Source organism: Spirosoma sp. (assembly GCF_026391055.1).
Classification (GTDB): Bacteria; Bacteroidota; Bacteroidia; order Cytophagales; family Spirosomataceae; genus Spirosoma.
On the sequence record NZ_JAPLET010000022.1, the window covers coordinates 288,358 to 346,028 of the forward strand.

Annotated in this window: 41 protein-coding genes (2 of these 41 only partly in view); 19 read left to right on the forward strand and 22 right to left on the reverse strand. The window is 50.9% G+C overall.

Annotated elements, in window-relative coordinates:
- On the forward strand, positions 1-2,787 hold the 3' portion of the coding sequence (locus NT073_RS16405; protein WP_297375502.1) for a SusC/RagA family TonB-linked outer membrane protein. The gene continues 264 nt to the left of window position 1, outside the view; 2,787 of the gene's 3,051 nt are visible here — the last part of the coding sequence; its start codon lies beyond the left edge, outside the window; the stop codon is at positions 2,785-2,787.
- Between the two features lie 71 nt (positions 2,788-2,858).
- Positions 2,859-4,187 (forward strand): RagB/SusD family nutrient uptake outer membrane protein, encoded by a 1,329-nt coding sequence (locus NT073_RS16410; protein WP_297375504.1) that lies wholly within the window; start codon positions 2,859-2,861, stop codon positions 4,185-4,187.
- Between the two features lie 70 nt (positions 4,188-4,257).
- Here NT073_RS16410 and NT073_RS16415 read toward each other — a convergent pair whose 3' ends face one another.
- Positions 4,258-5,448 (reverse strand): S8 family serine peptidase, encoded by a 1,191-nt coding sequence (locus NT073_RS16415; RefSeq protein ID WP_297375506.1) that lies wholly within the window; start codon positions 5,446-5,448, stop codon positions 4,258-4,260.
- Positions 5,449-5,573: 125 nt separating this feature from the next.
- Positions 5,574-7,409, reverse strand: a complete 1,836-nt coding sequence (locus NT073_RS16420) for a hypothetical protein (protein WP_297375508.1) — start codon at positions 7,407-7,409, stop codon at positions 5,574-5,576.
- A 140-nt stretch (positions 7,410-7,549) separates the two neighbouring features.
- Here NT073_RS16420 and leuS point away from each other — a divergent pair, with 140 nt between their 5' ends.
- Positions 7,550-10,417, forward strand: a complete 2,868-nt coding sequence (gene leuS / locus NT073_RS16425) for a leucine--tRNA ligase (RefSeq protein ID WP_297375510.1) — start codon at positions 7,550-7,552, stop codon at positions 10,415-10,417.
- A gap of 120 nt (positions 10,418-10,537) precedes the next feature.
- Here leuS and NT073_RS16430 read toward each other — a convergent pair whose 3' ends face one another.
- Entirely contained in the window at positions 10,538-11,554 is a 1,017-nt protein-coding gene (locus NT073_RS16430; protein WP_297375512.1) for an LLM class flavin-dependent oxidoreductase, read from the reverse strand.
- 162 nt (positions 11,555-11,716) lie between these two features.
- Between NT073_RS16430 and NT073_RS16435 the strand changes: the two genes are divergently transcribed.
- Complete coding sequence (locus tag NT073_RS16435; RefSeq protein ID WP_297375514.1) at positions 11,717-12,577, forward strand: glycerophosphodiester phosphodiesterase family protein; 861 nt, start codon at positions 11,717-11,719, stop codon at positions 12,575-12,577.
- A 290-nt stretch (positions 12,578-12,867) separates the two neighbouring features.
- Here the strand turns inward: NT073_RS16435 and NT073_RS16440 are convergent, their stop codons facing one another.
- The 10 genes from NT073_RS16440 to NT073_RS16485 all read right to left on the reverse strand — a co-directional run bounded on the left by NT073_RS16440 (position 12,868) and on the right by NT073_RS16485 (position 27,729).
- Entirely contained in the window at positions 12,868-14,412 is a 1,545-nt protein-coding gene (locus tag NT073_RS16440; RefSeq protein ID WP_297375516.1) for an acetylxylan esterase, read from the reverse strand.
- 24 nt (positions 14,413-14,436) lie between these two features.
- Positions 14,437-16,371, reverse strand: a complete 1,935-nt coding sequence (locus NT073_RS16445) for a sialate O-acetylesterase (protein ID WP_297375518.1) — start codon at positions 16,369-16,371, stop codon at positions 14,437-14,439.
- A 103-nt stretch (positions 16,372-16,474) separates the two neighbouring features.
- Positions 16,475-19,030, reverse strand: coding sequence for a glycosyl hydrolase 115 family protein (locus NT073_RS16450; protein WP_297375520.1), 2,556 nt, complete (start codon positions 19,028-19,030; stop codon positions 16,475-16,477).
- A gap of 305 nt (positions 19,031-19,335) precedes the next feature.
- Positions 19,336-21,603: a TonB-dependent receptor gene (locus tag NT073_RS16455; RefSeq protein WP_297375522.1), complete on the reverse strand. Its 2,268-nt coding sequence runs from the start codon at positions 21,601-21,603 to the stop codon at positions 19,336-19,338.
- Positions 21,604-21,648: 45 nt separating this feature from the next.
- Entirely contained in the window at positions 21,649-23,016 is a 1,368-nt protein-coding gene (locus NT073_RS16460; protein WP_297375524.1) for a HupE/UreJ family protein, read from the reverse strand.
- A 23-nt stretch (positions 23,017-23,039) separates the two neighbouring features.
- A complete protein-coding gene (locus NT073_RS16465; RefSeq protein WP_297375526.1) occupies positions 23,040-24,185 on the reverse strand; it encodes a DUF3500 domain-containing protein in 1,146 nt (381 codons plus the stop codon).
- Between the two features lie 342 nt (positions 24,186-24,527).
- Entirely contained in the window at positions 24,528-25,226 is a 699-nt protein-coding gene (locus NT073_RS16470; RefSeq protein ID WP_297375527.1) for a LytTR family DNA-binding domain-containing protein, read from the reverse strand.
- The gene (locus tag NT073_RS16475; protein WP_297375530.1) at positions 25,226-26,413 is read right to left on the reverse strand and encodes a histidine kinase; all 1,188 of its coding nucleotides are present in this window, start codon (positions 26,411-26,413) and stop codon (positions 25,226-25,228) included. The genes NT073_RS16470 and NT073_RS16475 overlap by 1 nt, the downstream gene beginning before the upstream one ends.
- 198 nt (positions 26,414-26,611) lie before the next feature.
- Entirely contained in the window at positions 26,612-27,256 is a 645-nt protein-coding gene (locus tag NT073_RS16480; RefSeq protein ID WP_297375532.1) for an NAD(P)-dependent oxidoreductase, read from the reverse strand.
- Positions 27,257-27,321: 65 nt separating this feature from the next.
- Complete coding sequence (locus tag NT073_RS16485; RefSeq protein WP_297375534.1) at positions 27,322-27,729, reverse strand: Rrf2 family transcriptional regulator; 408 nt, start codon at positions 27,727-27,729, stop codon at positions 27,322-27,324.
- 112 nt (positions 27,730-27,841) lie between these two features.
- Here NT073_RS16485 and NT073_RS16490 point away from each other — a divergent pair, with 112 nt between their 5' ends.
- Positions 27,842-28,258 (forward strand): DUF2809 domain-containing protein, encoded by a 417-nt coding sequence (locus tag NT073_RS16490; protein WP_297375536.1) that lies wholly within the window; start codon positions 27,842-27,844, stop codon positions 28,256-28,258.
- A 94-nt stretch (positions 28,259-28,352) separates the two neighbouring features.
- On the opposite strand, the gene NT073_RS16495 is transcribed toward NT073_RS16490, so the two are convergent.
- A complete protein-coding gene (locus tag NT073_RS16495) occupies positions 28,353-29,951 on the reverse strand; it encodes a carbon-nitrogen hydrolase family protein (RefSeq protein WP_297375538.1) in 1,599 nt (532 codons plus the stop codon).
- A gap of 117 nt (positions 29,952-30,068) precedes the next feature.
- Complete coding sequence (locus tag NT073_RS16500; protein ID WP_297375540.1) at positions 30,069-31,100, reverse strand: GntG family PLP-dependent aldolase; 1,032 nt, start codon at positions 31,098-31,100, stop codon at positions 30,069-30,071.
- Positions 31,101-31,464: 364 nt separating this feature from the next.
- Between NT073_RS16500 and NT073_RS16505 the strand changes: the two genes are divergently transcribed.
- From NT073_RS16505 to NT073_RS16515, 3 genes are all read left to right on the forward strand, one after another.
- Positions 31,465-32,433, forward strand: coding sequence for an OmpA family protein (locus NT073_RS16505; protein WP_297375541.1), 969 nt, complete (start codon positions 31,465-31,467; stop codon positions 32,431-32,433).
- 79 nt (positions 32,434-32,512) lie between these two features.
- Entirely contained in the window at positions 32,513-33,004 is a 492-nt protein-coding gene (locus tag NT073_RS16510; protein WP_297375543.1) for a hypothetical protein, read from the forward strand.
- 157 nt (positions 33,005-33,161) lie between these two features.
- Entirely contained in the window at positions 33,162-33,815 is a 654-nt protein-coding gene (locus tag NT073_RS16515; protein WP_366107401.1) for a hypothetical protein, read from the forward strand.
- A 73-nt stretch (positions 33,816-33,888) separates the two neighbouring features.
- On the opposite strand, the gene NT073_RS16520 is transcribed toward NT073_RS16515, so the two are convergent.
- From NT073_RS16520 to NT073_RS16530, 3 genes are all read right to left on the reverse strand, one after another.
- Positions 33,889-34,614, reverse strand: a complete 726-nt coding sequence (locus tag NT073_RS16520) for an endonuclease III (RefSeq protein WP_297375547.1) — start codon at positions 34,612-34,614, stop codon at positions 33,889-33,891.
- Positions 34,615-34,838: 224 nt separating this feature from the next.
- Positions 34,839-35,234 carry a LytTR family DNA-binding domain-containing protein gene (locus NT073_RS16525; protein WP_297375550.1) on the reverse strand — a complete coding sequence of 132 codons (396 nt, stop codon included), beginning with the start codon at positions 35,232-35,234 and terminating at the stop codon, positions 34,839-34,841.
- Between the two features lie 226 nt (positions 35,235-35,460).
- Positions 35,461-39,492 (reverse strand): ATP-binding protein, encoded by a 4,032-nt coding sequence (locus tag NT073_RS16530; RefSeq protein ID WP_297375552.1) that lies wholly within the window; start codon positions 39,490-39,492, stop codon positions 35,461-35,463.
- Between the two features lie 157 nt (positions 39,493-39,649).
- Here NT073_RS16530 and NT073_RS16535 point away from each other — a divergent pair, with 157 nt between their 5' ends.
- The 5 genes from NT073_RS16535 (at position 39,650) to NT073_RS16555 (ending at position 44,577) form a co-directional block, all read left to right on the forward strand.
- Positions 39,650-40,105, forward strand: coding sequence for a hypothetical protein (locus NT073_RS16535; protein WP_297375555.1), 456 nt, complete (start codon positions 39,650-39,652; stop codon positions 40,103-40,105).
- A 193-nt stretch (positions 40,106-40,298) separates the two neighbouring features.
- On the forward strand, positions 40,299-41,546 hold the full coding sequence (locus tag NT073_RS16540; protein ID WP_297375557.1) for a dicarboxylate/amino acid:cation symporter: 1,248 nt from the start codon (positions 40,299-40,301) through the stop codon (positions 41,544-41,546).
- 92 nt (positions 41,547-41,638) lie between these two features.
- Complete coding sequence (locus NT073_RS16545; protein WP_297375559.1) at positions 41,639-42,076, forward strand: chromate transporter; 438 nt, start codon at positions 41,639-41,641, stop codon at positions 42,074-42,076.
- Positions 42,077-42,251: 175 nt separating this feature from the next.
- Positions 42,252-43,169: an ATP-binding cassette domain-containing protein gene (locus tag NT073_RS16550; RefSeq protein WP_297375562.1), complete on the forward strand. Its 918-nt coding sequence runs from the start codon at positions 42,252-42,254 to the stop codon at positions 43,167-43,169.
- Positions 43,170-43,251: 82 nt separating this feature from the next.
- Positions 43,252-44,577 carry an ABC transporter permease gene (locus tag NT073_RS16555; RefSeq protein ID WP_297375564.1) on the forward strand — a complete coding sequence of 442 codons (1,326 nt, stop codon included), beginning with the start codon at positions 43,252-43,254 and terminating at the stop codon, positions 44,575-44,577.
- 59 nt (positions 44,578-44,636) lie between these two features.
- Here the strand turns inward: NT073_RS16555 and NT073_RS16560 are convergent, their stop codons facing one another.
- Both NT073_RS16560 and NT073_RS16565 read right to left on the reverse strand, forming a co-directional pair.
- Complete coding sequence (locus tag NT073_RS16560) at positions 44,637-47,570, reverse strand: hypothetical protein (protein WP_297375566.1); 2,934 nt, start codon at positions 47,568-47,570, stop codon at positions 44,637-44,639.
- A 138-nt stretch (positions 47,571-47,708) separates the two neighbouring features.
- Entirely contained in the window at positions 47,709-49,139 is a 1,431-nt protein-coding gene (locus tag NT073_RS16565) for an aldehyde dehydrogenase family protein (protein WP_297375568.1), read from the reverse strand.
- 133 nt (positions 49,140-49,272) lie between these two features.
- On the opposite strand from NT073_RS16565, the gene NT073_RS16570 reads away from it, so the two are divergent.
- From NT073_RS16570 to NT073_RS16595, 6 genes are all read left to right on the forward strand, one after another.
- A complete protein-coding gene (locus NT073_RS16570) occupies positions 49,273-50,481 on the forward strand; it encodes a helix-turn-helix domain-containing protein (RefSeq protein WP_297375570.1) in 1,209 nt (402 codons plus the stop codon).
- 271 nt (positions 50,482-50,752) lie between these two features.
- On the forward strand, positions 50,753-51,502 hold the full coding sequence (gene truA, locus NT073_RS16575; RefSeq protein ID WP_297375572.1) for a tRNA pseudouridine(38-40) synthase TruA: 750 nt from the start codon (positions 50,753-50,755) through the stop codon (positions 51,500-51,502).
- A 101-nt stretch (positions 51,503-51,603) separates the two neighbouring features.
- Positions 51,604-52,206: a nucleotidyltransferase family protein gene (locus NT073_RS16580; RefSeq protein WP_297375574.1), complete on the forward strand. Its 603-nt coding sequence runs from the start codon at positions 51,604-51,606 to the stop codon at positions 52,204-52,206.
- Positions 52,207-52,211: 5 nt separating this feature from the next.
- Positions 52,212-52,787, forward strand: coding sequence for a DinB family protein (locus NT073_RS16585; protein WP_297375576.1), 576 nt, complete (start codon positions 52,212-52,214; stop codon positions 52,785-52,787).
- Between the two features lie 24 nt (positions 52,788-52,811).
- A complete protein-coding gene (locus NT073_RS16590) occupies positions 52,812-55,148 on the forward strand; it encodes a glycoside hydrolase family 65 protein (RefSeq protein WP_297375578.1) in 2,337 nt (778 codons plus the stop codon).
- A gap of 69 nt (positions 55,149-55,217) precedes the next feature.
- Positions 55,218-55,874: a class I SAM-dependent methyltransferase gene (locus tag NT073_RS16595; protein WP_297375580.1), complete on the forward strand. Its 657-nt coding sequence runs from the start codon at positions 55,218-55,220 to the stop codon at positions 55,872-55,874.
- A gap of 114 nt (positions 55,875-55,988) precedes the next feature.
- Here NT073_RS16595 and NT073_RS16600 read toward each other — a convergent pair whose 3' ends face one another.
- Both NT073_RS16600 and NT073_RS16605 read right to left on the reverse strand, forming a co-directional pair.
- Positions 55,989-56,726, reverse strand: coding sequence for a hypothetical protein (locus NT073_RS16600; RefSeq protein WP_297375582.1), 738 nt, complete (start codon positions 56,724-56,726; stop codon positions 55,989-55,991).
- Between the two features lie 29 nt (positions 56,727-56,755).
- Positions 56,756-57,671, reverse strand: partial view of an AMP-binding protein gene (locus NT073_RS16605; protein WP_297375583.1) — the 3' portion only. Its footprint extends 179 nt past the window's final position; only the last 916 of its 1,095 coding nucleotides appear in the window; its start codon lies beyond the right edge, outside the window — the gene reads right to left on this strand; the stop codon is at positions 56,756-56,758.

Below are 57,671 nucleotides of genomic sequence, written 5' to 3' on the forward strand. Positions count from 1 at the left end.
GTGGTAAATGTGCAGTTGGCCGATGGTAATCAACAACTCGATGAGGTTATTGTAACGGGACTTGCAACCAGCGTAAAACGCTCAAATTCGGCTAATGCCGTCGCCAGTTTATCTGCCAAACAACTTACAGGGGTAACCACACCTGTAACCACCGATGGTGCCATGCAGGGTAAGCTTGCGGGCGCCAATATTCAGGCCAACGGGTCGGTACCAGGTGGCGGTTTTAACGTACAATTGCGGGGTGTATCTACGCTGGGATCATCGGCCTCACAACCGCTGTATATTGTTGATGGTGTTTATATTGACAATGGGCAGTATTCCAGTGGTCGTTCGGAAGCTAACAAAGCCGGGGCTGGTTCATCGACCGCTTCGCAGGATAACAATGGTAACCGCTTGGCCGATCTGAACCCCGACGATATCGAAAGCATGGAAGTGCTGAAAGGTTCATCGGCAGCGGCCATCTATGGAACCCGCGCTAACGCCGGGGTTATCATCATTACCACCAAGCGGGGTAAAGGCGGACGAACCAATGTCTCGTTTGGCCAGGATCTGGGGATTTCCAACGCCTATAGTTACTATGGCGGAGCTGACTGGACAGCCGACAAACTGACTAATTACTTCTCAGCCGCTGACGTCTCGAAACTACAGGCAGCCAAGCAAAATGGTACCTATACGGATTGGGAACGGGTTATTTATGGTGAAACCGGTTCGATTAAAAATACCCACCTGAGTGTGACGGGTGGTAATGAGAAAACCAAATTCTACGTAAACGGCAGCGCTTCGAACGAAACAGGTATCATCAAAAATACGGGTTTTACCCGCTATTCGATCCGGGCCAATATTGACCATAAACTGAACAACTGGATTGACTTCGGCATCTCGACAAACTATGTCAATTCCAACAACGACCGGGGTTGGACAGGTAATGATAACTCGAACATTAACTACGGTTACTCATTGCCCTACACCAAGCCCTACACCAACCTGTATCCGGACGCAACCGGCGTTTATCCCGATAACGACCCCAGTGTAGGCGAAAACCCGCTGGCTATTCGGGACCGGGCGGTTAACAACCAGAAAGTGAATCGCTTCATTCAGGGATTCAACGCCAACTTTCGGCTCATCAACAACGCAACGACTTCGCTGACCATTAAAGTAAACGGCGGGCTGGATTACCAGAGTGGTTTCGCTACCATCTGGCTACCCACGGATTTACAGTCACAGCGGCAGGAAGCCAACCCTGGCTTTGCGCAGGATACCCGCACCGAAGTGTACAATTCCAACATTCAGGTAGCCGGGGTATTTACCCATTCCGCTATGGGTGGCAAACTTAACCTGACATCGTCGGCCGGGGCTGTCCGTCTGCATCGGGACTTTAATTATAACTACGTACGGGGACAGAAATTGCCCGTGGGTGTTTCCAACCCGGCGCGGGGTGGTGTACAGTCGATCGCTGCTGAATACCAGCGTAATACGGACGTTGGTATTTTCGCCCAGCAGGAAGCTAACTACGATGATAAAGTTATTGGAACCGTCGGCATTCGTTTCGATAAATCGGACTTGAACGGCAATAACTTTGATAAATATTATGCGTTCCCAAAAGCATCGCTGGCTGTTAACCTGACTCGTTTTGGTAACTGGGCGATGGCTTCGAGTGCCATCAGCGCCCTTAAACCGCGCATTGCCTACGGGGCAACGGCTGGTTTGCCAAGCTGGGGAACACCCTACTCGCAGCTAGGATCGACCGGTATTGGCGGATTGAGCGGCTTACAGCCATCAACGGTATTAGGTAACAACCAGATCAAGCCGGAACGCGCTACCGAATTGGAATATGGACTGGATTTCGGCTTGTTCAACAACCGGATTACCGGCGAATTCACCTTGTACAACAAGAAAGTGTTCGATCTGATCCAGCCGTTGACTACAGCCCCAACCACGGGGGTTACATCTACGAACATCAACGCGGCCGATTTAGTGAACCGGGGTCTTGAATTGACCATCGGCGCTGAGGTTATCCGCAGTAAAGCCATTACCTGGTTCGTTCAGCCGATCTTCTGGTTCAACCGCTCTGAAATTACTCGTCTGGACATTCCGGAGCGCCTTACGGGTGGTTTTGGGGCTACGTTTGGTCAGTGGCGTGTAAAACAGGGGTACTCACCAACCCAGATCGTGGGCCAGCCTCGTACGTTACCGACAACCGATCCCGGCTACGCGTCTTCCTGGACAAGCTATGGCGATCAGCAGCCTAAGTACGAATTCTCGCTTAATCAGCGGGTTACGTTCCTGAAAAACTTCGAGTTTTCGGCTTTGCTGCACTACCGGCACAAGTTCACCGTTGTTTCGCTCCAACGCGTTTTGTGGGATGAAGGCGGGAACACCTCTGACTGGAACAGCACGAGCTTAGGATTGACGGATGGTGGTAAAGTAGCTGGTTCTGGCGATCAGGTGGCACCAAACGGTATTGCCCGCCAGAATGTGAATGGGCTGGACGCCAATGGTGTCCCCCGCGAAGGCTATAACCCGTCAATTGCCAGTTTCCTGAAAATGCGTGAGGTTTCGTTGTATTATCGGGTACCAAAAGCGGTGCTTGGCTCAGCTTTCCGCAACGTAATTCAGGGGGTACGCGTTGGCGTTTCGGGAACGAACTTACTCCGCTGGACGGATTACAAAGCGGGTTACGATCCTGAAAACTCCAACTTTGGTTCACTGGCGCTGGGTAGCGGTGTCGACATTGGCAGCGCGCCACTGGCTCGCCGGATGATGTTCCACATTGCCATCGATTTGTAATCAACTGACGGTGTAACCCGGCAGGGTTCGAAAATTCAGATTTACCTGACAATTCAAATTTCGTTTTCTATATGAAATTCATTCGATATTCACTTTTAATGGCGGTGGCTCTCGTGGGGCTAAATGCCTGTAATCCGCTCAAGACCGATCTAGTCATTGACCCCAACTTCCCATCGGTGGGATCGGTTACCAACAATGCTACCAAAGGACAGCTGGACGCGCTTGCCGTTGGACAGTTTTCATTAGCCAGAAACGGGCTGTCTTCCTATCTACAGGTTGTGGGTACAATTGGCAAAGAACTGTTTAACTTCAATACTACAGAATCCCGCTGGATGACGGAGTTGAATGGGCTGCGCCCGATTGATAACTCGGCTTTCTACAATAGGGCAACAACCGACTTTGGCTTACCCATTCGGCAGGCCAACATTGTTATTGCTTCGCTCAATTCAACTAATTCTGTCACTGATCAGCAGAAAAACGGCTATCGTGGCATGGCGAATACCTTCAAAGGGCTGGCCTATTTGTACATGCTGAATGCACAAGGCAGCAACGGCGTTCGCTTAAGTGTTGAAGATCCGTTTAAGCCGAGTAAAGCGGCAACATATGCCGAGTCGCTGACGGGTATTGCCAAGATTCTGGACGACGGAGCCAGCCAGCTCGATCAGGCCGGAGCGTCGTTTGCCTTTCCGGTACCTGCGGGCTTTAACGGGTTCAATACCCCCGCCACGTTCAAGCAGTTCAACCGGGCTATTGCCCTTCGCGTGGCGATCTATCAGGCCGACTGGGCCAAAGCCGCTACCTTACTTTCCCAAACGTTCTACAGCGCGAGTGGAAGTTTAACCGCCGGTCCACAGTATACTTTCAGCCCGACACCACCCGATTTTGCCAACCCACTCATCAATACAGCAACGATCCGGATTGTGGGTATCCAGAAAATGTGGGACGAAATAGAGGCTGGCGACAAGCGTATCGCCAAAGTACGGGTACTGGCCGATCCGGCTACCTATAGCTCCGGTGTTACGTACACGACTAAGTATATCCAGAACATGTACACTTCAGGCACGGACCCCGTCCCCATCATTCGCAACGAAGAACTGATCCTGATTGCCGCCGAAATAGCCGCTCAGCAGAACAATGTGGCCGAAGCAACGAGAAATATCAACATCATTCGGACGGCCGCCGGACTGCCGGCATATGCTGGGGCTACGACGAAAGATGCGCTTGTCAATGCCATTCTGAAAGAGCGGATGTATTCGCTGTTTTACGAAGGCCACCGCTGGGTAGATATGCGCCGGTACAATAAACTGGGTGAAATTGCCCTGCCGGTGTCGACCATGAAAGTGCTGGAGCGCCTGGAGAAACCCGTAGCCGAAGTGAACTGGGATTTGCAGAATCCATAAACGATTTTTGTAGCCAGTCGTCAATAAAGCAGCAGGGCGTCGGGATAATCCCGACGCCCTGCTGCTTTATTTATTCCCCTGCCATAGGGTCGGGGGTTCCGTCTGGGTCGCCGGTAACCGTGCCGTGGGTGGGCAGCTTGCTTCCCCGAATCAGCAATAAACCAGCTACGTGCGGTGCCGCCATGGATGTGCCACTCAAAGTTGCGTATTTCCCGTCCTTATACGTGGACGTAATGCGAACCCCATAGGCGCACACATCGACACTACTGCCAAAGTTGGAAAACGACGCAAATTGATTTTTGCTGTCCATCGCCGAGACAGTAAATACATTGGCGTGGTTCACCCGGGCGGGTGAATAATTATCGCTGTTTTTTCCATCGTTACCCGACGCAATGGCGAACAGGATGCCTATATTGGCGGCCTGGGTAATAGCCCGGTCGAGAGCTGCTGATGTGCCCTCGCCCCCTAAACTCAGGTTGACAACATCACCGGCCTTACCGTTCTGGGCCACATAATTTACGGCCTGAATGATGCCTGACAAGCGGCCTTCTCCTTCATCATCCAGCACTCGAAGGGATACTAATGTAGCACCAGAAGCAACACCGGTTATACCGATGTTATTATTCTTCGCCCCAATGACACCCGCCACGTGGGTACCGTGCCCATTCTCATCGTCGGCGGAGGTTTGCCCGCTTACAAAAGATCGGCTGCGGTTGGTATCTACATTCAGATCAGGGTGGTCGAGGTCAATGCCTGTGTCAATAATCCAGGCTGTTTTTGTCGGTTGCAGATCACCGCGACCGTAGCCCGTTTGTTTCACATTCCAGGTTAGGGTAGAGGTGGTCGCTACGTCGACACAATTGCACATGGACATGATCCGGTCGGGTTCAACGACTGCTACAGACGGGTCTTGCCGTAGTTTCTGCACTTCGCTTTCGGTGAGGTGGGCCAGGAAAGTTGTCTCTTCATCCGCTGCTAAAACGGCGGCCTGTGGACTGGCCACGTTATAGGTTTTGAGCAGCGATTCGGCCAGCGCTTCTGTAGCAGCCAGGCGGGCATTGGGCGCCACGGGTAGCGTTTGTGTGGGTTGATAGGTAACGATATATTCACCCGCAATGGCAACACCATTATTGGAGGATCCTTTTACCAGACAGTCTGGCGAAATGGTAGGGACTACATTACTATCGTTGTGGCAGGCAAACAGTCCAATGCCAAGCAGAGCGACGTTAGTAAGTGTCGCAAGGGATAAAAAACGTCGCATGGGTACGTACGAAACAGATAGATTGGGAAATGATCAATCGTAAAACGTTACGCCATGGGTTGGTTTTTGAGTTGGTTCAGTAAGGTATACGCCGGAAGCGCGAAAGTCGTTGCGTCACCTGTTTACTAACGATTTTTCGGGTGTTTAAGTACAATGAACACCACATGTCCGGCCGCCGGAAAGGTGGTTTCCGTTAAGGGAAAGCCATAATGATGGTAAAACTGCGCTGTTTGAGCGGGCGTGAGCAAATCGAGGTAGAGGTTAATACCGGCGAAATCGTTTTTGCGTAGAAACCCGTCCAGAAACTGCCAGTCCTGTTGGGTAAATATATAGCCGGGGGCGAGGAGCCGGGGCCAGCCATCGCGCAGAAACGGCTGAATCTGATCGGGGTGAAGCCGCCCGAAATATTGCCCGACGCCACTCTTGTCGTAGAACCGACGAAATGTGAACACGGCATTTTGCTGTTTGTAATAGGGGCAAAGCCCTTCTTTATCGCCAACGCCATTGGCTCCAATGGTGCAGAACGGCCAGTCGAGCACCGCAACGCCGGGTTGCTTCCGAACAACGGCGCAGTAGCGAAGGGTTTGCTCCGAAACAACATTGGGCGTTACCAATAGTCGTTTTGAAAAGCCGGTATACCACTCCAGTCCCAGCAGCAGCAGTAAAAAGGCGACGCTCATTTGTGCCGACATTCGGCGGGGCCAGGAAACAGGTAAGGCCAGCAGCATGAACAGCACCGGGTACACGAGCGAGGCCCGGCCTCCGTGCCGGTTGAAGCTAAACCAGGGGAAAACTTTGAGCGTCGGAAACAGCACCGGATGGTAGAGCAGGCAAAGTGCCAGCATCAGAACCAGCGGGAACCAGCGTAGCACATTACGCCTGATCTGCCACCAGCCTACACTCGCCAGTACAACCAGATACAAGCCGGGACTGCCTTGCCCGTAACTCTCGAACGTATCGTGAAACCACTGTTGGTAAGGAATCGAATAGCTGTCGATACCCGGCAGGTGAGGCAGAAGCAAGCGTGCCGGGTGCGACCAGGCGCGGAGTTCGGGGACAACGTCGAAATTGAACGACCAGGCCGTAAATGCAATCTGAAGCGTTAGGGGGAGGTACAGCCAGAGACTTAGGGCCAACACAAGCAACAACCCAAAAGCGGCACGTGGCGATCGACGAATTTCACCACGAACATACTGCCCGAAAAGCGAGGGCCAGCGCCGAATCAACGGAAATTGACGATACAAGCTTAGGCCAATGATCGGTATCGTTAACGTCGTAAACGTAAGGGCAAAACCGGCTACGTAGGCCAGTTCCTGCCCCAGTACCAGCACATGAATGCACATCCAAAGGAGCAGATATGGCAGGCGAATGGGGTCACGATCAAGTACATCGAGCAGGAGCCGATAGGTGGCTACGATGCATAGAACCGTCCAATGACCTACGCATACGTTCATGTGAACGGGGAATTTCCAGAGGGCATAGAAGTTGAAAACAGAGACGGCCAGCCCGGCCAGTAATGATTTTACCAGCCCGGCCCGGACACGTAACAGAACAAACGTTCCAACGGCCGTAACGATAAGGCTATACACATAATAGTACTGTAAATAAGGGCCGGGGCCATCCAGAAGCCGATACAGGCAAGCGTACCAGTAATCACGCTCGAACCCCCAGTCCAGAAAAACCTGGTTGGTACCATAGGGATAGAAGGTCTGGGTATTGATCAGGTTGAGGTTCGGGAAAGGCCAGAGGCTGAGGTTTTTGTTGAAGAAATACCCGACATACTCAAACTGATCTGTGTCGTTTCCATCCGAAAGCGGATGTTGAAAATCGCCTACTACCCAGCTACCCAGCAGGGCGGTTAACAGGCCAAGGAGAGTGGCCCAAAGCCAGGTGTTCAGACCGAAAGGTGGGTTAAATAGGTTTTTATTAGACAGGTTAACTGGCGGTTGTACTGGATGCATCCGGGAGTTTATACATTCATAGACGGTGGCGATGAGCAAAAGTCTGGCTAAACGGCTATTTTTGCAAGAAAATGAATAGTGCGGCTCCTGACCGCATCCAAATTGAGCGAATCTAGCGGCTTTCTGGCCGCATAACTATTATGGCTGACTATAACCACCGCGAAACCGAACAGAAATGGCAACGGTTTTGGGACGAAAACCACACGTATAAACCCGCTGTTACGACCGACCGCCCTAAGTATTATGTACTCGATATGTTTCCTTATCCATCGGGGGCGGGCCTGCATGTTGGTCACCCGCTGGGTTACATCGCGTCGGACATTGTTTCGCGCTACAAGCGGTTAAAAGGCTATAATGTGCTGCACCCGATGGGCTTCGACTCGTTCGGGCTTCCGGCCGAACAGTACGCCATTCAAACCGGTCAGCACCCGGCCGTTACGACCGAACAGAACCTGACCCGGTACATCGAGCAGTTGAAAAATATCGGGTTCAGCTACGACTGGAGTCGAGAAGTCCGTACCTCCGACCCATCGTATTACAAGTGGACGCAGTGGATTTTTATGGAGCTGTTCCGGTCGTGGTACAACAAAGAAACCGATAAAGCCGAACCCATCGAAACCCTGCTGGCGAAGTTTGCCGCCAATGGAACGACCGGCGTACAGGCCGTTTGCGATGAAAATGCGCCCGCCTTTACAGCCGACGAGTGGAATTCCATGACCGAAACGGAGCAGTACGAGATGTCGCTCAAATACCGGTTAACGTTCCTGGCCGATGCGGTCGTCAACTGGTGCCCGGCGCTGGGAACCGTACTGGCCAATGACGAAGTGAAAGACGGGGTTTCGGAGCGGGGTGGTTACCCTGTGGAGCAGAAACTGATGCGGCAGTGGATGATGCGCATCACCGCCTACGCGGATCGGCTGCTGACCGGCCTGGATACCATCGACTGGACCGAATCGCTGAAAGAACAGCAGCGGAACTGGATTGGGAAATCTGTAGGAGCCAGCGTGAAATTCCCCCTTGCGGAAGCGGGGGAGAAGGCCGATGGCGATACGTCGGCTTCGTTCATCGAAGTGTTCACCACCCGCGTCGACACGATTTACGGGGTTACGTTTATGGTACTGGCTCCCGAGCATGAGCTGGTTTCGAAACTGACGACGCCGGAACAGGCAGAAGCCGTGGCTGCTTATGTAAATGCTGCCAAACTCCGCTCGGAGCGCGACCGCATGGCCGATACAAAGGTGATATCGGGCGTTTTTACGGGCAGTTACTGCGTAAATCCATTTAACGACGAAAAGGTCCCCATTTATCTGGCCGATTACGTACTGGCGGGCTATGGTACCGGGGCGGTTATGGCCGTTCCCTCGGGCGATCAGCGCGACTGGAACTTCGCCAAACATTTTAATCTGCCCATTGTCCCCATTCTGGATAGCCAGAAAGACGTGGAGGAACAGGCCGACAATACCAAGGAGGGTCATTACATCAACTCGGGTATGATCGATGGCATGACTTACAAAGACGCTACGGCAACGTTGATCGCGTGGCTGGAAGAACGTGGACTGGGTAAGGGTAAAGTCAATTACCGCATGCGCGATGCCGTCTTCAGTCGCCAGCGTTACTGGGGTGAACCCGTACCGGTTTACTTCAAGGAAGGTGGTTCGACGGGAAAACTTCCGTATCTGATCGACGAGAGCGGTCTGCCGCTGGAGTTGCCCGCCGTAGACAAATACCTGCCTACCGAAACCGGCGAACCACCGCTGGGCCGCGCCGAGGACTGGAAATATAAGGGGAAGTACGAGTACGAATTAAGCACCATGCCCGGCTGGGCGGGTTCGTCCTGGTACTGGTATCGCTACATGGACCCTCAGAACAACGACGAATTTGCCAGCAAAGATGCGATTGATTACTGGCAGAACGTGGACCTGTACATCGGTGGTACCGAACACGCCACCGGTCACCTGCTCTACAGCCGCTTCTGGAATAAATTCCTGAAAGACCGGGGCTACGTGCCGCAGGAAGAGCCGTTCAAAAAGCTCATCAACCAGGGCATGATTCAGGGACGGAGTAATTTTGTGTATCGGGTAAAGGGGACAGGTGTGGAGGGCACAGCGCCAGTTTTTGTGTCGCTGAATCAGTTGAAGGGCCAGGAGGTAACGCCTTTGCATGTCGATGTTAATATTGTTGAAAACGATGTACTGGACGTTGAGGCATTTAAAAAGGCTCGTCCGGATTTGACTGAAAATGCTGAGTTTATCACTGAACCGGATGGCCGTTACATCGTTGGTGCTGAAGTAGAAAAAATGTCGAAGTCGAAGTTCAACGTTGTGAATCCCGATATGATCGTGGAAAAATACGGCGCTGATGTGCTTCGGCTTTACGAAATGTTCCTGGGGCCGCTGGAACAGGCCAAGCCCTGGAATACTAACGGCATTGATGGCGTGTATCGCTTTATACGTAAGTTCTGGCGGTTGTTCTACAAAGACAGTCCAGCCGGGGCGTCGGATGAAGGAACGAGCCAGTGGATTGTCACCGACGAACAGCCCACGCCCGCCGAGTTGAAAGTTCTGCACAAGACGATCAAAAAGACGGAAGAGGACATAGAACTGTATTCGTTCAACACCTCGGTAAGTTCGTTTATGATCTGCGTCAACGAACTGGCCACGCTTAATTGCCACAAGCGGGCCATTCTTCAGGAACTGGTGTTGCTCTTATCGCCCTACGCCCCGCACATCACGGAAGAATTGTGGGCCGCACTTGGTAACGAGCCGGGTACAATTTCGTCGGCGGAATTTCCGAAGTTCAACCCGAACTACCTGGTTGAGGACTCGTTCGAGTACCCGATTCAGATCAACGGTAAAGTACGCACAACGATCAGTTTCGCCATCGACCGCGCCCCTACGGAAATCGAGCGGGAAGTTCTGGCCGACGAGATCGTTCAGAAATGGATGGAAGGCAAAACCCCCAAGAAAGTTGTGGTGGTACCCAAACGGATTGTAAACGTGGTGTTGTAGGTTTGAGACCACAACACAAACCGATATCTACAGAAAAGGCCGCTTCACCCGAAGCGGCCTTTTCTGTAGATATCGGTTTGTGTTGTGGTGTGCTTGTCCTTTAAGCGTCGTTTCGACCGGTCAGGCAGCAATCGGTTCCGCTTCCTGAGCAGCCAGCGCGTCGCGTACCTGCGCTGTCAGCGAAAGCGAATGCTTCCGGGCTTCATGATCGTAGATAGGCGCAGTGATAATCAATTCGTCCGCTTTGGTTTGTTCGATAAAGCTCGCCAGTCCGCGTTGTACGGTCTCCGGCGAGCCAACCGCCGAGCACCGAAGTACGGAGTCGATTCCGGCCAGTTCGTAGTCATCCCAGCGACCCTCCAGTGTATCGACAGGCGGCTGCATCTGACGCGCCTTACCCCGACGAATGTATAGAAACTGCTGTTGAACCGACGTAAACAGACGTTGTGCTTCCTCGTCGGTATCGGCCGCAATGACATTAACCGCCACCATGGCGTATGGTGCTTTCAGGTGCTCCGATGGCTGAAACTGCGTTCGGTAAACCTGTAAAGCGCGCAATAATTCGGCGGGGGCAAAGTGCGAGGCAAACGCATAGGGGAGTCCCAGCATAGCCGCCAACTGAGCACCAAACAGGCTCGATCCCAGAATCCAGATAGGAATGTTCAGGCCTGTACCGGGTATAGCCTGTACAAACTGATTGGTATCGTCGGGCTGGAAGTAATGCTGAAGTTCAACGACATCCTGCGGAAACGTGTCCGGTCCGTTGGCCGTCCGGCGTAAAGCCCGGTACGTAGCCTGGTCGGAACCGGGAGCACGTCCCAGGCCCAGATCGATCCGGCCGGGGTAGAGGGATTCCAGCGTGCCGAACTGTTCAGCAATAACCAGCGGGGAGTGATTAGGCAGCATAATGCCGCCGGAACCCACCCGAATGGTATTAGTGCCACCCGCTACATAACCAATAACCACTGACGTAGCCGCACTGGCAATGCCCGGCATGTTGTGGTGCTCGGCCAGCCAATAGCGGTTATAGCTCAACTGCTCAGCATGTTGGGCCAGATTTAATGTATTTCGCAAAGCCTGCGTGGCGGTGTTGCCTTCCACGATGGGCGATAAATCAAGAACTGAAAAGGGAATCATAGCTCGTTGCAAAAGATTGTTGCCTTATTTTTACGGCTGATTTGGCGTGAACAGCCCTTAAGCTGATAGCGCGTCTTATTGCTTTATCAACAAACTGGCTTGTCGGAACGGTTCCAACTGGCTCACTAACTGATAGCCGCTTATTAACGTCTGAACTGTATAATGACCATTAAACAACTGATTATTCTTGGTTTAAGCGCTGGCCTGATTGCCTGCTCACCGAAAACATACACAAAAATTCCGACCGGAAAAGCCTATGATTTCTTTAGCTACAAGCCCAACCAGGCAGCGAAGATCTCTGCGCACCGGGGCGGGGGCGATCTGAAAGGCTATCCCGAAAACTGCATCGAGTCGTTCGATTATCTGGCGAAGAAACTGCCGGTTATCATTGAATGCGATATTGATCTGACAAAAGACAGTGTGATGGTCATGATGCACGACGCCACCCTCGACCGAACCACAACGGGTACCGGCAAACTCATCGACCGAAACTACGCCGAACTGAGTCAGTACCGGCTGGAGGATAATCAGGGTAATGTAACACCCTATAAAATTCCGACACTGGAAGAGGTTCTGCGCTGGGGTAAAAACAGAGTGACGTTTACGCTCGATGTTAAACGAAATGTCTCCTTTGCCAAAGTGGTCGACATGATACACAAAACTGGTGCCGGTGATTATGTGGCGGTTATTACCTACAACGCCCAGGATGCGGCTAAACTGAATAAACTTGACCCAAACCTAATGATTTCCGTAACCATCCGTAACCGTGCCGAATACGACCGTCTGCGCGAACTGGGAGTTCCTGATAACCGGATGGTGGCTTTCGTGGGTGTCAAAGAACCCGATGCTGATCTATACAAATTCCTCCACGAAAAGGGCATTGCCTGCATATTGGGTACGCTGGGTAACCTCGACAAGCAAGCCGCAGCCAAAGGCGACCAGGTTTATAAAAAGTTTATCGAAAACGGCGCTGACATTATGTCGACCGACCGGCCGCTGGAAATAGCGAAGGTGCTGTATTGAGCGGATAGGTGCGTGGCTACCGGAAGGAACATCGGGACTGATGGAGGGCAAATTAATCCTCCGGGTAGAAAAGCGGCAACGAATTTGGGTGAACAAAGAACAGGAATCATCCCGAATTTTGGTCAGGGTTGCTGGGCATAGTCTATGACTATGCCCAACAGCCGGGAATCAACCCTCCGGCTAGAAAAGAGGCAACGAAATTGTGAAAAATAACGGGTTGGCTCTGTACAGAGCCAACCCGTTATCGTAATCAGGTACAGACAAGAGCAACCGTACGGGTTGCCTGTAGGCTATTTAGCAATTCGTTCGTATTTAAGCAGCTTGCTGGCCCAGGGAATAACGTATTGAAAATTTGGCGCATCGGTATGGCCGCCGTTGTGCTGCCGCCACGCCAATTCACCGTTCGTAAGGCCTGTCAGTACGTCCGGCATTTTTTCGGTATTGTAATCGTTACTCACGCCCAGATCTCGGGCGCCCAGCAGCTTGAACACCGGCCCGGCGGCTATGGTAGCCTTGTAACTGCCCATTTGGTCGAGCCATTTGGCGTCGCCTTTTTCGGGAATGCCGTAGCTGACGAACGTAGGCCGTGGCGCACAAAGGGCAAGCAGTTCGTGCGAATCGATTGGAAGATCACAGCCGGTTTTAGGGCCGAATGATGACTCCGCAGCGGCATATTTCAAATAATTACCCGCCATCCAGTGATATTCTCCGCTACCAGCGAGGCTTTCGACGGCTTCCCCGAAAATACGCCGTTGCAGGGTCGTGCCGCCTTTTCCCGATGAGCCGATCAATCCCAACGCAAACCGCTGGTCGAAGGCCATTGCTACCAGTGCGGCTTTACCATAGCGGGATACGCCTTCCACACCAACCTGTTTGGCATTGACCTGAGGCTCGGTTTCCAGATAGTCCAATGCCCGCGAAGCTCCCCAAGCCCAGGCTCGTAAGGCACCCCAGTCGTCGGGTTTGCGGGGTTGGCCTTTGTTGACCAGTCCGATGATGCCACGGGTCAACCCTGCGCCGTTGTCGGCCTGGATGCTACCGGGTTCGATGGTGCAATAGCCCCAGCCAGCGGCTAGCAACTGTTCGGTCGGTGGAGAGTCGCCGGTAGGGGGTGGAGCAAAAAAGTTGGCCCCCGGAAGGCGCGTTATAGGCGCATAAGCCGGATAGTGGTCAAAGATGGCCTTCATCTCCGGGTTGCTTTTTATCATCATCTCCTTGAACGCGATGTTAATCTTCTCCAGGTCGGTGGGCGAGGGCTGGGCCGGGGCGGGCAAGGCCGGGAAGCCGAGCATCATCATGACCGGCACCGGACCTTTTACGTTCTGTGGCAAAACCAGCACCATGTTGATGTTTACGTTGATCAGTGGATAGGCGCTGTTGTCGACCCGGCCAATTAGTTGTTTGGCAATGACGGGGATACGGCCAACAAATTCGTTGTCGGTGACTTTAACGATCCAGTTGACCTTTGGGAGGTTGGCGGGTAATTTGCCGTACATCTCCCGTTCAAAATCCTCGATGAGTTCCGGACGACGCTGTTTCCACCACTGATCGGGAGTGGTTACTTTCTTGCCGTTGTGGGTGGTGAGCACGTCGGGCAGCTGCGGGCAGGGTTCAGCTTTGGATTCGTCGTAGTTGGCGTGGTTAGGATCGGCTTCATTGCCACTGGGGCCAGGTCTTAATTTTTTGATGCCCAGTTGCTGCATCATCTCGGCCTGATCCTGAACGGCCGTAAACGTTTTAAGTCGAGGGTACTTGCTGCTGTCGATGGCCGTTTGCTGGGCCATAGCCCCGCCAGAAAGGCCAATTAGCAGTCCGAAAGTCAGGTATTTATACATGTGATTGAGGGTTTAGGAATGCATTTACTTATCCGTTCGGAACGGTGAGGCTGGCAAGCCCTCTTTGTTATACAGGTTGGGATTGACCGGGTTGTCGGCCCAGGCGTAGCGGACGTAGAGGGGCGAAGGCACTTCATCACTCCACACCACCACTTTGCCATTTTCAATCGTTGCTTTGGCCCAAACGAATTTCTTGTCGCTGCCCGCAATGGCAAATTCGCCGAGGTCTTCACCATCGTTGGTGATCAAGCCACCGCCGGTATCCGTAAAGCTGATCACGACCTTATTGCCGTCTATGGCTGCCGATTGATAGATAGGACCCGAGGATACGATGGGTTCCTTATAGGCCGTTTTCAGGGCGGTCAGGGCAAGTCGCTCACCCACATCTTTTTTATTGTCGGGGTGGATATCGTTCCATTCGCCAAGATCAATTGCCACGACCATGCCCGTATTGGCTACTTTGAGCGCGTTGAGCTGTGCTTGCCGAAGTACCGCCCAACCGCTTTCGGCAGGTTGGTAGCTATAATCCATGAAGCCGGGAAGCTGGATGAATAGAAACGGAAGCGGGCCTTGCTTCCACTTGTTTCGCCAGTCATTGATCAGGGCGGGCAGCAGCGTTGCGTACTCCTCTGGCTTACCGGCATTGCTTTCGCCCTGGTACCAGCAAAACCCTTTGATGGCGTAGTCGATTTCCGGAGCAACCATGGCATTGTACAGCGCCGTTGGCTGGTTCTGTGCATTGATACCCCCGCCACCGCTGAATCCCCCCGACATGGGTCGGTAGGCGGTGCCTACTTTATACTGCCAGGTGCCTTTCAGGTCGAGGGTATCGGTACCCGCGAACAGGCAATAAGGTTTGTCGGGTACGAAGCCGCCTTTACCCGCCATGTTCGTCACCCGGACGACAAACACGTTTTTGCCCGCTTTCAACAGGTCGGCGGGGACTGTGTATCGGCGTTGGGGGTACTGGTAGGTAGTTCGGCCAACCTGTTTCCCATTGATGTAGAGTTCGTCGGCATCCACAATCCGACCCAAAAAGACTTTAGCGAGTTTGCCCGTCATAGATGCTGGCACCTCAATTTCACGCCGATACCAGACGACGCCGTTCAGGTCTTTTAGGCCCTGATCTTCCCAATACCCCGGAATGTTGATCGGCCGCCAGCCTTTGGGAACATACGAAATGTCGAACCATTTTGTCGTGCCCGACGTCCCCATGTCGACCGGTGGCGCTGGTCTGTTGGCCGCGTTCGTGGCTGGTCGGCGATTAAGGCTGTTGATGTAAGTCGTGTCTTTGTTTTTCTCGATGGTGGTTTTCAGCGACGGAAACTCGGCCAGTCCTTCTTCACTCGTCCAGGCTTCGATAGGCGTTCCGCCCACGCTGGCGTTAATGATGCCCACCGGTATGTTGTATTTCTGATGGATTTTCTTCGCAAAAAAGTAAGCCACTGCCGAAAACGGTCGAACGTCTTCGCCCACGGCAGCTTTCCATTGCCCATTCGGAATATCGCTTTGGGGACCTTGCAGGTTTGTTAGAGTAGGCACCCAAAACTGCCGAATCTGGGGGAAGTTGGCCGTCTTGATTTCGTCGGCATAGGTCACGTCATGGATATTGAGCTGATGGACCATGTTGCTCTGCCCACTGCAAAACCAGACATCACCAATCAGAATGTCGTTTAGTGTGATTTTAGCACTCCCCATGATGTCCATCGTAAAGGGGCCACCGGCGGGGATTGGGGGGAGCGTTACCTGCCACTTTCCACTGGCATCGGTCGTCGTTTTGTACGTCTTGCTTTTGAAGCGAAGGGCAATTTTTTTACCCGGCTTGTCCCATCCCCACACCTTAAGTTTGGCATCGCGCTGGAGCACCATGCCATCGCTGATCAATTTGGGCAAACGGATTTGGGCCTGTACGACGAAATGGGCTGTCAACAGCAGACATAATACGAGTAAGCGTTTCATGGAGAATTCGTTAGGGCATTGGTTAAGGGACGGTTTTGTGAAGGGTGATATAAACGCCATATCTCCAAGAAATGGCGTTTATATCACCCTTCACAAAACCGCATTAATTAGTTAATACTTGTCCGGTCGTCTCTTCAGGACCGAGGTAGCGGGGAGCCAGGTCACCGAAATCCAGGACCAGCTTTTGCAGTACAACACCGGGGTTTACCATCCAGAATTTCACCGTATGTTTGCCGGAACCGGCGATTTTGTGTTTTGTGGATTTGATAATGATGTTTTCTGCCGCCCATTTATTCCATATCCCTTTGTCGCTTGTTTTATCTTCTTTATTCAGGCTGATGATCTGAGGAGTCTCATCATCGACCGAAATGGCGTATTGCAGCCCGTTCTCCGAGGCAAAGAAGTTCAACGTAGGTGAAAAGTAGGCATTGATTGAAAACTCCCCGTCGCTATAGGTTTGAATGTCGTATTCCAAATGGGGCGAATTGCCGCCCGGCTTCTGCTCCCCGGCAGTCACCGGAAAAGGCGTGATCGCCGAGCCCGTCCGGCCATGATCGGGGAGAACTTTCCAACGGATGCCATTTGTGTTTATGGCGCGGGTAAAATGGTCCGCTTCTATGGAAACGCCTTTTTTTGCTACCTGGTAGAAGCTGGAGCCTACAACCGTTTTTGAGACGTTTGCCCGGTTCATGTCCAGCGCATCAACGTCCCTGGGTGTAACAGCCGAGTCGGCGGGAAGGTAGTTGACCGACGGCATTTTCTGGTGCTCCGGCTGCTGCCAGTGGGTATAGCCAATGTGGGTCTGGCTCATCAGGTGATTCCACTTGCCGTTGTTGAGCTGGTGATATTGCTGCGTAATCAACGAGTCGTTGCCATACCGCGCTTTGACATTGTCGGCGTACCGATTAGTCGTGTTCCATCTGTTGCGATAGGCCTGTTTGTTCAGGGCGACGTTATAGTACATGTCGTTCAGGTTGGCGCAGGCCTTTATGGGGTGTAGCACCAACTGGAAGTACGCATCTTTGTAGGAGGAAGGCAGTTCGTTGTTGATCTGCTCGGCTTTTGTCAGGAGTTCCGTGTACTCATCAACAACGGATTTCCATTCATCCAGGCTGGGATAGGTGTTGGCGTCGAGTAGTTCAGGCTTTCGACGGGCGTTGTATTTTGCGTACCGCGCCAGTAAATAGGCGATGTCTTTGGCGTGGGGTTTTCCAAACTGAGCAGCCGCCCAGTTTTCTGTGTAAGCCGAGAGGTCACCGGCATCCATCTTTTCGGGATTCCAGGCAAAGTCCAGAAAAAAGGAGATCGGGAACTCCATCGGCTTAAGATCGCCCACGTTCACAATCCAGATGTCGCGTACCTTGTGCTGCCACGCCAAGTTCATTTGCTCCCAGATGCGAGGTAGTGGATTGGTATTGAGCCACTTGTAGTTGCGCGGTCCACCCACATAGTCGAAATGGTAATAGATGCCGTACCCGCCTTTACGCGGTTTTTCGTCGGGCCTGGGCAGCTTACGTAGGTTGCCCCAGTTATCGTCGCAAAGCAGGAGGGTCACGTCGTCGGGCACCCGCATGCCTTTATCATAGTACTCCTGAACCTCTTTGTACAAGGCCCAAAGCTGCGGAGTTTCGGCGGCCGGTTTGCCCGTTATGTCACTGATAATGGTTCGCTGATCGGTTACGATGCGTTCGAGCAGGGCGGTGGCCGTCTCGCGCGACATAGGCGCATCGCCATCGCCCCGCATGCCGACGCTCACAATCTTTTCATTGGTGGCCCGTTTCATCCCGTTGCGCCAGAACTGTCGCAGCTTGTCGGGGTTGGTTTCGTAATTCCACGGACCTCCACCTGCCCGTCGCCATTCGTCATGCGCCCGCATTAAAGGCTCATGGTGCGAGGTGCCAATGACGATTCCGTATTTATCGGCCGTTTTTATATTCAGCGAATCATCGGCATAAAAAGCATTGCCCCACATGGCGGGCCAGATGTAGTTGCCTTTCAGACGAAGAATCAGTTCAAAAACTTTCTCGTAGAACCTGTGATTGAAACCCCCGAATTTTTCTTTGGTCCAGCCGGAGAGCGCCGGGGCTTCGTCATTCAGAAAAATGCCCCGATACTTAACGCTGGGGGCATCGGTTAGGGTGACGTTACTTTTGAGGTAGATTTCCTTTTGTTTTTGGACTGGCACATCGGCCCACCAGTACCAGGGCGACACGCCCAGTTGTTTGGATAGTTCGAAGACGCCATAAGCCGCACCCCGCCGGTCGTTTCCAACAATGATCAGGGCATTCGAGATACCTTTAGTTGGGCTTGTAAGGGTTTGCACCAGCGAGGCTTCCCATTTGCCGCTGATACCCGCCGGGTTGATTTTCCGTTGGGCAATCAGCTGTTTCAAAAAGGACGACTGCTGAATAGTACCGATAGCAATGACGTTTTTGTTGATCTGGCCCACAGCTGTAACGATGGGAAGTTTGGCTCCGGTTACTAGTTCAATATCCTTCTGAAGCAGCGCAGCGGACGTTTTTACGAGTTCTGTTTCGCTATTGTCGACATAGATTACTGCTGTCGTGACAGCAAAAGACGACTTATTTGCGAGGAGACTTTGCCCCTGACCAGTGGCAGACCAAAGCAGTAAAATGGCCAGAATGAGGGTCACTTTCATGTCTCTAAAAGCACAGTTAAAGTTTTTATAGCATTTTATAAGGATTACCGGACGTCTTTCAACCCCTTATGTACAGGCATTAGCGGGTTTATGCAATCGGTTGCATAATTAACACAAAAAATAACCCGAACCTGTTATTTTATAAAATAAACCAATTTATTGCTGTTTTAGCGGGATTTACGGTTCTACCCACTTGCTGAATGGCTTCACACAGATGTAGCGAATCGGGTCGCTCAAGTTAACAGGGGCTTCTTTCTCCGGGATTGCAAAGTTCGCATTGTCTGAAAGCCAAAGCCTATCTACACTTACCAGAAATAGGTTAGGCTCAGCCGGGCAAAGAAAGGCGTTCCCGGTGTAAAGTGGATCTCTTCGACGGGTTCGGCTTCTCCTCTTAGCCGGCTCTCGGTATTGAACTGTGTTTCTTTCCAGCGGGTGTTCAGCAGATTTTGTATGGTTAGGCCCAGCGTGTATTTCTTTTGCTGGTAGTTCATCTGCATATCCGTTACAAAGTAGCCTTTGGCCACAACCGAATTGTCTTCATTGGCGGGGCGGTCGGCCATGTAGCGATAACGCAATGAGCCATTTAAGCCATGATTCGTTTGCAGGGATACTCCACCGGTTGACGTGAATACCGGTGCCAGTGGTAAAAAATTCTGACCGGCTTCGTTATCCAACGATCGCGGATTGGCCGTGTTCAGGTCAATGTCGGCAAACCAATGGCTGGTAAGCTGGTACCGGGCCGACAAATCAATTCCCATTCGGCGCGAGCGGCCACTGGGCTCCACTACGCCCTCATCGCCCACATAAACGAATTCCTGCTTCAGGTACAAATACCAGGCGGCTGCGTTGATGAGCAGTTTAGGAAACGGTTTTACGATGATCCCGACATCTGAGCCATAGGCACCGGGCAAAATCTCGCGTCCGTTCTGCGCTGTAACCACACGGGCATCGTTGGAATGGAACCCCTTTCCCGTATTTATATACAGTTGGGCGTTCGGACTGATAGTGTAATAAAAATTCAGTTTGGGTGATACGATTGCCTGCGCTACGCGTCGGGTAGTTGATGGATTGATCAGTAAATTCTCGTATTGAGAGTTAAAATAATCGACTCGAACGCCCGCGTTGATGCTGAAGCGGCTGGATACCTGAACGACCTCATCGGCATAAAGTGCGGCATTGATTTCGTTGACGTTGCCGAACTGAAGCCGATCTAACGTTTCTACCCGGTTTTTGGTGTGTGACAACTCCGTTCCGTGGGTAATGTCCTGCCGATACTGAGCGCCCAGGGTCGTTGTCCAACTGGTTTTGCCAAGGTTGGTCCGGGTGGCGTAACTGCCGTTGTAGCCGAATAAATTCCGGTGTTCTTTCTGCCGTATCTGATCGCCGTTGAGACTGTCGTTGAGAAAGAACGTGAAGTTGGAATACAGCTCGAAATTGTAATTGCTGTAGTAAAACTGGTTTTTAATGGTGTGATTACGGGGCGTTATCGTGACGAGTTGCGCGTTTACGTTGGTCCGACTGGTTTCTCCGCCTTCGGTCGGGTCGACGGACCCAAACCAGCCAATCAGTCCGGAATCCACGGCCCGGTCCGGTATTTGACCCGAATGATTCCACTTGCTCCAGAACGTTGAAGTCGTAAGGGTCAAGTTCGTGTTCGCTCCAATATGGCGGTGGTATTTTCCCAATACGTTGACGCGTTTAAAATGCTGGGGATTATCGAAGTACGAGTCGCTATATGAGTATTCGGAGGCCAGATATGCCGATTGGTTTTTGGCTTTTCCGCGCGCGCCCAGTAAATCCAGTCCGGCCACTGCCCGGTAGGTGTTGAACTGCCCCACCTCCAGCTTAACGAAGGAGCGATCCAGAGCAGTGCGCGTCCGAAAATCGGCCCAACCGGCCGTTGCCAGATTGCCTTTATCGGTGGTATAAGGCCCTTTTCTGAAATCGACACCTTCGACTAATTCAGGAATAACGAAGTGCAGATCGGCATAACCCTGTCCGTGAGCATGAGACACCATGTTGACGGGCATCCCATCGACCGTCAGGCGAATGTCGGTGCCGTGGTCCAGGTCAAAACCCCGCAGAAAAATCTGCTCGGCCTTTCCCCCGCCCGCGTGCTGACCAATGAATAAGCCGGGAACCATTCGGAGAATTTCCTGCGAATTGGTGATGGGCCGCAATCGAATATCCAGACTACTGATCAGTTGCTGCGAATTGGCCTTCAGGGCCGACACCGTTACCGAACTCAAGTTTACCGGTGCCACCGCCAGGGTCGTTTGTAAGTGCGTCGTCTGATCATCCGTAATGGTAATCTCCTGCACCAAGGCGGCATAGCCCACATGCGAGAACTCGACTTTGTAAGGCGATGCTACCAGTTTGTCGAAGCGATAGCGGCCCAGCTCATCGGTAAGCGTTGCTTTACCCAACCCGGCCAATTGTACAGTTACGCCCTGTAAAGGCAGGTGCGTAGCCCCATCGAACACCGTACCGGTAAGCGTACCCAGGTGGGCATATGCTGACTGAATGGCCAGTAAAGCAAGTACGAATGTGGTGACGATTCTTGTAAACTTCATTTGATAAACGTGTGCGGATCAAATTTCCGATAATTTCCTGTGCTTTCATAACCCGGGAGAATCAATCAGGGGCCTGTTGCGCCAGGTGAGGTAAAGCGATAACACCACCAAGCCAATAAGGCCATAGGCTGCGTAACCGACAATTTCTTCAATCCCTGTGGTCAGGCTGTTGCGCTGGCCGGATACGCGCTCAGCTATCCAGGCGAGGGCAGCAATACCCGACAGGAATGCCCCCGTCAGCCGGACAATCGCGTAAGAAGGGGTGCGGCTCAGCAGTAGCAGCCAGGGAATTACCAGCAAAATGATAAAGAGCTGCATTAGTTCGATCCCCAGATTAAAGCCCAGAATACTTAGTGCCATAGGGCCCGCGTCCAGCTGTAGATTTATCAGCACGCTGGCAAACGCCAGTCCGTGAATAAGGCCGAAACCGGCGGCAACCCAGGCTTCACGACCTGCAAAAATGGGTCGTACCGCATGAATGGCGGATACCAGGATCGACAGGGCAATCAGAATTTCGACCGGCTGCGTTGGTAAATCAGCCCATTCGGGATACCGGGCTGCCAGCGATCCCAGCAATAGCGTTAGGGAATGCCCGGCGGTAAAGGCCGTGACAATCACTAGCAACCGTTTCGAACTGTACCGAACGCCCCCAAATCGCCCCCAACGCTGCCCGGCCCGGAGCAAGGGAGCCGGCAACAGTAATACCAGTAAAAAAAGTAAATGATCTGTGCCTTCTGCAATGTGCTGCGTGCCCAGTTTAACCATAGCTATAAAGCCGGTCCATTGGCCTCCAGATGCCAGGTTGACGGGCAAGGGCAGAATGCGGTTGTTGACGATATCGAGGCTAATGGTGCCGACCTGCATTGGTTCGGCTTCGGCCAGTTGCCCTCGTTCCCAGTCCTGACGTACCGACACCAGAATGGTATGGGTCATTACCTGATGCAACACCACATCGTAATAGAACCTGAACTGCCGTACATCGTTGCCCGCCGGAGGAACCATCTGTACCTGCGCGGTCAATTCACGGTACACCCCGTTAATGGGGTTCTGGCTTTCATGAACGCTCATTGGCCCAACCGATACAGTCCAGAAACGCCCGTCCGGGCTTTGTGGGCGAATGTGTGCTTCAAGATAGGCCCGTAGCTGAGGACCGAGCCGCGCCACTAATCCGACCGATGAATCGTTTACGGCATGACCCCAGGCCGATTGCAGCTCGAAAAGCGGGATTTGCAACTCGGCATCAATGCGGTGAGGGTGGACGTTAAGCTGCACTACCGAGTTCGGCATGGGGTGAGCAGTAGCATGTTCGGGCTGCCCTGAGGCTAACAGCAGACTAACTAATAGCAACAGCCATCCCGATAGACGGCTGTTGCTATTAGTTGGCTGATTGCTTAGAAAAGACGTTCCGTTCATTTCTTTGTAGTTAGAGCAAGCCCCTAATTACCGCCATAATCGGCCGTATGGTCGCGCCAGACGGAGTGGGAGTGGGGCGTATTCCGGATGATGATCCCGCCCTGATACGAAAATTCGATCCAGATACTTGGTCCGTCAATACGGACATAATCGCCTTGTGAACTCATGGCCGTCGTACCCGAAAAAGCGACATAGGTGTTGGCTAGTTCTGTCGTGTATTTGGTTAGTACGGCAGCGGCAAGGCTCGCATCGAGATCATTCACGTAGAGCTTGATGGCATTCAGCACCAGTGCCTGCTTGTCGCTGCTTAGGCTGCCTACCTGTAAACCCGATTTGGTAGCCGGGAATTTACCATCCTGCCCCGGCCCGAGTACCAGATCGTTGTACGTACCCGACAGTTTGGCCGTCGCCTGCTCGGTTGTACTCAGGCCCGTCAGCAGATTGGCAAAGGCCACCCGTTCCTGTTCGAAGGCCGCGTAGGTTCGGTTGCCAGCCGTCACGGCCGCCTGGGGCTCGGTACCCCGGAAAGAAGGCGTAACGCCCGTACTTACTCCGCCATTAAAGGTGAAAGGCTGGGTATAGTGGTGGCCAGTGAACAAAATTGCCCACAGACTGGAAGCACTTGGTGTGCCCAAAAACGAGATGTAATAGTTACCCGCTCCATAGGTAGAGCCGCCACCGATTGTGTTCAGGTAATCATCAGCAACCAGGTTCCCGATCATCTCATCGTACCCTTCGTTCGTTGTGTTCAGCGCCAGTACGGCGACCATCAGATTACGGAAAGCTGCCAGCTGTGCGTCGCTGAGTGAACCCAGGTTGATCCCATTCCGAGCCGACATACCGGCGGGCAGGTTGGACCATTTCTGAGCATTGGCTTTAGAGTAGGTCAGTTGCAGGGTCGACTGCTGGGTACTGCTCAGGGTCGATTTGAAGGCTTCGGCCAGGCAGACAATTTGCGCAACGCCCGTTGATGCACAACTCGTTGTGGTAGCCGTGGCCGATAGGGTCGTTGTGATCGAGCTGGAGTTATTCGTTGTGGAGCCTGTCGTCGAGCCCGTTGTGGAGCCCGTTGAACTGCTGGTGTCAACATCCGTTGATTTGCAGGATGTGAAAAAACTGCCAACTCCCAGGAGTAAGAGCAGAATGGCTGTTCGATTGTTCTTATTCATAAGGTCATACTATAGGCTGAGTAGGTTCTACTCAGCATCTGAGCGTTTACTTGGACAATACCTGGAATGGTTAATCGACGTTGCAAAACCGATGACGTGTTGGGGTAAAGAACTAAAAAGTTGTGGCGAATGAGCTGTTTACCTTGTGACATCGACCTGTCTGCAACTTACTTACAGGACAAAGGTGGCGTGTACAAATCGTAGCGTGGAAAAAGAGTGGTCAACCCCGCTCATTCGGGGGTAATTAGCCTGCACTTGTGGTGAATCAGGAATAATATGTGGCTAAATGAGGCAGTTAACTAGTTAGTTGACCTGATAAAAAGTTATTCGTACCTGGCAATCTTATTTCATGAAAAGGCTAAAAAACTCCTTTTCGTAGCTGCTGCCGATTGGAATTTCCTCGTCTCCTATCAAAATCAGTTTGCTGCGAATCGACTGGATCTTGTCGAAGGCAACGATAAATGACCGGTGAACGCGGATGAATTTTCCGGCCGGTAACTCGTCAAGCATTGCTTTTAACGTAAGTCGCAAAACAACCGGGGGCGCTTCCCGTAAATGGATTTTCAGGTAGTTATCCAGTCCTTCAATGAAAATAATGTCGGCAACAGTAACCTTTACCAGGCCATAATCAGCCCGGAAAAAGAGCTGTTTGGGTTCGGCTGTTTCCGGATTATCCGTTTTATGACGATTGTGCCACCTGCTGTGGGCACGCTGCACTGCTTTGTCAAAGCGGTCGAAGGTATAAGGTTTAAGCAGGTAGTCGACAGCCTCTACCTCATAGCTCTCCAGCGCATATTCACTATAAGCGGTCGTGAAGATAACGAGGGTTTGCCGGGGAATGGATTTGGAAAAGTCAAGCCCCGATTCTTTGGGCATGTTGATGTCTAGAAAGATCAAATCAACAGGGTTCGTTTCCAGATACAAACGAGCTTCTCCAGTGCGGGTGAACGTTTTAACGAGGTCAACAGAATCGATGCGGCTGCAGAAGGCGTCAATGATATCCAGGGCCGGACGTTCGTCGTCGAGTGCAATGGCTTTCATCAGGATAAAGTAAGGCTAAGGTTGACACGAAAGTTGGTCTCGTTATTGTCGATGGTTAGCTGATGGGCTTCCGGATACAGGAGTCGTAATCGTTCTCCAGCGTTTTTTAGGCCCATACCCGTTGAATTTTCGAACTGATTGATGGCCACTTTTTTGTTGGCTACGTACAGATGCAGGCTGGTATCTTCTATACGTAAATGAATATCGATCGGCGATTCTTCGTCGGGGCTGACCCCGTATTTAAATGCGTTTTCAATGAATGAGAATAGTAGCAGCGGGGCAATTTCCAGTTGCTGCGCGTTGCCCTCCAACTGGTAGTCGATCTGAACGGCATCGCGCAGCCGGGCTTTCTGGAGGTCAATGTAGTTAGCAATATAACTTAGCTCCTTGGCAAGCGCTACTTTATCCCGGTGGGCATCGCGAATGATGTAACGCATGAACTCCGAGAGCTTGACGATCGCATCGGCGGTTTGTTCATCCTGACGAATGGCCAGCGCATAAATGCTGTTAAGGGTATTAAATAGAAAATGCGGTTGTATCTGCGCTTTGAGTTGGCGAAGTTCAGCCTGTAACTGGTCATTCTCAATCTGATGAAGTCGGCTGGCGGTCAGAAGGGAGATGGAAATGAGGGTACTAACACTGCCCAGCAGGAAAAAGGTAGCCAGTTTTACCGGAAGCAGCAGCGTGAACGGTGGAACGTGGTGGCCGTCGTGTCCTGTATCGAAGGGATGGTTTGTTAGTGACTGAGGTTTATTAAATGACTCGAAAGTATGTCTGTGATCGCCGAAACGGGATTGGCGCGACAAACCCGCGGGCTTTGGCAGCATCATCTCCTCCACAAAGAGTTGGCGGGCCCAGGCCAGTGGCGTATTTTCAGCTGGTATTTTGAAGTAGACCCATTGCTCGATGCGATAGGGAAGATAGACCGCGGCCAGTATGCAACTCACGGCGATAAGTACGTATTGCCGGTAGCGTTTGGTCAGAAACCAACGGGGTACAAATACCGTGTGATTCAGATAAGAGAACAGAACCAGAAAGCTATAGGCCAGTCCATTCTGAACCAGGTGTTCGTGGGGTCGCAGCGGAGACCAGCTTACGCCCGCATATACGCAGTAGATCAGCGGTAAAATTGCCAGCGCGAGGCCGATCAATACATGGGTGCTATGGGCTCGTAACCAGATGGCCATTCAGTTCTTGGGGTGAATTACGCAAATGTATGTCCCCCGTCTGGCGTTCGGGAATAATTGTGGTTAATGGGTCGAAAAAAGGGGTATATACTCAGTCAGATCGGTTGTATTTTCGTGTATACAGGTACGTTTCGATACAGCAACACGTCCGAAAGGGGGCAGCTTGTCCCCTTTCGGACGTGTTGTTATCGGGGAAAATCAATAGCCAACCGTGAACCTTTTCTGAATAAACTGCGGCTGCTCCAGTTCGTTGATAATGGCTACTGCAAGATCAGTGACCGAAATAGTATTCTCACCTTTTTCATCGAAAACGGGTTGGTCGGTGCCCAAACGAAATGTGCCGGTCCGTTCGCCAGGTGCCAGATTGATGGCCGGGCTCAGGAATGTCCAGTCGAGGGTTGTATTTTTCCGTAAGCGGGTAAGGTAATCACGGGCGGCCGTAGCACCCGGCTTATAGGCTGCCGGAAACTGGGGCGTATCGACCAGCTGAACCCCCGGCGCCACTTCCAGACTCCCTGCGCCACCAACCACTAGGAGCCGATTAACCCCAGACTGCTCAGTACCCGTTTCAATCGCTTCGCATCCCTTCAGGAAATCATCGTACAAATTGGGATTTGTCCAGCCCGCGTTAAATGCGTTGACAACGGCATCATGCCCTGCTATCAGTTGAGCAACGGCAGTGGCATCATATACGTCACCCTGCTGAACTCTAAGGTTTTCATGACGAACGGTGATTTTCTCAGGGTGGCGAACAATGGCTGTCACGCTATGACCACGGGTCAGGGCTTCGTCCAGAACGGCAGAACCAACAAAGCCGGAGGCTCCAATTAAGGCAAGTTTCATACTAATGATTGGTTAGTTAACGTGTATAATGTAATTTAAAATGTTACAGTTTTGGTAAAAAAAAATCAATTAAATCGATGGCTGAAATCTTCCAGTGTTGTATCGCCTAACTTATGGAGAAGGGCTTCTTCGGCTTCCTGATATAACCCATTCAGGTGTTGGGTGATCTGCTTACCAACCGGGCAGTTGGGATTTGGGTTATTGCGGGATGTACCGAGAAAAGCACCCTGACGTGTTGCCAGAAAAATATCCGATACCCGAATTTGAGCCGCTGATTTAGCCAGCATACTTCCTCCGTTTTTTCCCTCCCGGCTTATCAGCAGTCCTTTATTACGAAGGTTGATTAGCTCCTTACGCACCAGCACCGGATTGATGTTTATACTTCCAGCCAAAAAGTCGGACGACAGCCATTCGCCGTTGGCTTGGGCCAGCAACGTTAAAATGTGCATCGATATGGCGAATCGTCCGTTCATTAATGTAATTTATATTGTTACAGTTTTGGCGTGAGAATAATTCCTATTTCACCCAAATTAGTTAGATTAACTCCTAATTCGTCCGAATAAAGCTACTTATAACCTGACCACTGTGCCGCCTGTCAATCGAAATCGACTCGTTTATGGATTGCTTATGCTTTTTACCCTGCTTATGGGGTTGGCATCCAGACACTTTTTCGGCGAAGTGCCGTTTGTGAAAAGCTACGTTGGGGATGCCTTGTGGGCACTAATGGTATATTTTGGCGTTGCTTTTCTGTTCAGTACATGGTCAATAAAAGTGCTGGCACTTGCAACAATTATATTTTCGTTTGGCATTGAAATCAGCCAGATATATCACGCTCCCTGGATCGACAACATTCGGGCTTCCCGCCTGGGTGGGCTGGTGCTGGGGTTTACCTTCGTATGGAGCGACTTTCTTTGCTATTGCGTGGGCGTGCTGGCAGGGGTAGCGCTGGAGAATTATGTACTCCTAAAGCGTTTTAGCGTTGACCAAAAAACGGGTTATTAGTTATTCGTTAGGTCTGGTTATCAAGTTATTAGTCATCAGTTATGTACTAACCAATAACTTGATAACCAGACCTAACGAATAACAGGAAGACAGTCTAGTCCGACACTACAATGATCGGAGCAACTTGTTCCGGGTCGTTATCGGGGGAGGCTTTTTTCTGCTTCAGGGCTTTCTTAGCCGCTTTTTTGAGGGTCACATCATATAAATCCGTCCGGCGATCTTTTAAAACCTGGACCGATCCATGTTCGTGCAACTCTTTTAATAAGCTCAAATCCACATCGGCAATAAGTACCATTTCGGTATTGGTAGTGGCTTCGGCTTTGACGGCGTTGGTCGGGAACTGAAAGTCGGACGGGGTAAAAACGGCCGATTGTGCGTAGTTAATGTCCATATTCTGAACACGTGGCAGGTTGCCCACACAACCCGAAATGGCAACATAGCATTCGTTCTCAATGGCTCGCGCCTGGGCGCAGTGCCGAACGCGCGAGTAGCCATTCTGGGTATCGGTCAGGAAGGGAACGAACAGGATTTGCATCCCCTGTTGGGCAAGAATCCGTCCTAGCTCCGGAAATTCGACGTCATAACAGATCAGCATGCCAATTTTACCGCAGTCCGTATCGAAAGCCCGGATCTCGTAACCACCCACCATACCATAGTGTTTGACTTCGTTGGGTGTGATGTGAATCTTGCGGTATTCTTCGAACGAGCCGTCGCGTCGGCAGAGGTAGGCTACATTGTAAAGTTTGCCATCCGTATCGACGAGGGGCATGCTGCCACCCACAATGTTGACATTATAGGAAATGGCGAATTCGCAGAGTTTTTCGCGAACAGCTTCCGTAAAGTCGGCAAGCTTTCGAATGGCAACCGGTTCCGGCAGATCGTTGAAGTCGGCCATCAGGGGCGTGTTGAAAAACTCGGGCAACACCATAAAATCGGCCCGGTAATCACTGACGGCATTAGCGAAGAACTCAACCTGTTCCAGAAACGCATTCAGATTTTTGAATAAACGCATCTGCCATTGAATGACACCCAACCGGATTATCGAATCCGTATGCGGCTTTTTATCTTTCTCGGCAACGTAATAAATGTTGATCCACTCCAGCAGTGTCGCGTATTCCTTCGATTCGGAATCGCCGGGCAGATAACCGCGAAGCACCTTCCGAACGTGAAAATCGTTCGACAACTGAAACGTGAGCGTTGGGTCATATATCTCCTTCTGCTTCACCTTGGCGATGTACTCACGCGGGCTCAGTTCATCGGCGTATTTATTGTAATTGGGAATACGTCCTCCGGCAAGAATTCCTTTTAGATTCAAGTGCTCACAAAGCTCTTTACGGGCGTCGTACAGCCGTCGGCCAAGACGAAGGTCGCGGTAATCGGGGTGAACGAATACTTCAATACCATACATATAATCCCCTTCTTCTGAGTGGGTTTTAAAGGTATAGCCTCCCGTAATTTCATAGTAGGTATGAGTATCCCCAAACTTGGCATAATTCACCCGAATAGCCAGCGCAATAGCTACTACTCTTCCATCGACCTCTACACAAAACTGCCCCTCCGGAAAGATGTTGAGGAGTTTGGTGATTGAGCTTTTGGACCAGTAATCGCCACCAATTCCGCTGTAAACCTCAATCATAACCTCTTTCAGGTCATGGTAGTCTTCTTTCTGTAATGTTCTGGTTTGAATATGCATAGTTTGTCAGGACCGGGATTTTAGCAAGATTAAAAAGATTAGTCAAGATTGATCCCTAAACAATGAACTGGAATTTTATCATAATATCTTTTTAAGCCAGTAATATTGATTAATCCTTCAACTCTTGCTAAGATTCCGGTTAATAATTGTTTCCATCTCCACCAGCATCTCGTCGGTAAAATCAAGGTGGGTTACGAACCGCACAAGATGTTTGCCAAAAGCGACGCTGCGGATGCCTTTTGTTTCTAAGGTTTTAACGTAATCCGCTGCCAGGATGGTTTCGGGTAATTTGAAAATGACAATATTGGTTTCGATTGGCAGAATATCCTCCACCTCGGGCAGGCGTTCGAGTATGGCTCCAATTTTACGGGCACGGGAATGGTCCACTTTTAGCCGGTCGATATGGTGGTCGAGGGCGTAGATGCCCGCAGCAGCCAGAAATCCGGCCTGCCGCCATCCGCCACCCATCAGTTTACGGAAGCGCCGTGCCTGCTGAATAAAACTGGCTTTGCCAAGCAGCAGCGACCCTACCGGGCACCCGAGCCCCTTCGAGAGACAGATACTGATCGAATCGAACAACTGGCCGTAGGCACCCGTAGGCTCGCCGGTTTCCACCAGGGCGTTGAACAGTCGTGCGCCGTCGAGGTGAAGAATAAGACCATGTTCATCGCATACTTTACGAATAGCGGCAATTTCGGGAACGGTATAGTAGCAGCCACCGCCTTTGTTGATCGTATTCTCAAGCACAACCAGTCTCGACAAAGGCTTGTGTGAATCGGTCGGATTATGGATGTAATCCCGGATAAGTGCCGGGGTGAGTTTACCCCGTTCGCCGTGGGCCAGACTCACCGAAGCCAGCGCGTTTACCGAAATTCCCCCGCCTTCATATTGATAGACATGAGACAAATAATCGCAGATAACATCATCGCCGGGGCGTGTATGCGTACGAATGGCCAACTGATTGGTCATGGTACCCGACGCACAGAACAGAGAAGCTTCCATACCGAACAGAGAAGCTGCCTGTGTTTCGAGCGCAATGACCGTTGGGTCGTCGCCAAGGACATCGTCGCCAAGCTGGGCTGAAAACATAGCCTCGCGCATGGCGGGCGTGGGTTGTGTAACGGTATCGCTACGCAGATCAATAATCATTTATCGAAGGTCAGGCTGTTTAAAACAGCAAGTTAAGGACATACGACGCTACTTTGAGGAGCGCCGGAGAGTTTTTAAATACTGGTTATTAGTTGTTAAGTTATTAGTCACTGGTCAACAGTCTGTTAATGAGCTGGCAACGAACGGTCCAATACTATACAACCTAATAACCAGTACCGTTTACCAGTCTACTTTTAACTATACAAAGGAATTCGGGAGTGGATACAGGATAAAAATGTGCCCAATAGGGGGCATAATCTTGCTTTTGCATGACTTACATTTATTTTTGGGTAACCTTTTTCCACCATAGCTGTCTCATTCTGTACAATAAATACTGGATTAGTACTAACCTACACCCCTAATTATGCTCACAAACAAAACTCCTTGGATTATCCTGCTACTGCTATGGATGATCGGTTCGACCTGGTGGCATGTGTGTATAATTAAGCAGCTGTGTGGCAATGTAACTCAACCGGTTATCGCCCCAACCGACATCTCCTTCGATAGTACATCAGCCGGTGTCGGCGGGTACTCTATAGTCGATGGGGACCTCTTTCGGCTGGATTTACCAGGTAATTTCAGCTTTGCCAGATCAGGTGCCAACGCAAACATGAATACCCTGGGTGGATCGCTCGAAACAATGCTTGCGTACCTAAAAGCCAACCCTGGCCGAAGGCTCGAAATTGTGGGCTACTACTCGTCGGCTGAAGCAAATACAACTCCGTTTCCAAATCTGGGCCTGGCTCGGGCAGAGGGCATCCGGCAATACCTTGTTCAGCAGGGGATACCAACTGCTTCACTTACGACGAAAGGGATTGAAAAAGACCTGTCGTTTCGGATAGATCAGGGCGACTCACTATACGGAGGTATTGATTTTTCCTTTAGCGGAGCTGAGCCAGTCATGTCAACAGACACCGCTACCGCACCGGCTGTCTCTAAACTAACGGAGCCAACCACGGAAAAAGCATTGGCCGAGGCCGAAAAATTCTCCTCAGTCTTCAAGCCAATCGACCTTTACTTCCCCCTGGCACAGACAAACTACATCCAAACGGGTGAAACGGTAAAGTTTTTTGAAGAGGCTGCCAGATATCTGTCGGCACATAAAGATAAAAAACTCGTTCTGACCGGGCATACCGATAGCTCAGGCCCCGATGCGGTGAACATGCAGTTATCCAGAGATCGGGCTAATGACGTTAAGAACAAATTGCGTAAAACGGATATTGAGGCCAGTCAGATAGATGTTCGGGCTAAAGGCGAAACCGAACCCAAAGCAGATAACAGCACCATATCAGGCCGAAAGGCCAACCGACGCGTTACTGTAGTCGTTGAATAAAAAGTACAAACGTTTTCGTTTTTGGCGTTCTTGGGCAGCACCCGAGTGCCTTAACCCCCAACTGTAAACTTATATAACTATGTTTGACATGAATCCCCTCAACCTACCCGATGCCCAGTTACAGCAGTTGATTATGCTGGTCGTGGCGGCTGTGTTAGGCTTTATTATAGGATATGTTTCCCGACGAAGTACCATTAAAGAACTCGAAGGAATTCTCGTTACAACAGAACGCGATCTTGACGACTGCTACCGACAAACGCCAGTTGTCGCCGATACGGACGATGAGGAGGCTATTGTGCTGAATCGTATCCGGTCTCGTTCAAGCGAAGTAAACTTCGGCCGGATTGGAATGGCATCTGCCATCGATGCGGATAACCTTAAAGTTATCGTCGGAATAGGGCCTTATCTGGAAAAAAAACTAAATGCAATTGGCATTTATACATTCCGGCAGATTGCCAATTTCGCACCCGAAGATATTGAGCAGGTAAACGACATCATCGAGTTTTTTCCCGGCCGTATCGAACGTGATAACTGGGTTGGGCAAGCCGCTGACCTGGTAAACAAGAAATAAATGTCTAACCTCCGGCAGTTGGGGTAAAGCGTACTGGAGTCTGGTAGCCCGACTATCTGCCGATGAGTTAATAAACCCCTTAAACAGAAATCCCGTTATGTTTGGATTAGATCCCTTTAGCCAACCGGTGGCTACCATAGAAATAGTACTACTTCTCATGCTTGCTGCCTTTATTGGCTGGCTCGTAGGCCGAATGGTACTTTCAGGTCGGGTTAAAGCATTACGTTCGTCAATAGCCGAAAGTCGGGCAGAACTGGAACGGTGTCAGCAAGCGAAACTAACGGGCAACCCGAGTGCACCGGCTATGCCCGAGCCCCTGTTGGAAACACAGCCTGCCTTTGTTCATGCCGACCCATTATTGCCGGCTTTATCGAACGACTCCACGCCGGAATTAATCGATGCCGACTCGACGGAGTCAACGGTTAGCTCATCAGCCAATGTGCTAATCCCGCAAATGCCGTCTGTTGTTCCGCCCCTTATACCAGCCATTGATGTAAGGCCCGATAACTCGGAAGCTGCCGTTTTGTCGCGAATTGCCGCCCGTGCCGGGGAAGTCAATTTCGATCGAATTGGCCGGGCCACAGCAACCGAAGCGGATGACCTAAAAGATATTGTAGGCATAGGACCCTTCCTGGAGCGAAAGCTTCATAGTTTAGGCATTTACACCTTTAGGCAGGTAGCCAATTTCACCAAAGAAGACACCGACAAAGTGAATGAACTGATCGAGTTTTTTCCGGGTCGTATCGAACGTGATGACTGGGTTAAGCAGGCGAAGGCGTTCTACGAACGCAAGAGCGGCCCTGCCAGTTAATTCATGACAACTAAAGATGCCCTTCCACTGTAGCAACTGGCAGGGCATCTTTAGTTGTCAGCTGTTCCATTTCTTACTTCGCCGGTTTTTTTCGGATGGGCGTACTGCTTAGCACAGGAGTACCGCCGGATTGATAATAGTCGCACATAGTCTGTAAAACGCACTCGCTGCATTTGGGAAAGTACCATGTGCAGATCCGTTGGCCATGCCAGTAGAAATGCTTGTGGAAGTTAAACAGCACTAGTGCATCCAGCGGAAGGTACGACAGCAGAATGGTGTGGGCTTTTTCGGCAGACACCTTCGGTCCGATCAGGCCAAGCCGTTGGGTAACCCGGTGAACATGGGTATCAACGGGCAAAACCGGTTTCTGAAATTTAAAGAGCAACAGAATCGTCGCCGTTTTCATACCAATACCCGGAAGGTTAGTGAGCCAGATCATCGCATCTTCGGTGGATAACTCTCCTAAAAAATCAATGTTCGCCTGTCCGGTTTCCCGGAAAAGGTGGGTAAGCAGGTTCTGAATGTAAGGGGCTTTGATTTCAGGGTAGTTTGCCGACCGGATCGCATCGATCAGGTCGGGCAGAGGAGCATCCCGTACCTGCTCCCAGTTGGGAAATCGCTCCCGCATGGTTCGATACGCCATCACTTCATTGGCGTGCGTTGTTCGGTGCGAGAGGATAGTTCCAATTAACTCATGCATTGGGTCACTATAACCCCGAATGGGCTGAACCCCATAGTGCTCATTCAACCGCTGGTGCGCATCGAGCGTTTTGTGAGCCAGATTGGAACTGGATTGCATAAAAGGGCAGAAGCCAGGCGTTATAGTGCCCTTGACTGATCAACCCCGGCGGGATTAAAATGTTTTTTTGTTGACGGGAAGCAAAGTGTCTGGCGTGTAACAATCAACAGTTGCCTGGTGAATTCCCAACGAATAATAGCCGACTCCAGAGTAGAGAATCGGCTATTGATGCGCCTGCATGCGTTCTCGATCCTAACCCTGACGAGCGAATTAAGATGTTGTCTTCAATTTAATTGTGGTCTGTTGTTTGCTAACTGCCGACGGACTAAACTCCAGCGACGACGTGAAACCGGCAGAACTTCACCCGTTGTCAGGTGAACCAGACCTCCTGTGTCTGTACGTTCTAGCCGTTCCACGAAGTGCCGGTTAACAACACAGTTACGGTGGAGACGGATAAATAACTCAGTAGGTAATTGGGGGGAATAATATTTAAGCGTACGGGGCATAAGCATCCGTTTGCCGTCTGCCCAGTTTAGCCAGCTATAATTAGCAACAGCCTGGAGGTATACGAGGTCAGAAACTGCAAAGAACTGACGTCCTGTTTCCCGTAGATAAAGTTTAAGTGGAGGCCACTCGGTGGGGGCAACTCGATTGGAAAAAGAAAAAGTGGATATGGACATACGTGAGAATATTACTTGTCAGAAACCTTATTTGTAAGTAACTGATGCAATACTAAAGCCAATCCAATCCTAAGCCTTGCTCATTCGTAACACGTCCTATAAAATTTGTAACATCATATATGAAAGTTTGCTTTTGCGTTCATTAAAGGTCCAGTAAAACACTATAGCCTATAATATTTACCGATTACGACCCGCAAAGGGGTATAACCACTGTCGATCCGGTCCACTATTTTGACATCTCCTGCCGGTGTTGTTCAACATACTCGGAAGGGGTAAGCTGGTGGTGTTCCTTGAAAACTTTGGAGAAATAGGCGGGGGTATCGAAGCCAACCCGATCTGCAACTTCAGATACCGAGGCTCCTGTCATTAACAACTCAGCTGCTCGTTTTAGGCGTACGGCTCTGATCAGTTCGTTCGGGCTTAAACCGGTCATGGCTTTAATTTTCCGGTTCAGGTGCATGCGGCTCATGCCAATGGCAGCTGCCAGCGGTTCGACCCCAAATGTCGAGTCGTCGAGGTGGGATTCCAGGAGGGCATACACGCGATTCATGAAATCATCTTCCGGTGCCTGGCTGGCGAGTGGTAAGTATCCCTCCCGTAATAACTGGCTTCGGAAATAGTGACGAGCCTGCTGCTGCTGAGCCAGCCGGTTTCGAATACGGGCACGTAATTCGTTTACCTGAAACGGCTTGGATAGGTAATCATCAGCCCCCGCATTGAGGCCTTCGAGCCGACTTTCAGCCGACACTTTCGCCGTTAGCAGCAGTATTGGGATATGACTCGTAATGGGGTTGCTTTTTAATTGTCGGCATAGTTCATACCCATTGAGTTCGGGCATAAGCACGTCGCTGATGATTAAGTCCGGGCCGTTCATAATGGCGGCTTCCAAACCTGCCTTTCCGTTGTTCACGCGCAATACCCGCCACTCGGTACTGAGCGTGGTAAGAATGAAACTGGCAATATCGTCGTCATCTTCTGCCAAGAGTATATACGGCATTTTATCCTCCTGGCCGTTTTGCTGAGCCGACGTGCGATGCTTGCTGGAGGCTGAGCCAACGTTATTGCCTTGGCCGTCGGTGACCAGATCAGCGCGAGCCTGACGACAGGGCAGTTCGACCGTAAAGGTGGTTCCCGAATACAGATCGCTCTCGACCGTAATGGTACCCTTCATCAACTCGACCAGTTCCTTAACGAGTGCCAGACCAATGCCTGAACCGCCCACAGACTGTTCCGTCATCGGATCGGCCTGATAGAAGCGGTTGAAAATATGCGGTAACTGATGTTTCGGGATCCCAGTTCCGGTATTCTGCACCACCAGTTTAATCAGATCAACGGGGGCCGATGAAGCCGTTAGGTTGGTTGATGACACGGCTGTTTCCACGTTTATCGATCCGTGCTCATCCGTAAATTTCAATGCATTCATCAACAGGTTCGTTAAAATTTTCTCGACCTTATCCGAATCGAACCAGTAGTAAGGTTGATTGAAATGATGCGTTTGTACTAACTGAATATGCTTGCGCTGTACCTCATCCGTAAACACCAGAACGGTACGGGTAATGAACTCCTGCAAATCGGCGGGGGCTGGTGACAGGGTGAGGTTCCCGGCATCGAGTTTAGCCAGATCGAGTAACTCGTTAATCAGGCGCAGGAGCCGGTTCGCGTTTCGGTAGATAAGCGAAAGGCGGTTATGATAGGGAGAATTGGTCGATTCGTTCAAAACCTGCTCAAGCGGGGTCAGAATTAACGTAAGCGGTGTGCGAAATTCGTGGGTTATGTTCGCAAAGAAACGCGATTTTACTTCATCAAGGTGTTTTAACTGGATAGACTCCCGCTCCCGTAATTCGATAAGACTTCTCATCCGGATTCGATTGATCCGTACCCGTACAAAAAGGATAATGGCCCCGGTAAGTAGTAGCGCGTAGGCGGTGTAGGCCCACCAGGTGGCCCAGAGCGGGGGACTGATTACAATGCGTAATGAATGTACATGCGGACTCCAGATACTCGACGTATTAGATGCATTGACAATTAGTGTGTACGTATTGGGCGGAAGACTCGTGTACGTCGCTGTTGCCTGGTTACCGCTATAGACCCAGTCTTTATCCAACCCGACCAGCTTATACCGGTATTGATTTTTATGACTTTGGTTAAACTCAAGGGCTGAAAAGTCGATGGAAAGGAAGTTCTGCAAGTGGTTTAATGTAAGCTCTGTCACTGCGTTTATATCCTGTTGAATCGGAGAGCCGGGGGTTGTAGCATTTACCGGCTGGTTATTGATACGCAGGGCAGTAAGGGCAACCACCGGTTTTATGGGATCTTCACTAACCCGGCGCGGATTAAAGGTAGTATAGCCGCCGGTACCCCCAAAAATCAACCGTCCGTCGGGTAAGGCAACATCATGAAATTGCTCAAATTCTTCGCCCGGTAGCCCGTCGTCGGCCATGTAGTTACGGGCTTCCATTGTTCGGGTATCAAATCGGCACAAACCCCGATTGGTGCTAAGCCACAAATGACCGTTACCGTCTGCCCGTATCGCATAAATGATGTTGCTCGACATGGCCTTTCCAACCGGGAATCGCTGGATTTTACCCGTCAGTTTATCGAGTCGACATAAGCCCTCACCAAACGTGCCAATCCAGAGGTAACTGTATTGAATCGGGTCTTGTGCGAGGCATAAGAGTGCATCGCCTGGTAAGTTTCGTTCCGTAGTTCCACCACTATGCCATTGAATAAGTCGTTTTATGGATAGGTCGGCACGTAGCAGACCATGATTTTTTGTAGCCAGATAAACCCGGCCCCCATCAACAACCATCGCCATAATCGAGTAAGGATGGTTTTTGGGAAGGGGTAAGGGAAAAGCCGTAAACGTCTCCTTATCGGGGTTGTGCCGGACCACAGCCTGGTTATGCGGACCCAAAAGGCCCCACAGTTCACCTTGTGCACCCACCGAAAGAGCCGTAAACTGAAGTTGTCCGTTTTGCAGCCAGCGCGATTCGATACCCGTCGGTTGAACCGGCGAGAAGGTTTGCCGTTCTGGACTGTAACGGTAGGGAGCTATCTCCGGGCTGGTGATCCACAAGTTTTTTTGACGGTCGAACTGATACCGCATACTGGCAGATGATTGTTGACGTATCACCGCCGGAACCGCATTGAGGGGTACGCTAAACTGTTGAGTAAGCCAGTCCGTCTGAAAGTTCTGGGTGTAGGGCCACGTCTGAAATGGACGTTTGTTGAGATCGTATTTGATCACACCATCGCCATTCAGACCTATCCAGAGCACATTCGTTCGGTCGACTAGTAAAGAAAGGGCAGAAGACCGGCTAAGAGTGGCAGGTTGATTGAGCAGTGTGTTAAGCCCGTTTCGCGTACCGGCTTCATCCAGTAGAGGAACTAACCCGGCCCGGTCCGTAAATCGGTTTTGATTAATATAATCAATGCCTCGATAATCTTTTGCAAAGAGCGGTATCGCCGTCGGCGGGCCCGGTATGGCTATTACCTGCCGTATCTGCCCGGTAGAAGGATTGAAAATGGCAAAGCGGCCCGGAAACCCAAGCAGTAATTCGCCCGTTGACCGTTCATGGAGTGCGAAAACTTCATTTTGAGGTAACCCCTGTACTGTATGATAACCGACAAATTGCCCTGAGACCGGATTGAACCGGAACAATCCGTCGTCGGCTGCCAGCCACAGTTGATTATGCCGATCGAGAAGCAGCGCATGGAGCGTCCGTTGACTGGTGTCGCCCCGTATAATCCAGTGACGATTCGAAACGGTACCGTTTGCATTGAGCCGAAAAAAGCCGTTTGTTTGCGTGGCTACCCACACATTACCCGCATGATCTGGCTGAATACCGATTACCTGATCGCGGCCTAAGGCCCGCCGGAAGGCGGGTGAGTTGGACACCCGTCTGGTCTGTTCGGTTACGGGGTCAAAGCAATCGACGTTGTTATTTTCCGTGCGAACCCAAAGTTTTTCCTGACGGTCATCTTTGATCTCGTAAATACTGCTAAATGACAATGACCTGGCTCGTTGAGGGTCGTGCGTATATACACGAAAATGAATGCCATCATATCGGCACAGACCATCGCGGGTAGCCAGCCAGATGAAGCCTTGTTTGTCCTGAATTAATGATTTGACGAATCCCTGGGGTAAACCGTTGCGAACCGTCAGGTATTCCGGCTCGGAGGACGCCCACAACGGCACGGGTAAACTAAACAGTCCAAACAGTATCCAGGAAAATGCCCAATGGGTAAGCCAGTGCATAATTGATATTAAGAGTTGCCCAATTCAGGCTGGATTAACTAGGTATTAAGGTCTGTTTAATCCATTGAGCCGATATTTTTAACTTTAAGGTAATAAGTTTTTGTTGAAAGTAAATAAATGAGGCCTTTTTCATTCATTTTTTACCCTAAATCTTCTTATGCGGATTCGCCTTTGTACGCCGGTTAAACAACCACTTAGTGCCGTTTGGGCCGGGTTTGACCGTTCACTTTTTAATCAGCTCAGTCCACCATTTCCCCCTGTTGATGTAATTCGGTTTGATGGCTGTTTGCCGGGAGATGTTGTTCACTTGAGACTAAATTTCCTGCTGTTCCGTCAAGATTGGATCAGCGATATTATTGATCAGCAGACGGGTGAAGACGAGATTTTCTTTGTTGATCATGGGGTTAAGCTGCCTTTTTTTCTATCGTACTGGCAACATCGGCACCGGTTATGCCGGTTGCCCCAGCCGGGGACGAATCAAACGCTCGTGATTGACGATATTACATTTAAAACAGGTTTTTTGCTAACGGACTACTTGTTTTACCCATTACTCTGGCTCCAGTTTGTGTACCGAAAACCCATTTACAAACGGGTGTTCCGTACACGTACCTAGTGCACAAATTATAGGTAATCCACTGATTAAGGCGCATACTAAGGAGGATGTGCCATTTTTGCAAAAAAGAAATTAAGTCGACGCCAACTCGATCTTCTTAAGAGCATATATCTACGCTGTAAGCCAGGGGGGGCTTTTTGAACTGACCGGATTCTTTTACATTTGTCTACGAGGGGTCTTTTAATCTCACTTCATGAAACTACCTAACCTAACAACACGTATTTTTCTGGGCATGGTGCTCGGTATTGCCATTGGTTACTTTTTTCCGGACACGGGTTCCGGATTTTCGGGGACTGATTTAAATATCCTGTCAAAAATATTCCTCCGGCTCATAAAAATGATTATCGGGCCGCTTGTCTTTGCCACGCTCGTTGTAGGTATCGCCAAACTGGGTGATTTCGGTACAGTAGGTCGTATTGGACTTAAAACGCTTGCCTATTTTTATTTCGCAACGATCCTCTCACTCGTTGTCGGGCTATTGGTTGTTAACATTATGCGCCCCGGCGAAGTGATGAACATCACTCAATTGCCCGCTAAAGGCACGGATGTTGGCGTAGAGGCTCAGAAAATGTCGTTCGAGAATTTCATTACGCACATTGTGCCAACAAGCTTCATTGATGCCCTGGCCAACAACGAAATTCTCCAGATTGTGGTGTTCAGTATCTTTTTTGGTATTGCCGTGGGGGCCATTGGTGCACAGGGCAAGATCATGATAAAGGCACTGGATGCGTTGTCGCATGTGATGTTCAAGGTAACGGGTTACGTTATGGCATTTGCTCCGTTTGGGGTATTGGGAGCCATTGCCGCCATTGTTGCTCAACAGGGGCTGGGTATTCTGGGGGGCTATGTTTACCTGATTCTCTGTTTCTTTGGGGGGTTGTTATTCTTCATCTTCGTCATTCTGGCGGCCATCTGTCTAGTGGTTGGCATACCCTATATTGCACTGCTGAAGGAAATTCGTTCGGCGGTAATTCTGTCGTTTAGTACGGCCAGTTCAGAAGCTTCGTTTCCGCAAACGATTGAAGCACTACGCCGATTTGGCTGTTCAGAGCGCATTATTTCGTTTGTATTGCCCCTGGGATATTCGTTTAATTTGGATGGGTCGATGCTGTATATGACCTTCGCAACCGCGTTCATCGCCCAAGCTTATCATGTGCCCCTAAGCATTGAACAGCAGATAACCATGATGCTGACCCTGATGATAACTTCCAAAGGCATTGCGGGTGTACCTCGTGCGTCATTGGTGGTCATTGCCGGTACCATGTCGCTGTTCAACCTCCCCATCGAAGGGTTGGCCCTGTTGCTGGGTATCGACCAGGTGCTCGATATGGGCCGTTCGGCAACGAGTGTTGCCGGCAATGCAGTGGCTACCTGTGTGATTTCAAAATGGGAAGGGGAATTTCGTGTTCAGCCCGTTGAGAATGACGAAGTAACCGTTTAATAAAACATAAATGAATTATGTGGAATGGGTGCAGGAAGCTGTACTTTTAAGTACTAAAGTATAGCTTCCCTTCACCTTTACACTACATGTTCATGAATCAATCTGCTGTGCTGGAGACCGAACTGGCTCCTTATTTTACGACAAAAGCGCCTTTTCAATTTCCAATAGATTTTCGTGCCGGGTTTGTTAAGTACTGGCCTATTGTTTCGCTCGTCCTGCTCGTTCTGACATTGCCCGCTATTCTAATCTTTCTGGGCATAGGAACGGCATTTCTGCCATTTTCTTACCTGGGTGGTGTTGCCGCCGGTTTCGGCTATACCATCTCCATGGTGCTAACGATTGGGCGTGTAGTACTCTGGGCTCTGGCACTCTCCGGTTTGTTTAACCGCAAACGGCAGGGTTGGGTGTTAAGTTACTACGCCCAGTTGATCAGCATCGTGGCCAGTGTTTTTTCTTTTAGTGTTTTCGGCATCTTATTTGGCCTTTTATTTTTAATGCTTCTTTTTCAGGTTCGGGAATATTACAACTGAGTAGCCCGGCCATTGATACATTAAAAGGTCGTGATTGTATAGATTACGGCCTTTTTTATTGCCGTCTATATAGCCGGTTGGCTGTTCATCCGTAAATTGATTGCCAATAGTTATACGATAGCCGTAGTTTGATGCACTGCAAATTAGAACTCCCTAAACTAACTGAACGTCGTTGATGAATAACATCCTCGAAACTCACCACATTATCAAACAATACGCCGAGCATCGGGCTCTTGACGATGTCAGCTTGTCTGTCCCCAAAGGCTGTATCTTCGGGCTTCTCGGGCCAAACGGTGCCGGAAAAACGTCTCTTATTCGTATTATCAACCAGATTACGGCTCCCGATTCCGGCGATGTTATTCTGGATGGCGAACGGCTTAATCCAAACCACATTAAGCGAATCGGGTATCTGCCCGAAGAACGGGGACTGTACAAAAAAATGAAAGTCGGCGAACAACTGCTGTATCTGGCTCAGTTAAAAGGGCTTACGGAGAAGCAGGCGATGGAAAAGCTGAAGATATGGTTTGTTAAGTTCGACATAAAAACCTGGTGGACCAAAAATGTTGAAGACCTGTCGAAAGGTATGCAACAGAAGGTACAGTTTGTGGCCACAGTCATGCACGAGCCGGATTTGATTATCCTGGATGAACCCTTCTCCGGCTTCGACCCCATCAACGCGAACCTGATTAAAGACGAAATTCTGGAACTGCGGGATAAAGGCAAAACAATTATTTTTTCCACCCACCGCATGGAATCAGTGGAAGAGCTATGCGATAATATTGCCCTCATTAACCGGTCCCACAAAGTGCTGGATGGTCCCAAGCAGGCTATCAAGGAACAGTTCAAAACCCATACTTACCACGTTGAGTATCAGGGAAATCTTGATACGCTGTCGCCAGCCTTTACCGTTCTGAAAACCCGACCGACCGATGACGGGTTTACGCGGGCCGATATCAAGATTCCGCCCGATGCCGCTGTAAATGAACTCATTCGGCATCTGCTCGATCGGGTGGCGGTGCGCTCATTTGGCGAAAATATCCCGAGTATGAACGACATCTTTATTCAGGCCGTTGGCGAGGTGCCAACTACCTAGCACCAACTTACCCTGACTGATTCCGTTTGTCTACGATTCATTTTACAGCTTTCTCCGCCGACCGGGCTGGTCGGTATAACCGATGAACACAATTTTTCTTATCATCAAACGAGAGTACATGGTTCGGGTTCGTAAAAAGTCGTTCATTATCATGACGATTTTAGGGCCGGTACTGATTTTTGGCTTCTATGCCATTATTGGCTGGGCCGCCGTTAGCTCGATCAATCAGAAAAAGATCGCCGTCGTAGACGAAAGCGGACGGTTCGTAAACCAGTTCAAAAACGACGACGAAACGGTCTTCGCTTACCCGAAAGAATCCCTGGCGGAAGCGAAAAAAACGTTCGTCAAACAGGGTTATAATGCGTTGGTCTTTATTCCAAAGGACGTCATTGAGCAGCCTAAAACGGTAAAAATTTTCGCCGAAAAAAGCGTCAGTCTGGCACTCCAGAGCAATATTGAGCGGGCTATTGGCAAAGAGATTGAAACCATTAAGCTGAAAGAAGCAGGCATTACCCAGAAAATAATTCAGGATGCCAAGGTCAATGTCGACGCACAAACCATCAGCCTGAGCGACGCGGGCGAAAAAAGCAACAACGGAATCGCCACGACGATCATTAGCGGATTCTGCGCCTTGCTGATTTATATCTCGGTGCTGATTTATGGCACTCAGGTTATGCGGGGTGTTATGGAAGAAAAAACCAATCGGATTGTGGAGGTGATTATCTCATCGGTGAAACCCTTTCAGTTGATGCTGGGCAAGATCATTGGGGTAGCCCTGGTTGGTCTGACACAGTTCATGCTCTGGATTGTGCTCACGATAGGCCTCATGACGATAGGCTCCAGAATAATCAGCCAGCCTAAAGAAACGGCTCAGTCACAGATGGCAACCCGTATGAATGGCATGCCGGGCGGTCAGGAAGTACAGGCTAAAATGTCAACGGCTAAAAACCCGGTTGCCGACGTAATGGCAGCTATTGAAACGCTGAATCTGCCGCTTATCGTTTCCTGTTTTCTCTTCTATTTTCTGGGGGGCTATTTGCTGTATAGCGCTCTGTTTGGGGCTGTAGGGGCCGCTGTCGATAACGAGACCGAAACGCAGCAGTTCATGTTTCCGATTATGATGCCCATTATTGCGGCCATTGCCTTTGCCCAGATTGCCGTTCGTGATCCCGACGGACCACTGGCTTTCTGGACCTCCATGATTCCCTTCACCTCGCCCGTGGTCATGATGGTCCGTATTCCATTTGGCGTTCCAGTCTGGGAACTGGCCCTATCCATGGCGCTTCTGGTGCTTGGCTTTGTAGGAACGACCTGGCTGGCCGCCCGTATTTACCGGGTCGGTATCCTGATGTATGGCAAGAAAGTCTCCTTCCGCGAACTCTCGAAATGGGTATTTTATAAAGGGTAAATGGTGAAGTGAATGAAATGGGTGGAGTCGACTCTACCCATTTCACCCACTTCACCAAATCAAAATCCAATATCAATAACCAACGGCTGTACGATAAATTCGCTGGTGGTCAGGTTGTAAATGGTGCGGAATCCCGCTTCTAGAGGGGTGCGAAGGCGCAGGGCGTTAAACACAAACGACAGGTCGAAGCCGGTTGTTTGATAGGCGCGCTGGTTGGTTTCATAGCCCCGCAGACGATTGTATACGTCGCGTACTTCGAGGACAGATCGTCCATCGGACCGGTCATAAAAAACTCCTCCTTTTATCCGCTGAATGTACAGCCAGCGACCAAGCGACCAGTGGGTGTCAGCTATGGGTAGCCGGTATTCGGCACTGGTGGCGGTAATCTGATCGTCGCTGATGTATAATTGCCCCCGTGGGAAAAACACGATGGGGCTAAACCGGTAACTTCCCCGAGCCTGCTCCTGATAACCCGCCCGTAGACGGATGGAATGATGCCTGGCTAAACCGGGGAAAAACAGGTTTACCTGAACACCCCACTGTTCGCCGGTGAGTTTCCCCCCAAAAGGTGTTGTGCGGTAGTTGGCCGAAAGCGTTTGCCCCCAGCGTGGTGCTACATCGCGTTTGCTTTGCCGCAGCAAACGCGAATAGCTAAACCCATAGGTCAACGCGTTGAGCGAACCGGCTGAGCCAACCTCCGTAACAAAGCGAAAAGGCAACTCATACCCTGTAACCTGCAAATAATTATAATAGGCCGACAGATTGAGGGCCTGGCTGTATTTTGAGTTGGTCAGTTGTAGGGGTAACCGAAAACCAGCGGTCAACTGGTTGTATTGCCAGCTATCGGTACGTAAACTATCAAGAGGTAACACCCTGTCGACGTAAAGCGACGTGCTGCGCGTACCACGCTGAAAACTCAGATCAATAATGGGATAGAGGCCCTGATAACTCAAAAGTGCATATGCGTTCCCGGTACGTTCGGCCTGATTATACACATAACCTACGCCAATCTGAGTCGTACTCAGCAAATCCTGCGAATTGATGCCAACCGTCAGGGACTGGCCTGAACTGCCAATGGTTGGCCCCCAATTGTATACGTTGATCAGGTTAGCCAGTCGCCGAAATCGGGAAGCAGTATAGGTTGTGACGATTGGTACTGAATCGGCCAGAGCCTGACGGCCTGCTGCCGCTCCCGGTTCGAGGTTGACCAGTGGACCAAAATAACGGATGAGCTGTTCCTGACCCGGCTCCGAAACCGGTTTCCAGTCAGCCGGGGTTACGGGCATGTCAGCAATTCGGTACCCGTTAGCCGTGAAATCCTCGAACGCTAGCCGGGTCCCCGACGGAGAGAGTGTGGCGTGATAGGCTGCCAGCGGCCGTGAGGTCACCTGAAACACCTGTTTCGACCGGGTATCCAAGGCATAAATATTGTCGATACCGGAGCGGGGTGAGTTATACAGCACATAGTCTTTCCAGGGCTGTGGGTTGCTAAGGTTTTCACTGACTTCAGGTAGCAAGTCTGTAACCGAGCCGGATTCTGTATCAATTGCCCGAATCGTCTTCTTGCCGTTTTTCAGGGAAACGACGACCAGGGTCCGGTTGTCGTCTTTCCAGCGCGGATGCTGGTAAAAGGCACCGGTGGGGTTGGGGATTTTTTGCTGAACCGCCCCCGTTTGGGTGTCCAGCACCAGCAACTGCGTCTTGAACTGATCTGTATTATCAACAGCTACCAGTTTGGCATTGTTGGGCGACAGGGCCACCGCTGTATACCGGGCGCGGTGCGTCAGTCGAGTCAGTTTGCCCGTTTGCAGGTCCAGCAGTCTAATATTTGAATAAATCCGCTGACCCCATCGTGGGTCGTACCCGTATTCAATCCAGCAGGCTTTGGTTGCTGTAGCCGATAAGAGGTTCGGATCGTTTGGGAATCCCTGCACAAAAACCGTTTTCTCGCGTTGGTGCTTATCCAGGATAACCAGCCTTGGCGTGTCTCCCAAACCATTTTTAAGGCACAGCACCGTAGAGTCGGTCAGGAATTGCGGGTGCTGGTAGTTAGTGAAGACCGGCCTGCGCGATTGCTCTTTTTCAGGATTTATCGGGAAACCGGCCGATGGGGTCAGCGTTAACCCTTGCTGCTGCTTCTGCCATACGTCGGTAATATCATCCATCGTTTTCCGGTAGAGATCCTCCGTTTTCAACCCGGTTTCGTCTTTGATACTGGCCGAAAAGGCGAAAGGCCATGGAAACCGGCGGTAGTTTCGGTTCAGCACCCGGCTCCAGACATCGGGACCATAAGTTCGTTTAAGGTAGGTCGTCATAAAATACCCCAGCACATAATGATTCGGTACATTGTCGCGGTAAGAGCCACCAACAGATTTCGGATAGTCGAACCGTTTACCTGCCAGTAGGTTCGCGCGCATGCCCAAATCAAAGTTCGGAATTCGGCCCCGTCCACTGGTACTTAGCAAGGTTTCATTACTGACGGCGTCGCCCTCGGCAAACCAGTCGGGTACGGTTAGCAATGGCAGAAATAGGCCCGAATTACCAAGGAAAGTATACAGGAACCGTCCGTAGCCCTGTAACGCTTTGTCATTTTGTACGACGTGGCGGTACTCATGAACCGACAGTAAATCGAACCAGTTCAGCGTACCCGCCAGACCGGGGTCCTGGGGCGGTACAGCGAAAAACTCCGACCGCCGGGGAAACAGACTTACGAAACCATTGCTGTTTGTTGTCTGATTCTGAAGCAGAACAGAAATCGGGCGGGGGCGTTTTCCGAGCGAGGCACTGGCCGGTTCGTATAGGCTTTCGAGTCGTTGAGCCGTGCGCTGGGCTGTCGAGTCGAATCCTTCCGGATACAGCACCCGGAAGTGGGGCGTTTTGAGTCGATACCAGTGCAAGCTTGTGGGGTTCTGGTCTAGAACGGGCAGGGTTTGGGCCAGCGTCTTAACAGTGGCCAGCAGAAGAATAGCGGTACAGAAAGGTAGTCGAATCATGCGGTAACAAGATACGGTTTTTTGCAAAAACGCCCTGTATGATATCACAGGGCGTTTTCATAGCGCGGGTGGGAAGCTGCGTATTGAGACGTGCGCAAATGAAATCAGGTTCGTTTCGGGGCAATTCTGTTTATCCCCTTATATATACCTGACAATGAAGTTGATCATCTTTTTTACCTTATCCGTATAAGGGGGATAAATGAATTTCATGGTGCCGAACTCCCGCTGCATGACACCGCGTTGATTGGAAAACTCCTGAAAGCTGAAGAAACCGTTCGATTTGCCCAGCCCACTGTTGTTGACCCCGCCAAAAGGAAGTTCGACATTGCCAAATTGAAGTAGCGTATCATTCACAACGGTATCTCCGGCCGAACTTCGGTCGAGAATATATTGAACGCGTTTCCGATTGCGGCTGTGAATGTACAGTGCCAGCGGTTTATCCCGATTGTTAACAACAGCCAGCGCATCGTCGATGTTGACGTACGTTAGCACTGGCAGGATCGGGCCGAAAATTTCCTCTTGCATCAAATGCATATTGTCAGAAATGCCTTCGAGCAGGGTCGGTTCAATAAAATTAGTGTCCGGGTTTACACTACCCCCGTGAGTAATGGTTGCCCCTTTGTCCAGCGCGTCAGATAGTAACCCCTGAATACGGTCGAAATGATGCTTGTTCACGATTCGGGCGTAACTGCTGGAGGATTCGACGGGTTGTCCATCGGGACTGTACATGGCCGTTAATGACTCTTTAAGCGCCCGTATGAAGGGTTCTTTGACGGATTGCTGAACCAGCAGGTAATCAGGTGCAATACAGGTTTGGCCGTTATTGATACACTTGCCCCAGGCCAGTTGGCCAGCTGCCTGCTTCAGATCGGCCGTTTCGTCGATGATGGCGGGTGACTTCCCGCCAAGCTCCAGTGTAACGGAGGCCAGGTTTTTGGCGGCTGCGGCCATCACAACGCGTCCAACGGCAGGGCTTCCGGTGAAAAAGATATGATTGAACGGTAATTCCAGCAACGCTTTCGATACACCGGCATCTCCTTCAAAAACAGTAACCTCCTCGGCAGGAAACAGGTCGCTAATCATTATTTTGATCAGTCGGGCCGTGTGGGGTGTCATTTCGGATGGCTTGAGTATGGCGACATTACCGGCGGCAATGGCCGACACCAGCGGCCGAATGCAGAGAACAAATGGGTAGTTCCAGGGGGCGATGATGAGTACGCTTCCTTTCGGCTCATGAATTAGCTGGCTCCGGGTACCGATCAGGGCTGTGGGCGTGGGCAATGACTGGGGTTTCATCCAGCTTTTCAGGTGCCGGATCGTGTGCTTGATTTCGGCATGAAGAGCCATCAGTTCACCCAGCGAAACCTCGGCCGACGGCTTGCGAAAGTCATTGAACATCGCCTGCTGAATCTCCGCTTCATGGGCGTTGACCCACTGTTGAATTCGCCGGATACGCTCAATCCGCTGATCGGCGGTGGTAAGGGCTATCTGACGGGCGTGCCGACGCTGGGCATCAAAGGCCGACTGTATGTCGTTTTGTAGACCGGTAGCAGTGGGGTGGGTAGTCATGAGAATTTGTTTCTTCTGAAAACGAGTCAACTGGATGTGTTAAAAGTACAAAAAAACTGCCTGACCGGGCTATATTGGCATTTAAAACACTAATCGTTTATCTTAGCTGAAACTTTAGTAACCCCTGAACCGGATGACGCTCGTCAGTGACAACATCCGCTACCTGCGTAAACTGAATGGTTTGACACAGGAGCAATTTTCCCGAAAAATTAACATAAAGCGTTCGTTATTAGGCGCCTACGAAGAGGGGCGTGCTAACCCGAACGGGCAAAATATACAGGCGATTGCTAAAGCATTCAATACGACTGTTGAACTGCTGACCCGCCAGGACCTGCGGAAACTTCGCGAAACACCCAGCTTAAGCATCCCCTTAGGTCAGCCCGGCAAAGTAGCAGAGACCCGTTCAACGGCTATCCGGACCGATGGCCGACTGGATGCCGACGAAGATGACCCGTTTCAGCATCCCGATTTTCCGGATATTTTTGCCCAGCCAACCCCGCCCGCACCGGAGCCACAGCCACTGTCGTCGGTGCTGAATAAATACTACCGGGCTCAGGACGAAGGCCGCCCGGCACCCGCTCCGCCAGTTATTACGCCACCGGTACGGCCAACACAGGGAGCGCCCGAGCGGCAGCAGCCCATGGCTTTTAATCCCGAGTCGCCGGTTAGTAACTCACCTGAACGAGGCCGATCGGCACTCGATGAGTTGTTTAGTTCCCAGCCGGAGCCCCGTTCGGCACCGGCAGCCCCGCAGCCTCCGGTCCATGCGTCTCCGGATGTGCTGACGTTCAATAACATCTACGAAGGCCCCGCTTCTTCAACACGATCGACCGTATCGGCGCAGGCTATGGCCCCGACTATTCCCGTGGTCATGCATCGTCAGTTTTCGGATTACTGCCAGCGCTATCAGCAGGCCGATTTTCTGCACCGGCTCCCGGCCATGCATTTGCCGACCTTACCCGACGGTCATTACCGCGCGTTTGAAGCGGGTGACGATTTTGTCTTCCCCAAGGCCTTACTGGTTGGTAAGTTCATTCGTAACTGGTTCGACATTGCCGATGGCAAGTTGTACGTGCTGCTCATTCAGGCTCATAGGTCAGATACTACGGGCGGATCGGGTATTTTTTGCCGCCGGGTGTACAATCAGGTGAAAGTGAAAGGAACGCTCCTGCTCACCGCCGATCGTGCCGACGTGCCCAATCGGGAGGTTGTGCTAAAGGATGTGCTGGAAGTTTGGGAGGTGACCGCCTTTGTCAGTCAGCAGCTGCCGCCACCAGCACCAAATACCGACCGGTTGAAACAACTGGTTGATGAGCTTCGGTTTGAAGTGGAACGACTGTAGCCTTATCAATTGTATGAATCTCCGGACCGTTCCCTCATCGTTCAGCTATAATAAAACTATACGTTCAGTAACAGGTTAAGGGAGGGTAACTCAATTGATAAATCAGTGTACCTGTCAGAATTTATCTCTGAATTCTGAGCTTTGGCCGCTCATTGAGCTATTGATGATTCGTTCCTTCCTCTTGTTAATTTGGGCTTTGGGACCGGAATTTTCCGGAGACCAAAGCCCTTTTCGTAACTAACGTACTGATAAGCCGTATTTTTGCCCACCTATGCGTTACTTTCTTCACCTGGCATATAAGGGCACCAAGTACCACGGCTGGCAGCGGCAACCCAACGGGTTGAGCGTTCAGGAAGTTCTCGAAACGGCTTTGTCAACGGTATTGCGCCAGCCTATCGCAATCGTTGGAAGTGGCCGGACTGATGCCGGTGTTCATGCCGGGCAACAATTTGCTCATTTTGACACCGATACCGCTCTGCCAACACAGCTGCTTCGGTCGCTCAATAGCATGATTCCGCCCGATATTGCCGTGCATGAGTGCTTCCCGGTCCGCCCCGACGATCATGCCCGCTTTACGGCCCAATCCCGCTATTATCAGTATCAGATCAGTCGCCGGAAAGACCCTTTTCGGGACGGACTCGTATATGTGTTCACGCTGCCCCTGAACGTCGAACGGATGAACGAAGCGGCCAGCCGACTGCTGAATCATATCGACTTCGAGAGTTTTAGTAAAGTCAAAACCGACGTGAAAACCTTTAACTGTCAGATTGAATGGGCGTACTGGGCGCATCAACCCAACGGCGATTTAGTCTTTCACATCAAAGCCAACCGGTTTCTGCATGGCATGGTTCGGGCCATTGTAGGAACGCTGCTGGCGGTAGGGCAGGAGCGACTTAGTATAACTGATTTTGAGCAGATTATTCTGGACCGAGACCGAAAACGAGCGGGTCGGGCAGCTCCCGCCGAGGGGTTATCGCTGGTTGAAGTCGGGTATCCGGCCGAGGTGATGAGCCGAAGGTAAAATACCTGACCTGGTTTGGGAGGAGTGAAACGTAAATCCGGACTGGCCCGAGCATCCGGTACGGTAAAAAAGTGGTATATTTAATTAAAAAAGAATTTCTCTTGAAAATTGGCATCATCATATTGGCCGCTGGCGATTCGTCCCGAATGGGGGGCGATCCCAAGCAGTTGATTACGTATAAAGGGCAGTCGCTGATGCGACGGGTAACGGAAAACGCCCTGGCCCTGCAACGGGGTCCGGTTATTGTTGTACTCGGTGCCAATCGGCCTCAGATTGTCCCCGAACTGGACGGGCTGCCCGTCACGATCGTTGATAACCCAAGCTGGCCGACCGGTCAGGCATCGTCTTTGAAAACGGGACTTGCCGCCTTTTATCTGACCCATAAAGACATCGACGCGGTGCTGATTCTGCATACCGACCAGCCATTGGTTTCGTTGGGCTTGCTCCTGCACATGTTTGAGGTCTACCAGGATGAAGATAAAGGTATTGTGGCTTGTCGGTACGGAACCCAACTAAGTGTTCCCGCTATTTTTCACCGTAACTATATCGACGAACTATTACAGCTGAAAGACGATAAAGGCGTAAAATGGGTGATTGGCCGCCACCGCAGCGATTGTGTAGAAGTACCTTTCGAAGCGGGTGCGATTGATCTCGACTCGAAGCGCGACCTTGATTTATTTCAGCAGGTAGTAACGCAGACCTAACCACCATGCAAAAACTGGCTACTGCCCATGACCTTCAACAGCGGCTTAAGACGGCCCTCGACACGGTCGAACGGGAGTTTACAACCCTCTCCGACGAGCAACTGCGTTGGAAGCCCGCCCCTGACAAATGGAGCATTGTCGAATGTTTACAGCACCTGAATCTGGCCGAACGGTTCTACATCCGCAACCTTCAGCACAAAGTCGATAAACTGGGTCTGATTCAAACCGCGCCCGTCGACCAGACGCTTGAAAGTGATCTGGTTGGCAAAGCCCTACGCTATATTGTCGATCCGCAGAGTAAATTAAAGTTTCCGGCGCCGGGTATGATTCGGCCCCGTACCGCTGCCGAATTGCAGCCCGCAGATGTGATCGGGCAGTTTCTGGATTTGCAGACATTATTGCTTGGTATGCTCGATAAGGCCGTTTATATGGATTGGAATCGGGAAAAGCTAATGACGATTTTTGGCAACTGGTTAAAAATCAACCTCGGAGATGCGGCCAGGATGCTGGTTGCGCATACAGAGCGTCATCTAAACCAGGCTATGCGTGTAAAGGCTGAAATAAATACCTTTGCAGGATAGGATACGAAGACAATCATCTACTGAATGAAAAATTATATAACTCAGAACCCCTGGAATATTGTTGAAGACGGGTTTCATCCCGATTTTAATGAGATTACGGAAAGTGTGATGTCGCTCGGCAATGGCCGGCTTGGTCAGCGGGGGAACTTTGAAGAGAAATTTACCGGTAAATCCCTACAGGGCAATTATGTGGCGGGGGTGTATTACCCCGATAAAACACGAGTCGGCTGGTGGAAAAATGGCTATCCCGAATACTTCGCTAAAGTGCTCAATGCCGCTAACTGGATTGGTATCGACATTGATATTGAATACGAAACCCTTGATCTCAACCACTGCGAAGTCCGTAATTTTCGCCGGGTGCTGAACATGCAGGAGGGATATCTCGAACGCTCCTTTGTAGCTGTACTCAAAAGTGGTAAAGAGATTCAGGTGAATGCCAAACGCTTTTGTTCCATTGTCGATGACGAAGCCGGAGCCATTCGGTACGCCATAAAACCCCTGAATTTCGAAGCCAAGATTACCATTACGCCCTACATCAACGGCGACATTCGCAATCGTGATGCCAACTACGACGAAACATTCTGGGATGAAGTTCGAAAAGAAACAGGCTATGGCGAAGCGTATATTGAACTCCGCACCCGTAAAACGGGCTTTCATGTCGCTACCGGCATGTGCGTTGAAATTGAGCAGGATGGCGTAAAGGTCGACTATCAGTCGCAGCCCATAAAGTACGAAAAGTACGTGGCTAACCGCATGACACTCGACTGCCGGAAAGGGCAGGAAACGGTCATTTATAAATATGCCGTAAACCTCTCGTCGCTCAACTATGACCCGGACACGATCATGAAGGATGCGCATCAGTACATCCAGCGGATTACCCGGAAGGGGTTCGAAAAAATGCTGTTCGAGCAGAAACAGGCCTGGGCCGACAAATGGAAAACCAACGACATTATCATTGAAGGTGATATTGCCGCTCAACAGGGCATTCGGTTCAATATATTTCAGTTGAACCAGACCTATACGGGCGAAGACGAGCGATTGAACATCGGTCCGAAAGGATTTACGGGCGAAAAATACGGCGGGTCGACCTACTGGGATACCGAAGCGTACTGCCTGCCGTTTTACCTCGCTACCGCCGACCAGAAAGTGGCGAAGAACCTGCTCGTTTACCGGTATAAACAACTTGGTAAAGCCATCGAAAATGCCCAGAAACTAGGATTTCGGGCTGGTGCGGCTTTGTATCCCATGGTGACCATGAATGGCGAAGAGTGCCATAACGAATGGGAAATCACCTTTGAGGAAATACACCGTAACGGTGCAATTGCCTATGCCATCTTCGATTACGTTCGCTACACCGGCGATGAACAGTATCTGGTCGATTACGGCCTCGAAGTGCTCATTGCCATCAGCCGCTTCTGGAGCCAGCGGGTCAACTGGTCGAAGGAGAAAGAGAAGTACGTAATGCTGGGCGTTACCGGCCCCAACGAGTACGAAAACAACGTCAACAACAACTGGTACACCAACTATATAGCCGCCTGGACACTCCGGTACACCACCGAAGCCGTGGCGAAAGTGAAAGCACTCGATGCCGATAAATACGCGGACCTGATTGACCGGATACACTTTCGTGAAGAAAAAGAACTGGCCACGGCCCGGCAGATTATTGAAAAAATGTACCTGCCCGCTGATGATGAAAAAGGTGTTTTTCTGCAACAGGAAGGCTTTTTAGATAAAGACCTGATGCCCGTTACGGACATTCCGAAGGGGCAGCGGCCCATCAATCAGAACTGGTCGTGGGACCGGATTCTTCGGTCATGTTTCATCAAGCAGGCTGATGTGTTGCAGGGGCTTTATTTCTTCGAAGACGAGTTCGATACCGAGACCCTGCGTCGGAATTTCGACTTTTACGAGCCGATGACCGTTCACGAATCGTCGCTCTCGCCCTGCGTCCACTCCATTCAGGCGTCGAAACTGGGCATGAAAGAGAAAGCCTACGAAATGTACCTGCGCACGGCCCGGCTCGACCTCGACGACTATAACAACGATACGGAAGACGGCTGTCATATTACAAGTATGGCCGGTACGTGGCTGGCCGTCGTAAAAGGATTCGGCGGCCTGCGAATTGAACAGGCCGACGGTGCCGAGCCTCGGGTCGTTCTGAACCCTTACTGCCCGGATAACTGGCAGTCGCTGGCCTTTAAAATCCGGTACCGGGGCGTACTCTTGCAGGTAACAACCACGCAGCAGGATGTTACGGTAGACAATTTCTCAACCCAGCCCATCACAATACACCTCCTCGGTGAAGAAGTAGTAATTGGTGCCGAGAGTCAGCAGACGGTGTCTGTGAAAATAGAAGCCTAAAGCGTAGTGTGTGGTTAACCGGTTCGCTTGTTTTCCGGTTGATACCAGCTAGTGACCTGTTAACCACGCATGACCGCTAAAATGGACGTTAAAACAAATCCCGGAGGTAATTTTAACTTGATTGCGCCCGTCTACGATGTATTGGCGTTTGTTGTATTCGGTAGGAAACTACAGCAGGCTCAGGGCCATTTTCTGAGTACTATACCGCCCAAAGCCTCCGTGCTGCTTGTGGGTGGCGGAACGGGCTGGCTACTCGAACAGGTGCTGATCCGTTGCCAGACGGAGCGGGTTCTTTATCTCGAAACATCGAGTCGGATGGTAGCCCGTGCCACCCGCCGAATGACAGATAAGTCGTTGCTGGGCATGGTGGAATTTCGGGTGGGCGATGAAACATCGCTCCGTTCCGGCGAACAGTTCGATGTGGTTATAACGCCGTTTTTGCTGGACCTCTTCAGCGAACATACATTACAGAGCCGCTTAATTCCCAGCTTATTAAGTGTACTAAAGTCCGGCGGTATGTGGTTGGTTACTGATTTTGTAGCACCTCCTGCCTGGTGGCAGAAGATTCTATTATGGGCAATGATTCGATTTTTCAGGCTTATTGCCGGTATCGAAACCCGTAAACTGGCCAATTGGCAGCAATCCCTGAGCGACGCAGGCTTAGTCCTTCAGGCGCGTAAACCCCAGGTTGGTGGAATGGTGTCAGCTGAGGTATGGGGCCAGTGAGCAACTGGTAATCAGTTAACCGTTAATGGTTATTAAGTTATTCGTTACTGATCAATAGTTTGATTATTAGGGTGTAACGAATAACCAATAACTTAATAACCAATAGATTGGTCGTTACAAATCACGAAATAGCTTGTGTAAGGCCTTGTAATTGCTAACGTCATACCATTCTTCGGTACCCAGATTGAGCCATTGTCCATCACGCCGGGGACGTTTTAGTTGGGCATCGTCGGGATCATAATCGTAATTATAAACCTGGCTCATCACATGCAGCAAAGTTGACCAGGGGACGGTTTTTTTCTCCTCCTGCCGGTTTTCGACGGACGTAACAGTGACCGAACGCTCCGCAAACGAAGCGGTTAACCGTAATTCCTGTTCGCCGGACGGGTTGCTCAGATTCAGGTAGATCAACTCAAACGGGCGTTCGCGGCCCATTGCTTCATACGTTGCCTGAATCAATTCCTGCATCAAATATTGCCAGTCATCCGATTTCGCGGGTCTACCACTGGTTTTGTTGCCGTTAGCGGTTACGGCAATCTCCCAGAAATCATCATCTTCGCCCAATTCATCTTCGTTACCGGGCTGGAGTTTTGTTTTGCGAACAAGATTGGCGAGTGCTTCCCACCACGCTTTGGGCAGTCGACCCGACCAGGCAAAATCATCATTCCGGGTGTACCCTTCCGCGATAAGCTCGTCGTCGTCGATGTCGTCGCGGTCGGGATATGTGATCGCCAGATCGACCTGAATGGCGCTGGCGGCAACGGTGTTGATCGTAAGGGTGTAAAAGTATGAATAAGGCGCGGGTAGCGACCGGGCCGTCTGGTAGCGAATCTGAAGACTTTGGAAGGACATAAAGCGTCGTGTTGACAAGTCCGGCAAAGTTAACGTATTTGAGCTATAGTCGCTTTCTGGTCAATCTTGCCGGTGGGCGTTTCCAGAAATCGAGCTACGGGTAGAATGTCTTTGGGCACAGCGTAGGCGCCAAGTTTCTCCCGAATAATTTTCTGAATCTTTTCCCATTGCTGACTTTCAATGGCTACCTGCTCGCAGACCACTACAACCCGCTGGCCCAGGCGCTTGTCGGGTAAACCGGTCACAAAAAAGCGCGGAATTAACACGCTGTTGCTGACAGATTCAAGGGTCAATTGCTTGCTAATCAGTTGTTCCACCTGTTCCGGTTGTATTTTCACCCCACCACTATTGATAATCCGGTCGGCTCGGCCTAACAGCCTGAACTGCGTGTTACCAGTTCCAGCGTCAGGCAGCAGTTCAACCACATCGTTGGTCTGAATTAAGTCGAAATTGGTGGCGGCTGAAGTGATATACAGACAACCCCGTGCATCGGTACCCAACTGAACACCAATGAGAGCCGTAAATAATTCGCTGGCATCAGGTCCATTGAGTCGGCGGAGGGCAATGTGCGAAACAGTCTCAGTCATGCCGTAGGTAGCATAAATGGGCGCTTTGATGGCGCTTAGCTGCTTTTCCAGTGCTGGGCTGGTGGCGGCTCCTCCAATCAGAATTGCTTTCATACCGTCGAGGAGTTGAGTTTTTTCGGGTTTCTGCTCCAGGATCGTCTGAACTTGCAGCGGTACAAGAGCTGTAAAGGCAAACGTGTCGATTGCGGGCGTAAAGTCGAGCAGGGGATTGGCCGAGGGTTCAATAATGGTCAAGGGTAAACCCAGCTCTAGCCCCCGAACGAGCATCATAATACCGGCCACATAACGGATATTCAAACAAACGAGGGCCCTGTCGCCCGTTTGTAGACCAAGCGTCTGACCGGTTAGCTGAGCACTC

Coding starts and splice junctions, on each gene's coding strand:
- NT073_RS16410 (WP_297375504.1), top strand. CDS start 2,859: ATGAAATTCATTCGATATTCACTTTTAATGGCGGTGGCTCTCGTGGGG.
- NT073_RS16415 (WP_297375506.1), bottom strand. CDS start 5,448: ATGCGACGTTTTTTATCCCTTGCGACACTTACTAACGTCGCTCTGCTT.
- NT073_RS16420 (WP_297375508.1), bottom strand. CDS start 7,409: ATGCATCCAGTACAACCGCCAGTTAACCTGTCTAATAAAAACCTATTT.
- leuS (WP_297375510.1), top strand. CDS start 7,550: ATGGCTGACTATAACCACCGCGAAACCGAACAGAAATGGCAACGGTTT.
- NT073_RS16430 (WP_297375512.1), bottom strand. CDS start 11,554: ATGATTCCCTTTTCAGTTCTTGATTTATCGCCCATCGTGGAAGGCAAC.
- NT073_RS16435 (WP_297375514.1), top strand. CDS start 11,717: ATGACCATTAAACAACTGATTATTCTTGGTTTAAGCGCTGGCCTGATT.
- NT073_RS16440 (WP_297375516.1), bottom strand. CDS start 14,412: ATGTATAAATACCTGACTTTCGGACTGCTAATTGGCCTTTCTGGCGGG.
- NT073_RS16445 (WP_297375518.1), bottom strand. CDS start 16,371: ATGAAACGCTTACTCGTATTATGTCTGCTGTTGACAGCCCATTTCGTC.
- NT073_RS16450 (WP_297375520.1), bottom strand. CDS start 19,030: ATGAAAGTGACCCTCATTCTGGCCATTTTACTGCTTTGGTCTGCCACT.
- NT073_RS16455 (WP_297375522.1), bottom strand. CDS start 21,603: ATGAAGTTTACAAGAATCGTCACCACATTCGTACTTGCTTTACTGGCC.
- NT073_RS16460 (WP_297375524.1), bottom strand. CDS start 23,016: ATGAACGGAACGTCTTTTCTAAGCAATCAGCCAACTAATAGCAACAGC.
- NT073_RS16465 (WP_297375526.1), bottom strand. CDS start 24,185: ATGAATAAGAACAATCGAACAGCCATTCTGCTCTTACTCCTGGGAGTT.
- NT073_RS16470 (WP_297375527.1), bottom strand. CDS start 25,226: ATGAAAGCCATTGCACTCGACGACGAACGTCCGGCCCTGGATATCATT.
- NT073_RS16475 (WP_297375530.1), bottom strand. CDS start 26,413: ATGGCCATCTGGTTACGAGCCCATAGCACCCATGTATTGATCGGCCTC.
- NT073_RS16480 (WP_297375532.1), bottom strand. CDS start 27,256: ATGAAACTTGCCTTAATTGGAGCCTCCGGCTTTGTTGGTTCTGCCGTT.
- NT073_RS16485 (WP_297375534.1), bottom strand. CDS start 27,729: ATGAACGGACGATTCGCCATATCGATGCACATTTTAACGTTGCTGGCC.
- NT073_RS16495 (WP_297375538.1), bottom strand. CDS start 29,951: ATGCATATTCAAACCAGAACATTACAGAAAGAAGACTACCATGACCTG.
- NT073_RS16500 (WP_297375540.1), bottom strand. CDS start 31,100: ATGATTATTGATCTGCGTAGCGATACCGTTACACAACCCACGCCCGCC.
- NT073_RS16505 (WP_297375541.1), top strand. CDS start 31,465: ATGCTCACAAACAAAACTCCTTGGATTATCCTGCTACTGCTATGGATG.
- NT073_RS16510 (WP_297375543.1), top strand. CDS start 32,513: ATGTTTGACATGAATCCCCTCAACCTACCCGATGCCCAGTTACAGCAG.
- NT073_RS16515 (WP_366107401.1), top strand. CDS start 33,162: ATGCTTGCTGCCTTTATTGGCTGGCTCGTAGGCCGAATGGTACTTTCA.
- NT073_RS16520 (WP_297375547.1), bottom strand. CDS start 34,614: ATGCAATCCAGTTCCAATCTGGCTCACAAAACGCTCGATGCGCACCAG.
- NT073_RS16525 (WP_297375550.1), bottom strand. CDS start 35,234: ATGTCCATATCCACTTTTTCTTTTTCCAATCGAGTTGCCCCCACCGAG.
- NT073_RS16530 (WP_297375552.1), bottom strand. CDS start 39,492: ATGCACTGGCTTACCCATTGGGCATTTTCCTGGATACTGTTTGGACTG.
- NT073_RS16535 (WP_297375555.1), top strand. CDS start 39,650: ATGCGGATTCGCCTTTGTACGCCGGTTAAACAACCACTTAGTGCCGTT.
- NT073_RS16540 (WP_297375557.1), top strand. CDS start 40,299: ATGAAACTACCTAACCTAACAACACGTATTTTTCTGGGCATGGTGCTC.
- NT073_RS16545 (WP_297375559.1), top strand. CDS start 41,639: ATGAATCAATCTGCTGTGCTGGAGACCGAACTGGCTCCTTATTTTACG.
- NT073_RS16550 (WP_297375562.1), top strand. CDS start 42,252: ATGAATAACATCCTCGAAACTCACCACATTATCAAACAATACGCCGAG.
- NT073_RS16555 (WP_297375564.1), top strand. CDS start 43,252: ATGAACACAATTTTTCTTATCATCAAACGAGAGTACATGGTTCGGGTT.
- NT073_RS16560 (WP_297375566.1), bottom strand. CDS start 47,570: ATGATTCGACTACCTTTCTGTACCGCTATTCTTCTGCTGGCCACTGTT.
- NT073_RS16565 (WP_297375568.1), bottom strand. CDS start 49,139: ATGACTACCCACCCCACTGCTACCGGTCTACAAAACGACATACAGTCG.
- NT073_RS16570 (WP_297375570.1), top strand. CDS start 49,273: ATGACGCTCGTCAGTGACAACATCCGCTACCTGCGTAAACTGAATGGT.
- truA (WP_297375572.1), top strand. CDS start 50,753: ATGCGTTACTTTCTTCACCTGGCATATAAGGGCACCAAGTACCACGGC.
- NT073_RS16585 (WP_297375576.1), top strand. CDS start 52,212: ATGCAAAAACTGGCTACTGCCCATGACCTTCAACAGCGGCTTAAGACG.
- NT073_RS16590 (WP_297375578.1), top strand. CDS start 52,812: ATGAAAAATTATATAACTCAGAACCCCTGGAATATTGTTGAAGACGGG.
- NT073_RS16595 (WP_297375580.1), top strand. CDS start 55,218: ATGACCGCTAAAATGGACGTTAAAACAAATCCCGGAGGTAATTTTAAC.
- NT073_RS16600 (WP_297375582.1), bottom strand. CDS start 56,726: ATGTCCTTCCAAAGTCTTCAGATTCGCTACCAGACGGCCCGGTCGCTA.